This window comes from Flavobacterium ichthyis (genome assembly GCF_009915155.1).
Lineage (GTDB): Bacteria > Bacteroidota > Bacteroidia > Flavobacteriales > Flavobacteriaceae > Flavobacterium > Flavobacterium ichthyis.
On the sequence record NZ_JAABLM010000002.1, the window covers coordinates 173,015 to 230,685 of the forward strand.

General features: G+C 34.3%; 58 protein-coding genes and 1 other RNA gene (2 of these 59 running past the window's edge). 40 read left to right on the plus strand and 19 right to left on the minus strand.

The window, feature by feature from the left end; all coding sequences use genetic code 11:
• The 18 genes from GV828_RS02510 to GV828_RS02600 all read left to right on the plus strand — a co-directional run.
• A protein-coding gene (locus tag GV828_RS02510; protein WP_317163803.1) for a Crp/Fnr family transcriptional regulator crosses the window boundary here: on the plus strand, positions 1–41 show its final stretch. The gene continues 604 nt to the left of window position 1, outside the view; the window shows 41 of its 645 coding nt (coding positions 605–645); the start codon falls outside the window, past its left edge; it ends in the stop codon at positions 39–41.
• Between the two features lie 82 nt (positions 42–123).
• Positions 124–858: a hypothetical protein gene (locus tag GV828_RS02515; protein WP_166535890.1), complete on the plus strand. Its 735-nt coding sequence runs from the start codon at positions 124–126 to the stop codon at positions 856–858.
• A 383-nt stretch (positions 859–1,241) separates the two neighbouring features.
• Positions 1,242–1,553, plus strand: a complete 312-nt coding sequence (locus tag GV828_RS02520) for a helix-turn-helix domain-containing protein (protein ID WP_166535891.1) — start codon at positions 1,242–1,244, stop codon at positions 1,551–1,553.
• Positions 1,550–4,660: an Eco57I restriction-modification methylase domain-containing protein gene (locus GV828_RS02525; RefSeq protein WP_166535892.1), complete on the plus strand. Its 3,111-nt coding sequence runs from the start codon at positions 1,550–1,552 to the stop codon at positions 4,658–4,660. The genes GV828_RS02520 and GV828_RS02525 overlap by 4 nt, the downstream gene beginning before the upstream one ends.
• 4 nt (positions 4,661–4,664) lie before the next feature.
• A complete protein-coding gene (locus GV828_RS02530; protein ID WP_166535893.1) occupies positions 4,665–6,503 on the plus strand; it encodes an Eco57I restriction-modification methylase domain-containing protein in 1,839 nt (612 codons plus the stop codon).
• Positions 6,504–7,523 carry an SIR2 family protein gene (locus GV828_RS02535; RefSeq protein ID WP_166535894.1) on the plus strand — a complete coding sequence of 340 codons (1,020 nt, stop codon included), beginning with the start codon at positions 6,504–6,506 and terminating at the stop codon, positions 7,521–7,523.
• A gap of 6 nt (positions 7,524–7,529) precedes the next feature.
• Complete coding sequence (locus tag GV828_RS02540; protein ID WP_166535895.1) at positions 7,530–9,278, plus strand: ATP-binding protein; 1,749 nt, start codon at positions 7,530–7,532, stop codon at positions 9,276–9,278.
• A gap of 622 nt (positions 9,279–9,900) precedes the next feature.
• Positions 9,901–11,088: a hypothetical protein gene (locus GV828_RS02545; RefSeq protein WP_166535896.1), complete on the plus strand. Its 1,188-nt coding sequence runs from the start codon at positions 9,901–9,903 to the stop codon at positions 11,086–11,088.
• A gap of 19 nt (positions 11,089–11,107) precedes the next feature.
• A complete protein-coding gene (locus GV828_RS02550) occupies positions 11,108–12,121 on the plus strand; it encodes a T9SS type A sorting domain-containing protein (RefSeq protein ID WP_166535897.1) in 1,014 nt (337 codons plus the stop codon).
• 351 nt (positions 12,122–12,472) lie between these two features.
• Positions 12,473–13,009, plus strand: a complete 537-nt coding sequence (locus GV828_RS02555) for a TetR/AcrR family transcriptional regulator (RefSeq protein ID WP_166535898.1) — start codon at positions 12,473–12,475, stop codon at positions 13,007–13,009.
• Between the two features lie 70 nt (positions 13,010–13,079).
• Positions 13,080–13,502 carry a hypothetical protein gene (locus tag GV828_RS02560; RefSeq protein ID WP_208103128.1) on the plus strand — a complete coding sequence of 141 codons (423 nt, stop codon included), beginning with the start codon at positions 13,080–13,082 and terminating at the stop codon, positions 13,500–13,502.
• A 476-nt stretch (positions 13,503–13,978) separates the two neighbouring features.
• Entirely contained in the window at positions 13,979–14,116 is a 138-nt protein-coding gene (locus GV828_RS02570) for a hypothetical protein (RefSeq protein WP_166535900.1), read from the plus strand.
• A gap of 21 nt (positions 14,117–14,137) precedes the next feature.
• Positions 14,138–14,983, plus strand: coding sequence for a DKNYY domain-containing protein (locus GV828_RS02575; RefSeq protein ID WP_166535901.1), 846 nt, complete (start codon positions 14,138–14,140; stop codon positions 14,981–14,983).
• A 2-nt stretch (positions 14,984–14,985) separates the two neighbouring features.
• Positions 14,986–15,459: a hypothetical protein gene (locus GV828_RS02580; protein WP_166535902.1), complete on the plus strand. Its 474-nt coding sequence runs from the start codon at positions 14,986–14,988 to the stop codon at positions 15,457–15,459.
• 19 nt (positions 15,460–15,478) lie between these two features.
• Positions 15,479–16,000 carry a hypothetical protein gene (locus GV828_RS02585; RefSeq protein WP_166535903.1) on the plus strand — a complete coding sequence of 174 codons (522 nt, stop codon included), beginning with the start codon at positions 15,479–15,481 and terminating at the stop codon, positions 15,998–16,000.
• Between the two features lie 294 nt (positions 16,001–16,294).
• A complete protein-coding gene (locus GV828_RS02590) occupies positions 16,295–17,365 on the plus strand; it encodes a serine hydrolase domain-containing protein (RefSeq protein WP_166535904.1) in 1,071 nt (356 codons plus the stop codon).
• Positions 17,366–17,545: 180 nt separating this feature from the next.
• Positions 17,546–17,938, plus strand: coding sequence for a hypothetical protein (locus tag GV828_RS02595; protein WP_166535905.1), 393 nt, complete (start codon positions 17,546–17,548; stop codon positions 17,936–17,938).
• Between the two features lie 85 nt (positions 17,939–18,023).
• On the plus strand, positions 18,024–19,184 hold the full coding sequence (locus tag GV828_RS02600; RefSeq protein ID WP_166535906.1) for a hypothetical protein: 1,161 nt from the start codon (positions 18,024–18,026) through the stop codon (positions 19,182–19,184).
• Between the two features lie 189 nt (positions 19,185–19,373).
• On the opposite strand, the gene folP is transcribed toward GV828_RS02600, so the two are convergent.
• Positions 19,374–20,195 carry a dihydropteroate synthase gene (gene folP / locus GV828_RS02605; RefSeq protein ID WP_166535907.1) on the minus strand — a complete coding sequence of 274 codons (822 nt, stop codon included), beginning with the start codon at positions 20,193–20,195 and terminating at the stop codon, positions 19,374–19,376.
• Positions 20,196–20,293: 98 nt separating this feature from the next.
• Here folP and GV828_RS02610 point away from each other — a divergent pair, with 98 nt between their 5' ends.
• From GV828_RS02610 to tpiA, 8 genes are all read left to right on the plus strand, one after another.
• Entirely contained in the window at positions 20,294–20,836 is a 543-nt protein-coding gene (locus tag GV828_RS02610; protein ID WP_166535908.1) for a DUF1599 domain-containing protein, read from the plus strand.
• 56 nt (positions 20,837–20,892) lie between these two features.
• Positions 20,893–21,990: a MauE/DoxX family redox-associated membrane protein gene (locus GV828_RS02615; RefSeq protein ID WP_166535909.1), complete on the plus strand. Its 1,098-nt coding sequence runs from the start codon at positions 20,893–20,895 to the stop codon at positions 21,988–21,990.
• Between the two features lie 3 nt (positions 21,991–21,993).
• A complete protein-coding gene (locus GV828_RS02620; RefSeq protein ID WP_394350642.1) occupies positions 21,994–23,067 on the plus strand; it encodes an ABC transporter permease in 1,074 nt (357 codons plus the stop codon).
• Positions 23,033–23,212, plus strand: a complete 180-nt coding sequence (locus GV828_RS13270) for a nucleotidyltransferase domain-containing protein (RefSeq protein ID WP_394350641.1) — start codon at positions 23,033–23,035, stop codon at positions 23,210–23,212. Before GV828_RS02620 ends, GV828_RS13270 begins: the two co-directional genes overlap by 35 nt.
• Before the next feature lie 106 nt (positions 23,213–23,318).
• A complete protein-coding gene (locus tag GV828_RS13150; RefSeq protein ID WP_235935401.1) occupies positions 23,319–23,468 on the plus strand; it encodes a HepT-like ribonuclease domain-containing protein in 150 nt (49 codons plus the stop codon).
• A gap of 98 nt (positions 23,469–23,566) precedes the next feature.
• Complete coding sequence (locus GV828_RS13155) at positions 23,567–23,650, plus strand: ribonuclease HepT family protein (protein WP_317163806.1); 84 nt, start codon at positions 23,567–23,569, stop codon at positions 23,648–23,650.
• A gap of 260 nt (positions 23,651–23,910) precedes the next feature.
• Positions 23,911–24,411 carry a TlpA family protein disulfide reductase gene (locus GV828_RS02630; protein WP_166535911.1) on the plus strand — a complete coding sequence of 167 codons (501 nt, stop codon included), beginning with the start codon at positions 23,911–23,913 and terminating at the stop codon, positions 24,409–24,411.
• Positions 24,412–25,167: a triose-phosphate isomerase gene (gene tpiA, locus GV828_RS02635; protein WP_166535912.1), complete on the plus strand. Its 756-nt coding sequence runs from the start codon at positions 24,412–24,414 to the stop codon at positions 25,165–25,167.
• Positions 25,168–25,239: 72 nt separating this feature from the next.
• On the opposite strand, the gene GV828_RS02640 is transcribed toward tpiA, so the two are convergent.
• Complete coding sequence (locus GV828_RS02640; RefSeq protein WP_166535913.1) at positions 25,240–26,457, minus strand: porin; 1,218 nt, start codon at positions 26,455–26,457, stop codon at positions 25,240–25,242.
• Positions 26,458–26,588: 131 nt separating this feature from the next.
• Here GV828_RS02640 and prmA point away from each other — a divergent pair, with 131 nt between their 5' ends.
• The 8 genes from prmA to GV828_RS02680 all read left to right on the plus strand — a co-directional run bounded on the left by prmA (position 26,589) and on the right by GV828_RS02680 (position 39,517).
• Positions 26,589–27,422 (plus strand): 50S ribosomal protein L11 methyltransferase, encoded by an 834-nt coding sequence (prmA, locus tag GV828_RS02645; protein WP_166535914.1) that lies wholly within the window; start codon positions 26,589–26,591, stop codon positions 27,420–27,422.
• A gap of 23 nt (positions 27,423–27,445) precedes the next feature.
• Entirely contained in the window at positions 27,446–27,721 is a 276-nt protein-coding gene (locus GV828_RS02650; RefSeq protein ID WP_166535915.1) for an ATP-dependent Clp protease adaptor ClpS, read from the plus strand.
• 78 nt (positions 27,722–27,799) lie between these two features.
• Complete coding sequence (locus tag GV828_RS02655) at positions 27,800–30,637, plus strand: triple tyrosine motif-containing protein (protein ID WP_317163804.1); 2,838 nt, start codon at positions 27,800–27,802, stop codon at positions 30,635–30,637.
• A 253-nt stretch (positions 30,638–30,890) separates the two neighbouring features.
• Positions 30,891–33,950 (plus strand): SusC/RagA family TonB-linked outer membrane protein, encoded by a 3,060-nt coding sequence (locus GV828_RS02660; RefSeq protein WP_166535916.1) that lies wholly within the window; start codon positions 30,891–30,893, stop codon positions 33,948–33,950.
• 11 nt (positions 33,951–33,961) lie between these two features.
• On the plus strand, positions 33,962–35,440 hold the full coding sequence (locus tag GV828_RS02665) for a RagB/SusD family nutrient uptake outer membrane protein (protein WP_166535917.1): 1,479 nt from the start codon (positions 33,962–33,964) through the stop codon (positions 35,438–35,440).
• Positions 35,441–35,452: 12 nt separating this feature from the next.
• Positions 35,453–37,000, plus strand: coding sequence for a PKD domain-containing protein (locus GV828_RS02670; RefSeq protein ID WP_166535918.1), 1,548 nt, complete (start codon positions 35,453–35,455; stop codon positions 36,998–37,000).
• A 6-nt stretch (positions 37,001–37,006) separates the two neighbouring features.
• Complete coding sequence (locus tag GV828_RS02675) at positions 37,007–38,677, plus strand: family 16 glycosylhydrolase (protein ID WP_166535919.1); 1,671 nt, start codon at positions 37,007–37,009, stop codon at positions 38,675–38,677.
• A 72-nt stretch (positions 38,678–38,749) separates the two neighbouring features.
• Positions 38,750–39,517, plus strand: coding sequence for a glycoside hydrolase family 16 protein (locus GV828_RS02680; protein WP_166535920.1), 768 nt, complete (start codon positions 38,750–38,752; stop codon positions 39,515–39,517).
• Between the two features lie 64 nt (positions 39,518–39,581).
• Here the strand turns inward: GV828_RS02680 and GV828_RS02685 are convergent, their stop codons facing one another.
• From GV828_RS02685 to GV828_RS02700, 4 genes are all read right to left on the minus strand, one after another.
• Positions 39,582–39,995 carry a DUF6691 family protein gene (locus GV828_RS02685; RefSeq protein ID WP_166535921.1) on the minus strand — a complete coding sequence of 138 codons (414 nt, stop codon included), beginning with the start codon at positions 39,993–39,995 and terminating at the stop codon, positions 39,582–39,584.
• 5 nt (positions 39,996–40,000) lie between these two features.
• On the minus strand, positions 40,001–40,558 hold the full coding sequence (locus GV828_RS02690) for a YeeE/YedE family protein (protein WP_166535922.1): 558 nt from the start codon (positions 40,556–40,558) through the stop codon (positions 40,001–40,003).
• Positions 40,559–40,691: 133 nt separating this feature from the next.
• Positions 40,692–41,087, minus strand: a transfer-messenger RNA (tmRNA) gene (gene ssrA / locus GV828_RS02695).
• 172 nt (positions 41,088–41,259) lie between these two features.
• Complete coding sequence (locus tag GV828_RS02700; protein ID WP_166535923.1) at positions 41,260–42,462, minus strand: serine hydrolase domain-containing protein; 1,203 nt, start codon at positions 42,460–42,462, stop codon at positions 41,260–41,262.
• 277 nt (positions 42,463–42,739) lie between these two features.
• Here GV828_RS02700 and GV828_RS02705 point away from each other — a divergent pair, with 277 nt between their 5' ends.
• Positions 42,740–43,945: an NAD(P)-dependent oxidoreductase gene (locus GV828_RS02705; protein ID WP_166535924.1), complete on the plus strand. Its 1,206-nt coding sequence runs from the start codon at positions 42,740–42,742 to the stop codon at positions 43,943–43,945.
• Between the two features lie 83 nt (positions 43,946–44,028).
• Positions 44,029–44,391: a hypothetical protein gene (locus GV828_RS02710; protein ID WP_166535925.1), complete on the plus strand. Its 363-nt coding sequence runs from the start codon at positions 44,029–44,031 to the stop codon at positions 44,389–44,391.
• A 30-nt stretch (positions 44,392–44,421) separates the two neighbouring features.
• On the opposite strand, the gene GV828_RS02715 is transcribed toward GV828_RS02710, so the two are convergent.
• From GV828_RS02715 to GV828_RS02745, 7 genes are all read right to left on the minus strand, one after another.
• Entirely contained in the window at positions 44,422–44,877 is a 456-nt protein-coding gene (locus tag GV828_RS02715) for a Coq4 family protein (RefSeq protein ID WP_166535926.1), read from the minus strand.
• 52 nt (positions 44,878–44,929) lie between these two features.
• Positions 44,930–45,226, minus strand: a complete 297-nt coding sequence (locus GV828_RS02720; protein ID WP_166535927.1) for a winged helix-turn-helix domain-containing protein — start codon at positions 45,224–45,226, stop codon at positions 44,930–44,932.
• Between the two features lie 34 nt (positions 45,227–45,260).
• Positions 45,261–45,893, minus strand: a complete 633-nt coding sequence (locus tag GV828_RS02725; protein WP_166535928.1) for a hypothetical protein — start codon at positions 45,891–45,893, stop codon at positions 45,261–45,263.
• An 82-nt stretch (positions 45,894–45,975) separates the two neighbouring features.
• Positions 45,976–46,794, minus strand: a complete 819-nt coding sequence (kdsA, locus tag GV828_RS02730) for a 3-deoxy-8-phosphooctulonate synthase (RefSeq protein WP_166535929.1) — start codon at positions 46,792–46,794, stop codon at positions 45,976–45,978.
• 282 nt (positions 46,795–47,076) lie between these two features.
• Entirely contained in the window at positions 47,077–47,526 is a 450-nt protein-coding gene (locus GV828_RS02735) for a 2-dehydro-3-deoxyphosphooctonate aldolase (protein ID WP_166535930.1), read from the minus strand.
• A complete protein-coding gene (locus GV828_RS02740; protein ID WP_166535931.1) occupies positions 47,523–48,011 on the minus strand; it encodes a DUF4199 domain-containing protein in 489 nt (162 codons plus the stop codon). The genes GV828_RS02735 and GV828_RS02740 overlap by 4 nt, the downstream gene beginning before the upstream one ends.
• Positions 48,012–48,171: 160 nt before the next feature.
• Entirely contained in the window at positions 48,172–48,879 is a 708-nt protein-coding gene (locus GV828_RS02745) for an MBL fold metallo-hydrolase (RefSeq protein ID WP_166535932.1), read from the minus strand.
• Between the two features lie 157 nt (positions 48,880–49,036).
• Here GV828_RS02745 and GV828_RS02750 point away from each other — a divergent pair, with 157 nt between their 5' ends.
• Complete coding sequence (locus GV828_RS02750; RefSeq protein WP_166535933.1) at positions 49,037–52,123, plus strand: PAS domain-containing sensor histidine kinase; 3,087 nt, start codon at positions 49,037–49,039, stop codon at positions 52,121–52,123.
• Positions 52,124–52,137: 14 nt separating this feature from the next.
• Here GV828_RS02750 and GV828_RS02755 read toward each other — a convergent pair whose 3' ends face one another.
• The 6 genes from GV828_RS02755 to GV828_RS02780 form a co-directional block, all read right to left on the minus strand.
• Positions 52,138–52,569 (minus strand): hypothetical protein, encoded by a 432-nt coding sequence (locus GV828_RS02755; protein ID WP_166535934.1) that lies wholly within the window; start codon positions 52,567–52,569, stop codon positions 52,138–52,140.
• A gap of 193 nt (positions 52,570–52,762) precedes the next feature.
• Positions 52,763–53,533, minus strand: a complete 771-nt coding sequence (locus GV828_RS02760) for a TIGR03915 family putative DNA repair protein (RefSeq protein ID WP_166535935.1) — start codon at positions 53,531–53,533, stop codon at positions 52,763–52,765.
• A gap of 1 nt (position 53,534) precedes the next feature.
• Positions 53,535–54,791 (minus strand): putative DNA modification/repair radical SAM protein, encoded by a 1,257-nt coding sequence (locus GV828_RS02765; protein ID WP_166535936.1) that lies wholly within the window; start codon positions 54,789–54,791, stop codon positions 53,535–53,537.
• A 171-nt stretch (positions 54,792–54,962) separates the two neighbouring features.
• Positions 54,963–55,382: a hypothetical protein gene (locus GV828_RS02770; RefSeq protein ID WP_166535937.1), complete on the minus strand. Its 420-nt coding sequence runs from the start codon at positions 55,380–55,382 to the stop codon at positions 54,963–54,965.
• Between the two features lie 89 nt (positions 55,383–55,471).
• Positions 55,472–55,978, minus strand: a complete 507-nt coding sequence (locus GV828_RS02775) for a hypothetical protein (RefSeq protein ID WP_166535938.1) — start codon at positions 55,976–55,978, stop codon at positions 55,472–55,474.
• A 114-nt stretch (positions 55,979–56,092) separates the two neighbouring features.
• Entirely contained in the window at positions 56,093–56,536 is a 444-nt protein-coding gene (locus GV828_RS02780; RefSeq protein ID WP_235935402.1) for a response regulator, read from the minus strand.
• Positions 56,537–56,839: 303 nt separating this feature from the next.
• Between GV828_RS02780 and GV828_RS02785 the strand changes: the two genes are divergently transcribed.
• The 3 genes from GV828_RS02785 to GV828_RS02795 form a co-directional block, all read left to right on the plus strand.
• Positions 56,840–57,010, plus strand: a complete 171-nt coding sequence (locus GV828_RS02785) for a hypothetical protein (RefSeq protein WP_166535939.1) — start codon at positions 56,840–56,842, stop codon at positions 57,008–57,010.
• A 92-nt stretch (positions 57,011–57,102) separates the two neighbouring features.
• Positions 57,103–57,477, plus strand: coding sequence for a hypothetical protein (locus GV828_RS02790; protein WP_166535940.1), 375 nt, complete (start codon positions 57,103–57,105; stop codon positions 57,475–57,477).
• Between the two features lie 2 nt (positions 57,478–57,479).
• On the plus strand, positions 57,480–57,671 hold the 5' end (the start) of the coding sequence (locus GV828_RS02795; protein WP_166535941.1) for an SDR family oxidoreductase. 663 nt of this gene lie beyond the right edge of the window; 192 of the gene's 855 nt are visible here — the first part of the coding sequence; the start codon lies at positions 57,480–57,482; the stop codon falls past the right edge of the window.

A 57,671-nucleotide genomic window follows, 5' to 3' on the forward strand; every position in this document is an offset into this window, starting at 1 on the left:
CATTAAGTCGAATCAGAAAAAGATTATTTAAACATCATTAATTAACTTGGGTGCATTACTTTTATTTTGGGGTGTACATACATTTGTCAAATAAAAATTAATCATTTATTAAAATTTAGAAAAATGAAAACAAACATCGAAAAAAAAGTAAACTTTTTAATGGCTTATGCCATTGCATCAACAATGATTATTTCGTTTTTTACTTTAAGCAGTTTTAAAGATAAAGAAGATGAAAAAAGATTTGACGAAATTGTAGCAAAAAAAATAACCATAGTAGGCGAAGATAACCTACCAAGAATGGTTCTAAGTAATGAAAACCGCCAACATTCTGGAAGAATGAACGGAAAAGAATGGAGCAAAAGAGAGCGTCCTGCTGGAATTATATTTTTCAACAATCAAGGAGATGAATGTGGCGGATTGATTTATCAAACTAAAGAAAAAGATGGTAAAATAATTTCGGGAATGTCCTTTACAATGGATAATTACAAAGATGACCAAGTAGTTCAAATATTGAATGATGAATATTATGCTAATGGAAAAAGCTATATTCAAAGAGGTATAAACATTAATCAATTTCCAACAGGAACAAATATTGATGACCGAAACAAAAAGATTGAAGAAATCAATAAAATAAAAGATGAGAAAGAAAGAGAAATAAAGTTAAATGAGCTGTGGAAAAAGGAAGGTTCTGTTAACCGAGTTTTTCTGGGTAGAACTAAAGGCAACAGTTCAGGGCTATTTTTATCTGGACCAGACGGAAAACCAAAAATGATGATTTATGTAGATGAAAATGGAAATCCCAAACTTCAAACATTTAATGACAAAGGCGAAGTAAAAGATTTTATTGAAAATAATTAATACGAACGGCACAACAGCAGTTTGGCAAAATGGCGGGTTCTGTGCTAAATTGAACATTTGGTTTTCAAATGAACATTAGGCTAAATTGAAAGTAAGTGCTTCTAAATCCGCCACTTCGCCAAGCTGCAAAACGTTAGGCGTCACTTTCGAGCGACCATACAACAATCAACTGACAGACAAAAACCTCAACAACCCACCGCACATTGCAGCACATTTGCAAGCCGCACAAAGCCAACGCACAGACCCAAGCTTGCAAAAGAGCTGCAATTTTGCCTACGCACCCAAGCCCACCCACCACCCCGACAGAAAAACGTTACTAAAAATTTTGGTAGAATGAAATTTTAAACTAAATTTGACACGAATGTCAAGAAATCTTTTTCAAGATGCAAATAGAAAACTTAGGCGACCATATCAGACAACTTAGAGAAAAGGCAGAAATGCCTTTACGAAAACTTGCTGCTTTACTCGATATAGACCAAAGCACATTAAGTAAATTAGAACGTGGAGAAAGACCTGTAAATAGGCAAATGCTCCCGATAATTGCCAAAACTTTCAATGTGGACGAGAAAGAACTCGTTGTTGCATTTATGAGCCGACAAGTTGCGTACCAACTTGCAGATGAGAAATACGCCAAAGACATTTTAATAGCAGCAGAAGAAGAAATAAAATATCAAACAAAAAAGAACAGAAAATGAGTTCAGAACAACGTAAACAAAAATTAGCTGAACTCATTGAAGAATACAATAAGTTCAAAGAACAAGGAAAACTTGATTTAACTTCGGAAGAAACAATCAGGACTTGGCTGAATGAATTATTAGCCATATTTGATTGGGACGTTAGAGATACTTCTCAAATTCTTCAAGAGAAAGTTTTATCAAAAGCAGAGAAAGAAAAACTAAAAGAAATTGGCTCGCAAAATACACGACCTGATTATACTTTCAAAGTTGCAAGACAGAAATTGACATTTCTTGATGCAAAAGATATTTCTGTAAAAATTCTTGACGATGCGGAAGCCGCTTTTCAAATAAAATCTTACGGTTGGTCAATTTTAGCTCCTTGTGCTTTCATTTCAAATTTTGAAGAATTTGCAATTTACGATTGTACTTATATGCCAGAAAGGGGGCAAAACGCAAATTTAGGAAGACTGTATTTTACACTTAATGATTACATTGAAAAATTTGAAATCTTAGAAGCACATCTGCTTAAAGAAAATATTTATAAAGGTAAACTTGACGAGATTTATTCATCTTCTTTTCAAGGGAATCGTTATGTCGAAAAAACAACCCCTGATTTTAAATTTGCTCAACAGCTTTCTGATTTCCGCATAGCTTTAGCTACGGATATTCTGAACAACAATGCGGATTATATAAGAAATAATTCTGCGAACCTTAGCTACATTGTTCAAATTATCATAAACAGAATATTATTTATTCGGGTTTGTGAAGCTCGAAAAATTGAAGAAGAGGGACTATTGTTATCATTCAAAGAAAAAGGATTTTGGAATGAATTTAAAAATTCTTCTTATTTCGATTTCTTTGAACATTATGACGGACCTTTATTTGACCGAATAAATGCTATTCACGAAATCGAGATTTCAAACGAAGTTTTCGACCAACTACTCCAAGTTATTTACTATCCGTCCCCTTATCGTTTTGATGTAATCCCAACAAAGGTACTTAGCGATATTTACGAGATTTTCTTGTCTAAAAAACTTCTAATTGAAAACAATGAGGTAAAAGACGAAATCAAAAGCGAATATTTAAAAACTAAAGGTGCAGTAAGTACACCTCAATACATCGTTCAAGAAATTATCAGAAGAACAATTCCTAAACAAAAACTTTTGGAAGAAGGAATTGAAGCTCTTTTTGATAAAAAGATTTTAGACATAGCTTGTGGAAGTGGTGTTTTTGCTATTGAGGTGTATGATTATATCGAGGAGATTTTTCGAGAATTATTTTTCATTTCAAATCACCCCGATTTCGAAAAATATTTTGTTGCTACAAATGATGATGTGATTGTCAATGTATTGGGCAAGAAAGCCATTATGGATAATTGCATTTTCGGTATTGATATTGACCCCGAAGCTGTTGAAGTTGCTAAAATGTCCTTGTCTTTAAAGATAATTGACACTTATGAATATCTTGAATCATACAATGAAATTGGGCTTTTTGGTAACAAAATATTAAACGGAGTTGGTAACAATATTCGTTGTGGTAATTCTTTAGTTGAATCCGATATTCTTGAAAAATTTCCAGCACTCGAACATAATGAAGATGAGTTTTTAAATACAAATATCTTTGATTGGGAAAGTGAGCAGGGCTTTAGTAAAGTATTTGAGGGAAAAGGAGGTTTTGATTATATCGTTGGCAATCCGCCTTATGTTGAGGTAAAACATTACAATGTTGATTTGCCTTATATGCACCTATATATAAAAACAAGGTTTCCATCTTCAAAAAATGGAAAAGTTGATTTGGCTATTCCTTTCATTGAAAGAGGGATAGAATTATTAAATCCGACAGGGAGACTTGGATATATTGTTCAAAAAAGATTTTTCAAAACAGAATACGGAAAGAAAATTAGAGAAATAATTACAACATCTAACTATCTTTCGTCTGTTATTGATTTTGAAACAACGAGTATTTTTAAAGACCGTATTACTTATGTAGCTGTACTCCTATTGGACAAATCATCTTCCGACAGTTTTAGTTTCAAATTATATAACGGAACACCTGAAACACTTCCCTCACAATTAAGAGAAACAGAAACACCAGATATTTCACCCGAACAATATTCTATTATACCAGCATCTGCCGTATCAGCTAATCCTTGGAGTTTTGATGACAATCAACTCATTGAAATCAAAACAAGACTATTGGAAAATGGCAGTTTAGGAGATTATGCTAAAGTACGTGTTGGTGTTCAGGTGCTTTGGGATAGAGCTTATCACATAAGACCTATTTCTGTTGAAAATGGAATTATCAGAGGAAAATCGCACATTGAAGAAGATTTTGAAATTGAGTTCGAGGCTTGCAGACCACTTATCTGCAATGAAAACTTCTATCCATACAGGAAAGATACCGCAGATGTGTTTGTTATCTTTCCTTATGATGTTGCAGACGGAATTGTATCGGAAATAAAATTCTATGATTTTGAAGAACGGTTTCCACTTGCTACTGAATATTTACAAAAAAACAAAGCTGTTATTGAAACCACAGTTGAAACATTACCAAAGAAGTTCCCTAAAAAATATACTGATAATTCTTGGCACTTATTTACAAGGGTACAAAATCACGGAGCTACTTACCCTAAAGTATTAGTACCAATGACGGCTTTGGACACTTTCGCTACCGTTACATTTTCTGACAGAACTTACTGCGACAATGCCAATGTGTTTTTTATAGACATTCCTCAAAAAGACGAAAACAGTCTTTATTCTTTATCGGCTGTCATCAACTCAACCGTATATTCTGTTTTAGCAAGGTCAATAGCTAATCCACAGTCAAACGGATATTTCAAATTCAATAAACAATTTCTTGAACCAGTTCCTTTCCCTGTTTCAAATTTCAGAGAAAATGAGCAATTAAAGTCCGATTTGGCAGTAGTTGCCAAACGAATTGACGAATTACAGACCAACTATAAATCATCTTCACCTACACAGCAAAGAAGTATTGCAAAATTACTTTCAACGCAATGGAATACATTAGATGAATTATGTTATCAACTATATGGATTAACTGATAAAGAAAAATTATTCTTTAGCAACAGAGGTAGAAACATTGATCGAATTCAAATTTTAAATTGATAAAATGCAGAAAGAATTTAAAAATATCATCAATCAGTTTAGCGAAGATGAAACTTCTCTAAATAAGATTATTGTTTCTGCTTTTATTAAAGCAAATGCTCTAAAAGTCAGAAATAATACTTTAATAAAATCACTGATTATTTCAGATAATTCGCCTTTGAGCCAATACGCTCAATTAGATATTAAGTGTACTTTTGATGACCTGATTGAAGCGTTTGAGTTGGCTATTCCTAAAAAGGAACAAGTCATTAACGGAGCTGTTTATACGCCAAACTATATCAAAAATTTTATCGTAGAAAATTCATTTTCAAAAATTGAAAAACCACATCAAAATGTTTTGGTAGCAGATATTGCTTGTGGTTGTGGAGCTTTCCTTTATACAGTTTCCTGTAAATTAAAATCAGAAACCAATAAAACTTATTATCAGATATTCAGTGAAAATATTTTCGGTTTGGATATTAGTAAAAGTAGTATTCATCGGACTGAAATTTTACTTTCTCTTTTAGCTTTGGCAAATGGAGAAGATAAAAAAGAGTTTAAGTTTAATCTTCATTGTGCCAATGCACTTTCCTTTGATTGGTTAAAAAATGAAACAAGGATTAAAACAAATAAAGGATTTGATTTAATTGTAGGAAATCCGCCTTATGTAAGAGCCAAAAATATAGACCAATCATCTAAAACACTTTTATCAAATTGGACGGTTACAAAATCAGGAAACCCCGATTTGTATATTCCATTTTTTGAAATTGGATTAACGCAACTAAACGACAATGGTGTTTTGGGCTATATAACTGTAAATTCATTTTACAAAAGTGTAAATGCAAGACAATTAAGAAAATACTTACAAGAAAAAGAATATGATTTGAGTATTATAGATTTTGGACACGAAAAATTGTTTGAAAAGAAATCTGCATATACTTGTATCTGTCTTATCTCCAAAAATCAATCAAAAACAGTATCTTTCAAGAAAGAAAGTAGTTCTACATTAACCCAAAACGGGCTTAAATTTTTCAATAAAATTCCTTACAAGGATTTGGATATTCATAAGGGTTGGTTACTTAATGACAATGTAATTATTGAAAACATCAAACGAATTGAAAGTGCAGGAAAACCATTAGGCGAAAAATACAAAATAAGAAATGGTATAGCTACTCTAAGTAATAATATTTACATTTTCAAACCTATTTCTGAAACGGAAGAGTGTTTTATACTCGAACAAAATGGAAAGAAATATGAAATAGAAAAACGGATTTGTCGAGATATAATCAAACCGAATATTCTCAAGCACGAACACGAAATTGAAGCTGTAAAAGAGAAAGTGATTTATCCATACACAAACGGAATAAGTCCGCTAACTTTAATGAATGAAAAGTATTTAAAAGCAAACTTCCCTAAAGCCTATAAATATTTGTTAGTCAATAAGGAAAAGTTGCTTTCAAGAGATAAAGGTAATGGCGATTATGGTGCTTGGTATGCTTTTGGACGAACGCAAGCGTTATCTGACAAAGGTTACAAATTGCTTTTTCCTTATATGACCAAAAATCCACATTTTGTTTTTACAGACCAAAAAGATATGCTGATTTATTGTGGATATGCAATTTTTAACGAATCGCATCAAGAACTTAAAATTTTGAAACGAATATTGGAATCCAAAGTATTTGAATATTATATGGCAAATACGAGTAAACCATATTCAGGCGGATTTTTTTCATACGCTAAAAACTATGTGAAAAATTTTGGGATTTTTGAACTGAATGAACAAGACCGATATTTTTTATCGAATGGAGCTACAAAAGAGGAAGTTGATGATTTTTTAATTAACAAGTATGAAATAAAGATATAAATGGACTTTGACGCACTTTTAAAACAACTTCAAGATTGGACAAATAAAGTTCCATTGATTATATTAGGCAGTGGAGCTTCTGTTCCTTTTGGTTTGCCCTCAATGTGGAAACTTGGAGAATATTTGAAAAACACGTTACATTTTGATAATGATGTAAATAATGCTCAACTTGAAGTATTTAAGAAAAATCTTGAAGAGAGCAACGATTTAGAAAAAGCTTTATTAGGAATACAACTTAATGACAATGTTCTAAGAGCCGTAATTGAAGCTACGTGGAATTTGATTGCAGAAGCAGATTTACAAGCATACGAACAATTTGTTTTGAACGGAAAAGAAGTGCCACTGGTAATATTGATGAAACACCTGCTTTCAACAACGAATAGAAAACTTTCCATCGTTACAACCAACTACGACCGCATTGCTGAATATAGTGCAAGTACTGCGGAAGCATTTATTTGTACAGGATATGCTCAAAACTATATTGGACATTTTTCAGACAGCATTCACACGAATGCTTTAGCAAACATAAAAGGATATAGCGGACAAGTCAATATTTGGAAAGTTCACGGTTCATTAGATTGGTTTGAAACACCAGTAAAAGAAAATATTCATTTGCCCTTACGTAGAAACATTCCACAAGATTACAAACCACTGATTGTAACGCCAGGACTTAGTAAATATGCCGAAACGCATAATGAACCTTATAGAACCATTTTCGCACAAGCAGATACGGAAATCCAAAATGCAAATGGCTATTTGTGCATTGGATACGGCTTTAATGATGTTCACGTACAACCAAAACTCATTCAGCAAATAAAGACCAAGCCAATCATTGTTATCACAAAAGAATTAACACCAAAAACAAAAGAAACAATAATTGATGGAGGCTGTAAAAATTATATCTTAATAGAAGAAAGCAACGATAAAGACACCAAAATATATTCATCAAGTCAAGGAGAACATATCATTGAAAATGTTAGCTATTGGAACTTGGCGGAATACCTAAAACGAATACAATAACAAAATATGGCAATATTCAATTTTGAAGACAATTCTTCTATCGGAACAGTGTTTAGTGTTGATACAGCAACATTAATCATAAAAGTTGATGAACTCGAAAAACTAAGAAAGCTACAAGTCAATCATTTGGTAGCAGTTCAAAGTTCAAAAGCAGGACAACATTTAATAGGAATAATCAACCGCATAACTCGGAAGGCTTCTGATGAAGAACAGCCAGCAGGAGATGATTTAGGATTAAACAATTTTCTTTTCACTGAAAATATTTTGAAAGTGAATTTGATTGGCACTTTGTTGAATAAACACGGAGAAAAAGAAAATGTTTTCAAAAGAACACTGGATACTGTTCCCGAAATCGAAGCTAAATGTTATCCGATAGACGGAGAGAATATTACCAAGTTTATGCAAACTATTTCTACCAAAGAGAATTATGAAATTCCGCTTTCAATCGGAAAATATTCAATAGATGAAAATGCAGAAGCATTTTTGGACGGAGATAAACTTTTTCAACGCCACGCTGTAATTGTGGGTAGTACAGGTTCAGGAAAATCTTGGTGTGTAGCAAAAATTATTGAACAGATAGCCAAATTGCCAATGGCAAATTCTATTTTGTTTGACATACACGGAGAATACAGCGGAGCAAATTTTAAAGCTGACGGAATACAACATTTCAGAATTGCAAATCCTTCTGATTTAGGCAAAAAAGGAAATCTTGCCAATGGTGTTTTGATGTTACCTTATTGGCTATTGACTTATGAAGAAATGTTGGCTATGCTTCTTGATAGAAGCGACAGTAATGCACCAAATCAAGCAATGGTTTTTTCAAGAACCGTATATACAGAAAAGAAAAATTACCTTACTTCAATTGGAGATACCGTATTTATCGATAACTTAACGATTGACAGTCCAATACCTTATAAATTGGATGCTGTTTTAGATGAACTTAAACGATTAGACACAGAACGTGTTGCAGGTTCAACGGCAGCAGGTAAGAATGGAGATTTTAACGGCAAGCTATCTCGTTTTATTCAGCGTCTTGAAGCAAAGAAAGAGGATAAACGCTTAGGTTTTTTATTTCAAATATCCGAAGATGAATTGCAATTAGATTGGTTAAACGATTTTTGTAGTGCATTGATGCACGGTTCTGAACTTAACGGCAAAAAATCGGGTGTAAAAATTATAGATTTTTCAGAAGTACCATCAGATGTTTTACCCTTAGTAATTGGGTTGGTTGCAAGAATTGTTTTTACCGTTCAACAGTGGACTGCAAAAGAAAATCAACATCCAATTTGTTTGATGTGTGATGAGGCTCATTTGTATATTCCTGAAAGAACCAATCAGGACAGTGCTTCCGAACTTGGATTAAAAAGTTTTGAAAGAATTGCAAAAGAAGGCAGAAAATATGGCGTAAGCTTAACTGTAATCAGCCAACGACCAGCCGAAGTAAACCGAACTGTTTTAAGTCAGTGCAACAATTTTATTTCGTTACGACTTGCCAATGCAGAAGACCAAGCTGTTATCAAAAAACTTTTACAAGACAATCTTACAGGATTGACAGAAGTTCTTCCAATCTTAGACATTGGAGAAGCATTGATAGTTGGAGATGCTTCATTACTTCCAACAAGGGTGCTGATTTCGGAGCCGACAATCAAGCCTGATAGTGCAACCATTAAATTTTGGAAAGAATGGAGCAATAAAGGTGCTAAACAAGATATTAAAAATGCAGTAGCTGGACTTCGTAAACAATCCAAGACATAAGCCACCACACAAGCACACATATTTGCAAGCCGTACAAAGCCAACGCACAAACCAAAGCTTGCAAAAGAGTGTGCTTTTTGCCAACGCTCAACCGACCGACAACAAATGCGACAGAGAAAAGGGGCAGCAGATAACAGCAGTTTGGTAAAATGGCGGGTTTAGTGCTAAATTCAACAACAGTTCTTCAATTGAACTTTTGTGCAAAACTGAACTTTTGTGCTCCGAAATCCGCCACTGCGCCAAGCTGCGAAACGTTGGTGGCAAGCATAACGCAGACTCAAGAATCTAACGCAATACAAAAACCTTTTCAATATCTACCTATGATTCACTAATTCAATATATACTTCAAAAGCTGAAAAGAATCCTCCAATTTTCGTAAATATTTCTTAGAGAAGAATTATGCTATAAAGCTACTAAAACTCTTGTCCGTGTTTTTTAAAAGAAAACTGACATTTCTCTTAATTATTACATTGAAAAAACTAGAAAACGTAGATTAAGTATCTAAAAAACAATACAATAAACACTAATATTATATCTGATTATTTATAAATAGTTCAATAAATTAATTGCGATGAAACTTCATATCTCATAGTTTTGGAAATAATTTAATCAAATTAAAAACATGAGAAAACAATTATTCTTTATTGCTATTGCAAGTTTATTCACCTCAATGGCTTCAGCAGCCGATTTATATGTGAGAGATTTAGGTGCTGGTGGTTCATACTCAACAATTAGTGCTGCTATCACAGCCGCTAATGATGGTGATCGTATTATCATTAGACCAAAGGCAGGAAATCTTCCTTTCATTGAAAACTTAACAATTGACAAATCATTATCATTTGTTTCTGAAATCAATTTCTCAAATTATTTGGTTCAAGGAACAGTTTCTATTATACCTCTTTCAGGAAGAGTAGTTTCTGTACAAAATATGAATTTAACAAGTACATTTACCTCATCTGCCGACTCTGCTAACGGAAGAACAACTATAAATGTATATAATTCTACTTTAAACGGCGGTATTGCTGTCAATAAACTAAATACATCCTTGAATATATCTGGTTGCACTGTTACAGGAACTATTTCTTGCACACATGGCAGAATAACGGGAAATACAGCTAATAAAATACTTGTTTCTACTAATGTTGCAGACACAAGTTTAGCTTTAGATGATATTGAAATTATTGCAAATGCAGTACTTGGTAGTAATGAAGCAATTTGGCTTATTCAAAAAAACTATAAAGCTAAAATATTAAATAATTATTGCGCATTTGGAAATATTACTTTTACAGATGCTAAAAACCTAAGCGAAAATGAAATTCGAAACAATGTAATTTCCTCTGGATCAAACACAGGAATATATATTGGAATACCAACGGGAAATAATGCTACTTTTTATGTACTAAATAATGTAATTTGTCCTTCAAACTCTTCTTCAAGTTACTATGAAGTAACTAATTCTACTACAGCAACAGCTACTGTTTATGTGAGATATAATGCGTCGAATTCAGGGTTTACAATACTTAATTGTATCGCGAGCAACAATATTAGCAGTGCAAGTATTAGTTTTAATGCTACTACAAGTAATGCTACAGGTTCTGCACTTGTAAATGCAGGAGCAATAGAAGATGATTTTGCAGATATAAATTTGACCAGAAACGACATAGGAAACCGTGGAGGTTCGGATTCTTGGGAAAATTATTGGCCAACAGCAGCCGGAAATAAGCCGCAAGTAAATTATTTAAACACTCCAAGAAGGATTTATTCTGGCACAACAGAGATGAATGCAACGGGTTCGGGTTATTCTAAATAATATAATACCTGAGTCTAAGATGAAAAAATATATTTATAGTTTATTGGCCGTTATGACAATGAGTTTATCTTCTGCCCAATTGTCATCATTAAGCCAAGCCGAATATTTTTGGGATGCCGATCCTGGCGAAGGAAACGGGATAGCAATTTCAGCAGTAGATGGAAGCTTTAACAGCGTTTTTGAGAAAATAGCTATCTCAGGATTAAATGCTCCTAGTGTTGGTTTACACAAGTTTAGTGTTAGATTAAAAGACAACCAAGGGGTTTGGGGACCAGTTTTCACGAATGTCATAATTGTAGAATCTACAACAACACCAAACCCTGTTACAATAACACAAGCAGAATATTTTTGGGATACTGATCCAGGTGAAGGAAATGCTACACCACTTTTAGCTGTTGATGGTAATCTGAATAGTGCTTTCGAAAAAGTAGCTATTGCTGGTTTAGGAGCGCCAAGTGTTGGGCTACATAATTTTTCTATTCGTCTGAAAGACAATCAAGGTGTTTGGGGACCAACTTTTACTAATAGTATTACCGTTGAAAGTACGACAACTCCACTACCCGTTAGCCTTACCCAAGCCGAATATTTTTGGGATGTTGATCCGGGAGAAGGAAGCGGTACACCTCTTTTGGCTTTTGATGGAAATTTTAATGATACTTTTGAAAAGTTTCTCGGAGATGCTATTCCAATTGTAAATCCAGTAGGATTACATAAATTTTGTGTTCGGGTGAAAGACAGCCAAGGAATTTGGGGACCAATCTTTACTAATGTTGTTTATATAGAAACAGTTTTGAGTGTAAATCCTCATGAGATGGCCGATAATTATTATTTTTTTCCAAATCCAGCAACTTCGGTTATTCGCTTTAATAAAGATATCGAAAGCATAATAATTATTGATTTGAATGGAAGACAAATCGCAGCTTCTACAACAAATAACGAAGTTAATATTGAAAAATTGGCTATTGGAACCTATATTCTAAAAGTTACTACACCAGAAGGTAAAACCTTTAATAAAAAAATGATTAAAAGATAAGTTTTAGTTTTTATTTTTAAAAATCCCAAATTTCATTTTTTTTGAAATTTGGGATTTTATTTTGCACTTAATACAAATTTCCAACTCAAATCAATTAACCTTAAAACGAACTAATGAGAAAAAGAACGAATCATATTATAATTATTAAAGCAACTGTAACGTCATGCCAATTTTTTACTCTCCAAACTATTTTTAATGTAAAACGACTATATTAGCAGAAAGTAGGCAATGTGCTGCATTCGCAAAGGTCAATAAGTGGCCAAACTATTATTCTGGAATTCTGAAGCCAAATCGTTTAAAATACAGTATAAAAATGCGGAAAACCTAACATTGCAATAAAAAGCAAACGTAATGACTGTAAATAATAAAGAAATCTGGATAAAAAAAGGTTACGAAATATTTGCAAACTTCGGAAAAAATGGACTAAAAATTGAACCGCTTGCCATATCCGTAGGTAAAAGCAAATCTTCTTTTTACCATCATTTTGCAGATCTTGAATTGTTTATGGATTTCCTGTTGAATTATCACATTCAACAATCGCAAATTATAGCGAATAAAGAGAAAAATGCTCAAAATATCGATCCAGAACTCATCCATATTCTGGTCGAACACAAAATAGATTTGCTATTTAACAGACAACTTCGAATTAACCAAAACATTCCCTCTTATGCTGTGATTTTAGAGCAATCAAATAAAATAATAGGAAATGCTTTTGTAAATACTTGGGTAAAAGATTTAGACTTACAACTGACCGAAAAACAAATTGATGGAATTTTCAGTTTGGCTCTTGAAAACTTTTTTCTTCAAATTAATATTGAAACCTTGAATTATAACTGGCTGTCAAACTATTTTAAAAATTTAAAAACAATTGCACATAATATCATCTAAATTGTACGGTAGCGACTAAAATACTCTTCAATATCATTTTATTTTTGCAGCATAAAGTAAATGCAAAAAAATGATGACACAAAAATTTCACAAATTTTGGTTAATAATTACCGCAATTATAGTAGGTTCATTTGGCCCCGTATTTTCGTTAGGCACAACAATTAAAACATCAGAATTTCCAAGTTGGGCGTTAGATGTGTTAAGCTGGTCTATGGGAACTCACAATTTCGAAGCACCAACTACGAGGTTTTTGACGGCTTTAACAGGGGGTTTTCTCTTTGGCTGGGGAATATGTATACTTTGTTTGAGAATTTGGGTTTATGACAAAGCACCTGATGAAACACGTAAAGCAGTTGTGTCAGGCTTGTTAGCGTGGTGTGTCTTGGATAGCATAGGTTCTATCGCTTCTGGAAATTCAATCAATGCTTTTTTCAATATCATTGTTATTTTACTTGCTGTTGGACCACTTTGGAGACCTGCAAAACAAAATTAATCATCTAATTATTTCAATATGCACAAACAATTTTTTTTAAATATTCTTCTTGCATCAATGGCTATAATTGTAGGGGTTTATACCATTTTCACAATGCAAAAAAAAGGAGCCAGTCTTTTTCAAATTTTCATATCAAATATAACCGCTTTAAGCTGGAATGGCCAATTTAATCTCGATTTTAGTTGTTACTTGATGCTTTCAGGAATTTGGATCATGTGGCGAAACAAATTTTCTACATCATCAATAATTTTTGCACCATTCGCAATGGTTATTGGCATTATTGTATTTGCACCCTATCTATTATTTCTATTGTACAAAGAAAATGGAGATCTTAAGAAGTTGATAGTTGGAGATAGATAAAAAATGGTAACTACTACTAATAAAAGTAGTAATTTACATTAGCAGAAGTTGGACTTTTTAGAAAGTACTTTTCTGAACTAATATTCTAAATTTGTAAAATAAAATTTTTCATTAAATTGGCGATATTCAAATTAAGTCAGGATTGGGCAAGAGCCGCATTGTTTTCTGAAAAAATGGTTTGGCTTTTCAGCATAATTCTGTTGATTACCGCAATTGGGTTTTCGTACTGGGGAAAAACTGCAATGGCAACCTAAAAACCGTAACATCAAAACATTATGACAAACGAATATGAAATTTTACAATCCGAATGGGATTACCGTATCGTTCAAGACCAATCGGGAAATAAGAAAAAATTAATTCGGGGCGTAGATTATGATTGTACTTGGATAAATCTTGGTGAAGGTTTTGCCAAACGGGGTAAAGAGATCATTTTCTATAATGAAAAAAAGTTTTCCAAACTCTACAAAATCATTGACTTTGAAACATTTGAATTGATTCAATCTTACAAAACTTCCACCCATTATTTTAAAGATAAAAACCACGTTTATATCGATTCTTATAGGGATAAGGATTTAACGATATTAGAAGATGCAAATCCAAACGATTTTATAATTTGTGACATCCACAAAGGCTTTGTCACATCAAAAAACACAGACTATTGGTATGGAGTGAAAATACCATTTCGATTGGCAGATGCAGTTTTTTATGAAGGAGGAAGTTATCAAAAAGTGGGAAACCAAATTTACTTTGCCTTTGCAAATCTAGTAGATTGCGATGTACCTTCCTTTGAAATTGTGGATAAAAGAGAACATCATAAAACTGTTTTCAAAGACAAAAATCATATTTACCACAAAGGCAAAGTGGTAGAAAATGCCAACCCGGCAACTTTTCATTTTTTAGAAAATTGCATCAATGATACGTTGCGACCTTATTATTACAATTCTGATATTCATTACTATGCTAAAGATGACAAATACGCATATTTTATAAATAGTGTAAATTCAATCAAAACAATTAAAACAAAAGATGTAGATGGATTTGATTTTAAGGTTGTTGACAGTCGAGGAATTGCGTTTGACAAAAATTACGAATACCATCAAGGCGTTAAGAAAAGGATCTAAAAATGGGACAACTGGACACCAAAACAAGAAAGAAAGCATTTGACCAATTTTTTAAAACAGTCATCATTCCTTTTTTTGCTCAAGAGGGCTTTTCACCCGTTTCTAAAACATCAAAAAAAGTGTACAAGAAGTTTTCTGACGGACTATCGGTCTATATATATTTTGAATACAATACCTTTGGATCAGGATTTTACGATGTTGCAGTAAGTTATTTTGATGAAGAAGTTGGCAGTGAAACTGACGATGAATATATCGCAATGCCAAAGATTAGTACACCTAAACTTAAATGTAGAACAATCGAAGACTTTACAAATGATAATGCAAACCATTGGCTTGAATATATAAAACATCAGGTTCTTGACTTTATTCATAACAATGCCTCGCACAAATCAATTTTAGAACCAAACGCTTTCGACATTCCCATGAGCCGCGAAAAGCAAATCAGGGCAGTTCTGCTCAAAAAATCTCAGCAATAACAACTCAAAATGTTTATAAATGGAACCTGTAAAAATTTTCTTCTTTGCATTGGCATCGTTTTTCGGTGTAGAAAACCAAAGAATTCTAGCAGATAAAACCTTAGTGACGGTTTATCCCCAAAAAAATCAAATAGAAATTATTCAGGAAAATATTTTTGCAATCGTACCCACTTCACAAGATTTAGAACCTGCCAAAGCAGAATGGGACAATCTATATCATTATAAGCAAAACGGAGAAAAATGGTCGGATGATTTGGCATACTTTTCAGACAAAAAGATAGAATTTTCCGAAAACAAAAAAGGTATTACCGCCAAAATAACGCTTACCTACACGCATCCAAATGATATGGCGGCAATGGGCATTTGGTATAATGAAGATGAAAACCAATTTGCTATGAATTATATTCCAGAACACAATCTTAAAACTAAAGATGGAAAAAAGAATGATATTTTCTGGAATTTCGATGGAAAGAAGGATTTTAGCTTTACTTTAGAACCTTTTAGGGCAATTCCACGAAATAAAAAATTTACAGATTTCTAATTTACAAAATTTGCAACGCTCAAAACAGCTTATTTGTTCAGTTACGAATTTTTGCAGGCTTCAGGATTAGCAATTCTATTGAACTTTCATACTTTTATACAGAAAATAAATTTCTAAATTTAAAAAACCTAAAAAAAGTGCGAACGAAACTTGACAGTGCCGAATAGAATCCCACCGAAAAATCACAGTATATTCACCAAAATTTGAAATCTAAATTGGAATAACGCGCAAATTGAGAACAGTCTTTACTTTTTAAACCATCGAGTGTCTAATATTAAATACTTGTGAAATCATATGAAAAATTTATATTCAGTAATATTTGTTATGCTATTTTTTGGCGGTTGTGACAAAAGCGATGATCAAGTTTTAACAAACCCTGAGACAAGCATGTATTTTCCTCTGAATTCAGGAACGGATTGGCTCACCACACCAGCTGCTGAATTAGGATGGAATACAAATGCAATCAGCGATTTAAAAATATTCCTTGAGCAAAAAAACACAAAATCGTTTATGATACTTGTAAACGGCAAAATCGTTATAGAAGAATATTTTAACGGACATACAGCAAATACGAATTGGGAATGGAATAGTGCTGGTAAAACCTTAGTAGCTGCCACTACAGGAATCGCTCAACAAGAAGACTTGTTAAACATTGAAAACAAAGCCTCTGATTTTTTAGGAAACGAATGGACCAATATGCCGATAGAAAAAGAAAATTTTATTACAATTAAAAATTTGCTAACAATGACTTCTGGTATTGATGACACAAAGCAGTTAGTTATAAAATCTAATCTAACGTATCTGGCAGATGCCGGTACAAGATGGGCATACGGAAATGTTTTTCAAAAACTAACCGATGTTATTGCACAAGCCAGCAATCAAAGTTTTGAGTCTTACTTCAACGAAAAACTTAAAAACAAAATCGGAATGAACGGATATTGGAATTTTGGACCTATTTATACCATATACCACAGCAACTCAAGAAGTATGGCAAAGTTTGGGCTACTGGCTTTGAATAAAGGAAAATGGAATAATGAACAAATCATCAATGAAAATTATTTTAATGAAAGTACCAATACATCGCAACTAATGAACCCGTCATATGGTTATTTTTGGTGGTTAAACGGAAAATCAAATTACATGATTCCGGGAGAGCAAAATATTTACAATGGATTTCTCGTAAATAATGCGCCAGCAGATATGTTCGCCGCCATGGGTGCAAAAGACCAAAGAATTTATGTGATTCCAAGCAAAAAAATGGTAATCGTAAGAATGGGTGAAGCTTCTAACACTAACAACCCCAGCTTTGCTGTTTCAGGATTTGATAACGAACTTTGGACAAAAATCAACGCAGTTATTAACTAAAACAACTGAAGTTGAAGCTTCACAAAAAAAATGATAACGTTAACAATAACTATTATTTGTCTCAAATTTTATATTAATTTCGCATCATAGTTAGTCAAACGAATAGTTTTTTCAAATGAAATTAGCGCTTTAGAAGTTTGCCAAACTTAGAACGATTAAATAATTAAATTCCAAACAAACATGAAATTAAAAAAATTACCTGTAGTATTATCCTTTTTTACCGCTTTAATTTTAACGTCTTGTTCTCATAGAATGGTAGGAACATGGACCGTGCAACGCTTTGAAACCATAACTCCTGGACAACCTGGCGTTACATTAAGTAACATTGGCACCATGGAATTTAAAAAAAATGGAAGTGGTGAAAAAAATCTGGATTATTCAGTATTGGGGATTCAAAGAGATGACAAACTACCTTTTGACTGGACTTGGAACGATGGAAAATATATCACAATCCAAGGCGAAGGCTCTGATTTATCTAAAACTTGGATTATCATTACCAATGAACGAAAATATCAAAAATGGAAAGCAACAAATGGTGCTAATAATGTTCAAACTATTGAATTAAAAAAATGATAAAAATGAGTCGCACTTCGCGGCTCTTTCTTTTTTACTTCCAAAAAAAATTAAGTATTAGCAACACAGTATAATAGTCTTACATATGAAAAATTACCAAAACTTGGCGGTTTTTTTAATCCTAACAATTCTAAGCAGCACATTGTCGTGCAGCAGCCAAAATAAAAATCCTGAAGAAAAAATACTAACAATTTCACCTAACATCAATCAAAAAATTTCTGCAAATAATGAAATAATTGCTGTTTTAGATGATTTTTTCGAAACAAAAAACAACAGTGTTTTAGAAAATAAATTCTGGTTACCTTCTGATTTTCAAAAATATAAATATCCTTTTTTAGATCTTTACAATATAGAAAACAGCAAACACGGCAAAAACTTTTTCAAACCTACTTTAATGGAAATTTTGCCCACGGAAAATTCAAATCAAAAAATCTTAAAAATTGCTTTTATTGGCCATCACCACGAAACCAATCAAAATCAAATTAAGGCGATTTACAATCTTGTTTCAGAAAATAATTCTGGCAATATAAAATTAAGTCGTTACTTAAATTTGGCCACAAAAAATTGGCAAAAACATTCAACCAAAAGTGTCAATTATTACATTTCTCCTAATAAAAAAGCCAATCAAACCGAAATGTTTTTACAACAAAAAGACATCGATTTTATTTGCACTTTTTTTGAAACCAAACCAATTGAAATCACTTATTTTTCGTGTATTAATCCTAAAGAATTATTTGAAATCAAAGGCTTCGATTATCATCCAATGATGTACATTGACAGTTCTGGAGGTTTTGCAGATCATGGCAATATTATTTTTTCGGGTAATGATTCAGAAATTTATACGCATGAAATTGTGCATATTTATATGCGAAATTTATTTCCGGAAATCAATTCGTTTCTTGATGAAGGCATCGCCACTTACATTGCCGGAAGCGGCAAATTTGATTACCAATGGCATCGGGAAAAAATTAAAAAATTACTCACGAAAAACCCTACTTTCGATTTTGCTTCCCAAACTGATATTTACGCCCGAAATTATTTTGAAAACGAAACACCTCTACCCTATTTAACCGCTGCGTTAGTCATCGAACACACGCTTCGACATTTTGGAAAAAATGCGCTAATTGATTTGCTCAATTCTAAAACAGATTTGTGGACAAGCCTTAACAAAGTGGGATTGACAAAAGAAAATTTTAACGAAAAACTTCGCAAAGAAATCAATAAACCCATCCATTCAATAAGGTAAAACAACGCAACCTTTTACAATTTTTGGCATTATAAAAAATCCAAATCATAAAAAATTTATAAGAATCATCACCTAAAATAATTCATCGATATTCAAGCATTCCGTACTTCCCCTCCTGAGAGGGATCAAAAGTGTGTTTAAGTTGAAAGGGAATTACCGATTTTTAAAAGCAAAAAAAATTTCTAAAAATTAATTCCCCCTAAGCTTCCCATACAACTTCACACATTCCACCGCTTCTTTTACATCGTGAACCCGTAAAATTTTGGCGCCTTTTTGTAGGGAAATCGTATTGAGAAAAGTGGTACCATTAAGTGCGTTCTCAGGTGTAGTTTCAAGGGTTCTGTAAATCATGGATTTGCGGGAAATGCCAGATAACAAAGGTAATTCAAGCATTTGAAACAATTCTAATTTTTGCATCACTTCAAAATTTTGTTCCAAAGTTTTAGCAAAACCAAAACCCGGATCAATAATAATATCATGAATGCCCAAACTTCTGGCTTCACTAATTTTTTCCGAAAAATAAAAAATCATTTCTTTTACAATATCTTGATAATCCGTAAGTTGTTGCATCGTTTTAGGATTGCCTCGCATGTGCATCATGACGTACGGAACTTTTAATTCTGCAACCGTTTTCAGCATATTCTCGTCGAGATTTCCTGCCGAAATATCATTAACCATCACAGCTCCAGCTTCAATTGCAGCTTTTGCCACGTCGCTTCTAAAGGTATCAATCGAAATCAAAATTTCCGGGAATGTGGCGACCAAAAGTTTGATAATCGGAAGCACTCGGGCTAATTCTTCTTCAACCGAAACAAAATCGGCATTGGGTTTACTCGAATAACCGCCAACGTCAATGAAAGTTGCGCCATCTTGCAACATTTGTCCTACTTTCGAAATTATTTTTTCCGAAGCAATATTTCTGCCACCATCATAGAAAGAATCTGGCGTCAGGTTCAAAATTCCCATCACTTTTGGCCGGCTTAAATCAATCAATGTTCCGTTGCAATTCATTTTTTAATTTTTGAAGAAGTTTTGCAGGCTGATAAAATTTTAGATTCAACCGCTTTTTCATTACTTTTGAAAAATTTCCATACAAATATAAAGCATTAATGAGCAATACTTCTCAACAATTCGATTCCATCATTCACATCTGTAGAAATTTGTACAACAATAAAATGAAGGATTACGGAGCGGCTTGGCGCATTTTACGACTGCCATCTTTAACCGATCAAATTTTTATTAAAGCGCAAAGAATCAGAATTTTACAAGAAAATATTGAACGAAAAATTGACGAAGATGAAACCGCAGAATTTATTGCCATTGTCAATTATTCTGTAATGGCGTTGATTCAATTGGAGCTTGGCGTGGTGGATCAACCGGATCTATCACCTGAAAAAGCCGCCGAACTTTATGACGAAAAAGTAGCCCTTACCAAAAAATTAATGATGGACAAAAACCACGATTATGGCGAGGCTTGGCGCGAAATGAGAGTGAGTTCGCTTACGGATTTAATTTTGCAAAAAATTCTTCGCGTTAAGCAAATTGAAGACAATCAAGGAAAAACGCTTGTATCTGAAGGAATCGATGCCAATTATCAGGACATGCTCAACTATGCCGTTTTCTCCTTGATTTTGTTGGGTTTTGCCAAATAACAACTCATTAACAACAAACTTTTCTCACAATTTATATTTTTGAAAAAAATAAAATAATGCAGCAAAAACAATATTTTTCACTTTCCATCAGAATCATCATTTCGTTTTTATTTATTATTTCGGCTGTCGCCAAAATGTATCCTTCCCCCTATTTTGCCATTTCAACTTTTGAAGTGAAACAGTTGTATCCCATGGGGTTTTCGGAAAATGTAGCCGTACTTTTTTCCAGAATTTTAATCGGAATTGAGTTGGCTTTAGGAATTTTATTGTTGCAACGTCATTATCTAAGACGATTTATCATTCCGGCAACCTTGCTGATGTTGGTCATTTTTACCGTTCATTTGAGCATCGATACCATTCAAAACGGTGGAAATTCCGGTAATTGCGGCTGTTTCGGAAGTTTGTTACCGATGACACCAATTGAAGCCATTATCAAAAACGTAGTCGCAATCGTGTTGCTTTTGGTTTACCTTAAAATCGGTCCGAAAAATAATTTTGACAAAAATAATTTCTGGGTCATCACCACTACAACTTTAGCATCGATATTGATGATTTTTATGTTGGCACCAATTCAACCTTCGCAAGTGGAAACACCACTTTTAGATTCTGAAACCGCTCACGATTTCACCGAAACTGAAAATATTTCAAACGACACAATCGCCATTCCATCAACACCAATAGTTTCAGAAGAAACAAAAACCGAAACTAAAATTACACCAGAAGTAAAACCTGTTGCAACCGAACCTACTGCAGTAAAATCAGGATATGCACAATATTTTGCTAACATTGATCAAGGCAAAAAAATCCTGGCTTTATTCGTTCCCGGTTGCGAACATTGTCGTGACGTGGCAAAAGAATTAACGGCGATGAAAGCCAAAAACAAAAATTTCCCGCAAGTTCAAATCATTTTCATGAACGAAGAAGCCGAGAAAATTCCGGAATTTTTTGAATTTGCCGGAGCTACTTATCCTTACAAAATCATTGAGGTCATTCCGTTTTGGAAATTGCTTGGAAACGGCAAAGACACGCCTGGAATCATTTACCTTTGGAACGGAAATAAAGTAAAAGAATGGGACGGCATCAACGAAAAAGAATTCAAAGGTGCCGAATTACAAAGCTTGCTGAACAAACCATTTTCCGAAATCAAAAAATAATTGATACGCTATTTGCTACATAAAATAGGTTATGCTTTGCTCACGCTTTTCGGTGTGGTCACGGTAATATTTTTCCTGTTTACCGTTTTGCCCGGAGATCCCGCCAGAATGATGCTTGACCAAAATGAAAATTCCGAGCAATTAGCAATCGTGAAAAAAAAATATGGTTTTGACAAACCCGTTTCTACCCAATATTTTTATTATTTAAACGATTTATCGCCTTTATCTTTTCACAGCCAAAATCCCGACGATTACACATTTCTAGCCAAAGAAAAATACAACGCCACGAGTTTATTTTCCATCGCCAATACTACCGTTGCCATTAAAACGCCTTATTTGCGGGAAAGTTTTCAAAAAAGCGGCAAAAAGGTCACAACCGTCATCGGCAATACTTTGCCTAATACATTTTTACTGGCACTTTTCGCCATTGTCATCGCCATCACCATCGGAATTTTTTTAGGAATTATTTCCGCTTTATACAAAAACACTTGGCTCGACCGCCTTATCGCCTTAATCAGTACTTTAGGCATGAGCATTCCGTCGTTTTTTAGTGCCATTTTATTTGCGTGGCTTTTCGGATTTTTGCTACACAAATACACCAATCTCAACATGACCGGAAGTTTGTACGAAGTAGATGATTTCGGCGAAGGATCCTACATTCAGTGGAAAAATATTATCCTTCCGGCAATCGTTTTGGGCATTCGGCCGCTTGGTGTTGTCATCCAACTCATGCGAAATTCTTTGCTCGAAACTCTCAGTCAAGACTACATCAGAACCGCACGAGCCAAAGGCCTTTCCGAATATAAAATCATCGCCAAACACGCCGTAAAAAATTCCTTAAATCCTGTTGTAACCGCCATTTCCGGATGGTTCGCCAGCATGTTAGCAGGAGCCGTTTTCGTAGAATATATTTTCGGTTGGAACGGTCTCGGAAAAGAAATCGTTGAAGCCCTCAACACCCTCGATTTGCCCGTCATCATGGGTTCGGTCATCGTCATCGCCACCACGTTTGTCGTCATCAACATCTTAGTCGACCTCGTTTATGCGTGGCTCGATCCTAAAATTCGGTTGGGATAAAACGATATCAATCAGTTTTTGTTACATTCGCTTTGGATCTTCTACAACGGACAAATTCGACGAACATGCCAGCGACATCGATTTATTGGTTGAAGGGAACACACCCGATGCTATCAAGCGGGGCGAAAATTTATTGATTTTATGAGATAAATTAGAAAAAATCTTCCAGATAAAAGTTGACTTAGTGACAAATTCGTCAATTAAAAATGTGTTTCTTCGAAAAAACATCGACGTCTTAATAATATTGATTTATGACAGAAAAGAGCATAAAATATTTATATGATGTGTTGATGGCAATCGACCTGATTGAAGAATTTACTTTAAATATCGGATTCGAAACTTACAATAGCGACAGAAAAACCCAAAGTGCTGTCGAAAGGCAATTGGCGATAGTTGGCTAAGCTTTAAATCAATTTAAAAATCACACAACAATTTCACAATTGAAAACGACCAACAAATAATTTATTTTACAAACCGTCTCGTTCACGCTTACGAAAGCATCGACAATGCAATCGTTTGGGCAATTGTCAAAAAACATCTACCACCTTTAAAAGAAGAAATTATTACACTTTTAGAGCAATAATTTTTTTTTCAGGAGCCAATCACTAGGTATTTTTTAATCCATTTTCCCGCTTTCGGCTTTAGGCTTCCGCTTCACTACAGCGCTATCGCCTCTCCCGACGCTTCGGGACGGGGCTAAGAAAAAACTTTAAAGATTTTTTAATCGTCGGTAGTAAAAGTACGAAAACCTTTGCGTAAAAAATTAATACCAAAACCAATGATTCAGCAAGTTTTTTTCCAAAAGGAAACCTTATATTTGCTTATCTTAAATTGTTTCAAATCATGAAAAAAATATTCGCGACACTCGTTTGCATCCTTGCCATGTCTTCTTGTTCGCAAGCGCAAAAAACGGAATTTGCCCCAGAAGCTTTATCCGAAAATTTGTTAGACCTTAACGGCAACGAAATTTCTTTTCAAGAAATCTTAAACCAACACAAAGGTAAAACGATTTTAATCGACGTTTGGGCTTCTTGGTGTAGCGATTGCATCAAAGCCATGCCGAAATTCAAGGAAATGCAAACTAAAAATCCAAAAGCCGTTTACGTTTACATTTCAATGGACAAAACCGCCGAAAAATGGAAAACCGGAATCGAGAAGTATAATTTGGGAAACCAAAACCAATATTTGGCAAAGGACGGAATGAAAGGTGTTTTCGGGAAAGCAATCGACTTAGATTGGATTCCTCGTTACATCGTAGTCGATAAAAAAGGAAAAATCGTCATTTATCGTGCCATTGAAAAAGATTTTGACAAACTAAATGCTACATTAAAAAAACTAAAATAAATGAGAACAAAAATTGTTGCCGGCAACTGGAAAATGCATAAAAACGCCGAAGAAACTGAAGATTTATTAAACGATTTGATTGATAAATTACCAAACGATGTAGAAGCCAGAATCATTGTGGCGCCAACATTTACCAACCTTTCTTCAGCCGTAGAACATTTGCAGTTTACTAACATTGGCGTTGCTGCACAAAATATGCATCAAGCAGAAGCTGGAGCTTTTACCGGAGAAATTTCGGCTAACATGTTAAAAAGCATTGGCGTGGACATTGTGATTTTAGGCCATTCTGAAAGACGTGCTTATTTTCATGAAACCGATGCACTTTTGGCAGAAAAAGTAAACACGGCTTTAAAACACGAGATGGAAGTGATTTTTTGTTTTGGCGAAGAATTAAAAGAACGTCAATCGCAACAACATTTCAATGTAGTTGAAAACCAATTAAAAGATGCGCTGTTTCATTTGGAAAAAAATGCATGGAAAAATATTATTTTGGCTTACGAACCCGTTTGGGCCATTGGAACCGGAGAAACCGCTTCACCAGAACAAGCTCAGGAAATGCACCAATTTATCCGTAGAACCATTGAAACAAAATTTGGAAGAGAAATTGCTGATGAAGTATCTATTTTATACGGCGGAAGCGTAAAACCTGAAAACGCTAAAGAAATTTTTTCTCAACCAGATGTTGACGGTGGTTTGATTGGTGGAGCTGCTTTAAAAGCCACAGATTTTGCCGCAATTGTTGAAGGTCTTGCATAAAAAAATATTGCCCATATTAAAAAACCAAAACGCCCGCAAAACTGCGGGCGTTTTTAGCTATATATATTAAGATTAAATTCCAATTTCTACTTGAAATCTTACGTACCAATTTTGTTTAGAACTTCCGTCAAAATAATTCAAATCGTCTAAAGTGACTTCGCCTTGCAATTTAAAAGCGTGTTCCCAGAAATATTTGGTCAAACCAATGCTGTATTGTTTAGCATCTGGTGCTAAAGTTTGAATATCTTCGTGAACTTTTTGCGTAGAAAATCTTCCTATGATTTCGTAATTGGTGGGAAACAAATAGCTGGCTTGGTAGTCAAATCCGCTTCCGGTAAATACATATTGAAAATCAGTAATATCGTCCGGATTAAAAGTGATAGCGTTATCAGCGGTTCTGCTCATATAACTCGACATGAAAGCCCAACCTTGGTATTTCAGCATGGCATCGGCAAAAACAGATTTCATCGTTCTAGGTTCAAATAAATCATCACCTAATTGTCCTTGTGTTCTTTTTGCCATATTATTTTGCTGAAAACCAGCGGACAACATCAGTTTAGGTCTTTTTTCTCGGGCAATATCTCCTTCAAAATAAACACCCTCTTTTGTAAAAGCACCAAAAGGCAACAGTTCCACTTTTCCTGTTAATGCCACGCCATCGTCTTTGGTTTTGGTCCAATTTCGACCTTCACCTGTAGAAACCGCCGTTTTTACATTGTAGGAAAATTTGTCGGCATATTCGTTTAAATAATGTGCTTGAAAACCAAAATCACGGTCAATGGTAAATCTCGCATTATTAATTGTACGATCAGTTAATTGTAAAGCTCCGGATGAATTGATACGTTGTCTGTTGCCGGGAAGTTTGGTTTGTCCAAAGCTAAAACTCCAGGTTTTATTAGGACGATAATACACTACCGCATCACGAATAATGTTAACATTTTCGCCTTCTTCAATTTCACCAACATCTCCAGGAGCAAACGATAATTGTAATGCATATAAAAATTTCGGATTTCCTACATAACCGTCAAAACGCAAACGCAAACGCCGAATTTGTCCGTCATAAGCAGGATTTTCGTCTTCGTTTTGAATGTAGGAAACCCTGTTTTGCATCCTAAAACGAATGTTGAGCTGAAAAATACTGTCGGGAGAAGTTAAACCTAAACCTCTACCAAAATTATAGTACGGCAAAGTGGGTAATTTTAAATCATTGTCTTTGGTTTCAACTTTCACGATTTGCGCATTTGCGTATGTTGAAATTATCAAGACAACAATTGCTGCTAATTTTTTCATTTGAGAGAAATGTAGTTTATTAGCGTGCAAAAATACTAACTTAAAAGGTTAATTCAATCACTAATGATAAGTAAAACTACAGGAAAATAAAAAATTCTCGCAGGCAAATAGTACCTTTGCAAAAAAAAATTATGGCAGTAAATTATATTGGATATCATTTTAAAGTTGAACCGAAAGACATTGGAACGGAGATTTTGATCGCTGAATTAGGCGAAAAACCCTTTGAAAGTTTTATTGAAACCGAAGAAGGATTTTCGGCATACATCCAAAAAAACCTTTGGACAGAAAATGTTTTAGATGATATTCAATTGTTTGAAAATGAATCATTTAATATTTCTTATACTGTTGAAGAAATTGAGCAAGTAAATTGGAACGAAGAGTGGGAAAAAAACTTTGAACCTATTGATGTAGACGGAATTTGCCACGTTCGGGCGCCATTTCATGAAAAAACCGATGCCAAATTTGACATTGTGATTGAGCCAAAAATGTCTTTTGGAACGGGTCATCACGAAACGACTCACATGATGATTCAGCACATTTTGGAAAATAATTTTGAAGGAAAAAAAACCCTAGATATGGGATGCGGAACTGCTATTTTAGCAATTTTGGCCGAAATGAAAGGTGCCAAACCTATTGATGCCATCGACATTGACAACTGGTGTTATTTAAATTCGATTGAAAATGCAGAACGTAATAATTGTAGCGAAATTTCCGTTTATGAAGGTGATGCATCAATTTTACCTGGCAAAAAATATGATGTGATTATTGCCAATATCAACCGTAATATTTTGTTAAATGATATGCCGCAGTATGTAGATTGTCTCAACGATAATGGCGAATTATATTTAAGTGGTTTTTATGAAGAAGACATTGAAGCCATCCACCAATCTTGTGAAAGTAAAGGGTTAACTTTTGTTAAAAAACACCAACGAAATAATTGGGTTGCTCTAAAATATGTAAATTAGCCACATTATAAAATAGAAGAAAAATGAGTACGAGAGAGAAAATTTTAGAAGAAGTTTTGGTGGAAGAAGCCATTGATTTAAACAACGAAATCATTCTCTACAATGATGATGTAAACACTTTTGACCATGTGATTGAAACTTTAGTAAAAGTTTGTAATCATACTTTAGAACAAGCGGAACAATGCTCCATTTTAGTGCATTACAAAGGAAAATGTACTGTTAAAACGGGTGTTTTAGCCGAATTAAAACCACAATGTTCCGCGCTTTTAGAAGCCGGATTAAGTGCCGAAATAGTTTAAAAATTAAATAGCATCCCTTACCGGATGCTTTTTTTTTTACCAAAATTTAAAATAATAAAGTGAGATTTTTAAGGCAAATTGTATATTCGTAGCTACAACCAAAAATACGGAATTGTTTTGCTTGAAAAATATTTTCTACTACCGTTATTACTGCTATTTTCTTTTGGCTTTAGCCAAGAATTACCGCCAATCATTAAATTTTCTTCCAATAATTATCAAGGCGGAAATCAAAACTGGATGATTACTCAAGACCACGAGAATATGTTGTATGTGGCCAACACCGAAGGATTGCTGCAATACAACGGTTCTTCATGGACGCTTTATCCATCACCAAATGAAACTATAATCAGATCAGTAAAATACGCAAATGGAAAAATTTATACGGGTTGCTATATGGAGTTCGGTTTTTGGACAAAAACTAACAACGGACGACTTCAATACACGTCTTTGAGTAAAAAGGTTTCGAAAAATATCATTGATGACGAGCAGTTTTGGAATATTATTGACTATGATCATTATGTCATTTTTCAGTCGTTAAACCAAATTTTTATATATAACACAAAAAACAATAGTTTCTCGATTATTAAGCCAACTGGTGCAATTTTAAATGCTTTTAAAGTTGGAAATTCTATTTTTTATCAAGTTTACTCCGAAGGTTTATTTGAAATAGAAAACGGTTGCGGTAAATTGTTTTCCAACCAAGAAGTGTTGAAAACCAATAAAATCATTAATATTTTTCCGGGGAAAAATGGTCTTTTGTTGCAAACTCAATTTCAAGGATTTTATGAATTAGAATTGGGAGAATTAAAAAAATGGAATATTCCGGCAGATCAATTTTTGAGCAATACGAGTATTTACAGCAGTCAAAAATTACGCGATGGTGGATTTGCCTTGGGAAGTGTTTCTAACGGAATTTTTATTTTGAATGCTAACGGAAGTGTGCGATACCATATTACGCAAAACAAAGGATTGAGCAATAATACGGCTTTGTCAATGTTTGAAGACCATGAAAAAAATATTTGGGTTGGCTTAGACAATGGAATTAACTGTATTAACCTTGATTCGCCGGTTCGAACTTTTGCAGACGATACTGGATTTTTAGGAACGGTGTACACTTCCATTCTTCACGAAAATCTTTTGTACGTGGGAACCAATCAGGGTTTGTTTTACAAAAAATTTAATTCTGACGAAAATTTCACATTTATTAATCAAACTAAGGGGCAAGTTTGGTCGCTATTTTCTTACGATGGAACGCTTTTTTGTGGCCACGATTCGGGAACTTATATTGTAAAGGGTAATGCCGTAAAACAGATTTTCAACACTTCTGGAACATGGAAATTTGGACAAGTTGAAAGCAACAAAGAAATTTTATTACAAGGAAACTATCACGGAATTTCAGTTTTACAAAAAATAAATGACCAATGGACTTACAGAAATAAAATTAAAGGCTTCGATTATTCATCAAAATATTTTGAACTCAGTTCTCAATCAGAAATTTATGTAAGTCATGAATATAAAGGCGTTTTTCGACTAAAACCCGATTCAGGATTTTATCAAACTAATGGTTTTGAAACACTCAATAAAATAAAAAAAGGCAAAAATGCAGGATTAATTAAGTACAATGGCTCGATTTATTATGCTTTTAAAGGAGGAATTTTTAAGTTAAATGATAAAACAAAAACATTTGAGCGTGATGAAGATTTAAGCCGAATTTTCGACCGCGACATTTATACGTCCGGAAAAATGATGGCCGACAATGCCAATCGTTTGTGGCTATTTAGTAAAAATTATATCAATTATTTTTCTTCGGGAAAAATGAATAATTCATTAAAGCACAATATTATACCTATTCCTTCATCATTAACAAATTCAATGTTAGGTTATGAAAATATTACCCAAATTTCCAATACGCTCTACTTGGTTGGAACCGCTGATGGCTATTATACAATTGATATTAATGACTGGAAATTTCATGAATATAAAGCATTTTTAACAGCAATAAATGTTAGTAAACCTAATGAATCCGGACGATTTGCTTCACTTCAAAATGGAACTGAATTCAAACATTTTGAAAATAATATTACCTTTTTTCTTACCGTTCCTGAATTCAATAAATATGTCATTCCTGAATATCAATATCGCTTGAAAGGGTTTAATGATAACTGGAGTAACTGGAATTTAGAATCTAATATTACTTTAAAGAACTTGCCTCCTGGAGAATATTTGTTTGAAGCCAAAGCTAAAATTGGAAAACAGCTAAGCGAAAACTTGATTTCTTATCAATTTATAATTTTAAAACCTTGGTACAGAACTAATTTAGCGAATGCCATTTATTTGATTATAATGTTTGCATTGGCTTATTTCATTAATAAAGCTTATAAAAACTATTTCGAGAAACAACAAACCAAATTAATAGAAGAGAATAACCGTTTACTGGAAATAAAAGAGTTAGCAAGCGAACAAGAATTAATGAAAATTAGAAATCATCAACTCGAGCAAGAATTTGAAAGTAAAAATCGAGAATTAGCAGCTTCAACTATGAGTTTAATTAAGAAAAATGAACTTTTAAGTTTGATAAAAGATGACCTCAAAAAATCCGAAAGTGATCGAAATATTAAATCCGTAATTTCTACAATCAACAAGAATATTAGTGAAGAAGATACATGGAATGTTTTCAAAGATGCATTCAATAATGCTGATAAAGATTTTCTTAAAAAAGTAAAACAATTACATCCTTCGCTTACACCAAATGATTTACGTTTATGTGCTTATTTAAGATTAAATTTATCATCCAAAGAAATTGCTCCTTTGTTAAACATTTCAGTCCGAAGCGTGGAAATAAAACGATATCGTTTGCGTAAAAAAATGGAATTACCACACGAAGAAAGCCTTGTAGAGTACATTTTATCAGTTTAAATTACCACAACAACAATAGAAATTACCTCAACATTACCACAACATTAACGTTGTAGATTACGTTTTTTTGTTATGATTGGCATATTGTAAAAAAAAACTTAAATCTCTTAAAGGGTTGTTAATACAACGATTTCGCTGAATAATTAAAAATTTTTGGTCATTATTTTTTCTTTGTATATTTTTTGTTGTGGTTCATTTTGTGAATTTACTATTTCTTAACACTAATTTTAAATATCACAAAAAACAAACCAATATGAAGTCAAAAATTATCCTAAATCTTCTTTTGTTTATTTCTGCATTTGGGTATTCACAAAATGTGGAAATTAACGGAAAAGTTACGGAAGCACCTACCGGATTACCGCTTCCTGGTGCAACAGTCATGGTAAAAAATGGCAATCAATCAACAATTACGGATATGGATGGTAATTTTTCCATTTCCGCTTCAGAAAATGCTACCTTAGTGATTACTTTCGTGGGATTTAAAACCATCGAAACAGCAGCCACTTCTGGACAAAACCTTTTAATTTCTTTGGAACCAGATGCTGAATCTTTGGATGAAGTAGTCGTAATTGGTTACGGAACACAAAGAAAACGTGATGTTACCGGTGCCGTAGGTATTGTAGATTCTAAACAAATTGAAGATTTAAAACCCGTAAAAATCGAACAAGCTTTGCAAGGTACTGTTTCGGGGGTAAACGTTACCACGCAAGGTGGACGACCTGGTGCTTTTCTAGACGTAAGAATCCGTGGAATTGCCACTAACGGAGACAACACTCCAACTTTTATCGTAGATGGAAACATTTTGAAAGAAATTGGCCTGTTAAACCCTAATGACATTGAAAACATTACCGTTTTAAAAGACGCTCAAGCCGCAATTTACGGTACGATTGGAGCTAATGGGGTAATTATTATCACAACAAAATCAGGTAAGAAAAATTCTAAACCTACTTTATCATACAATACTTATTTAGGTTTACAAGAAACTTCTCGTAAGCTTCCAATGCTTAACGCTACTGAATATGCACTTTTATTGAACGAAAGTTATGCAAACTCTGGAAGTCCATTGCCTTTTCCAAATGTTTCGGCTTTAGGAGCAGGAACAGATTGGCAAGACCAAGTTTTTGAATCCTCAGTTCCAATCGTAAGCCATGACATATCACTTCGTGGAGGTTCGGAAAAAATCACTTACAACGTGAGTGGTTCGCATCTTGACCAAGGCGGAATTGTTGGCGGTCACAAATCTAATTTCCTTAGAAATACTGCCAGAATTAATTTGAACGCGGACATCAGCGACAAATTGAAGATGCAAGCGAACGCTACTTATATGTATGTAAGTTCAAGAACATTTAATGAAAATTCTTTAGGTTCGGTATTGTTTAACGCCATTAACACGCCTTCTATTTACAGTCCTTTTGACGCTGACGGAAATTTTACGGTGTTGCCAACAGGTAGCGCTTCGGTTCCGGGAAGTAATTTAGGGAACGAAATTATCAACCCTTTGGCACAAATTGACAATACCTTTAATTCTTATTTCTTAAAAAGATTAAACGGTTCATTTTCAATAACTTATGAAGTTATTAAAGATTTGAATGTTACCGGAAGAATTGGTTTTGAAACATCTGACAGCGAAGGTCGTGTGTTTAACAAACAAGTAAGTTACGGCGGAAAAGTATTTGACAATCCACGAAGCAGTGTGAATCAAAACGCCATTAACGACAACAGTTACACATTTGATTTGTATGCGACTTATTCTAAAGTTTTTGCTGAAAAACATAATGTGACAGCAACAATAGGGCAACAAGTTTACAAAGAATACGGAAACGGGTTGTATGCTACTGGATTTGATGTCCCAAATAATAGTTGGGAAAATGCCGATATTAGTTTAACCACGGGTACAAGTCCACAAATTACTTCAGGATCAAGTAATTATGACGAAAGACGTTTGTCACATTTTGCTCGCATTCAATATGATTATGACGGAAAATATTTACTATCAGGAATCATCAGAAGAGATCTTTCAACGCGCTTTGGTCCAAATTTTCGAGTTGCTTATTTTCCTTCAGCAACGGCAGGTTGGGTAATCTCTGAAGAAAATTTCTTTCCAGAATCTAAAAATTTAAGCTTCTTAAAATTACGTGCCAGTTACGGTTTAACCGGAAACGACAAAATTCCATCCAACGCATATGTTAATTTATTGGGAGGTGAAGCAGAATATGTTTTTGACAACAACTTGGTGAACGGTGTAGCTCCAGGACTATTGGCAAATCCTTTTGCAAAATGGGAAGAATCCTTAAAATTTGACGTTGGTTTAGATTTCAGATTGTTCAATGACAAAGTTGATATCACAACCGATTATTTTATTGACAAACGAAAAGACTTACTTATCCCAGACGTACCTGTTACTGGAATTACGGGAATCGCTGGACCAGGTGGAAGATTACCAGTTATTAATGCCGGGGATGTCACGAACAAAGGTTTTGAGTTTGCCATTTCTTACAAAGACCAAATTAATGACAATTTACGTTTTAACATTGCTTATAATGTGACTACCTTGAAGAACGAAGTAACTCGCGTTGACAACGGTACAGGATTTATCCAAGGAGGAAATTTTGGAACTTCAACCATTACTTCAAGAATGGAAGCCGGTTATGAATTAGGTTATTTCTTCGGCTATCAAACTGATGGAATTTTTCAAAATCAAGCTGAAGTGGATGCACATCCTTCACAATTACTATTGGGAGCTAATGCACAACCCGGAGATTTGCGTTTTGTAGATGTGAATGGTGATGGTGTGATTAATGCTGATGACAGAACAGATATAGGATCGCCAATTCCAGATGCTACAATGGGATTAAATTTCACTTTAAATTACAAAAATTGGGATTTCACCGCTTATGCATTTGCCTCAATTGGTAACGACATGGTTCGTGCTTATGAAAGAGCCATTCCAGACGTGAACAAAATGAATTATGTATTGGGAAGATGGACTGGCGAAGGTTCTACTAATAGTATTCCGAGAGTGACTAATGGTACAACTGCCAATAATATTTTCTCAGATTATTTTGTAGAAGACGCTTCATATGTAAGAATCCAAAATGTACAATTGGGTTACACTTTAAACCAAGATTTTCTGCAAAAAGCCGGAATTTCTAACGTACGTGTTTACGCTTCCGCAAATAATTTATACACATTTACAAAATATAGAGGTTATGATCCTGGAGCTTCAAGTGGAGCCCCAATTGGGGGTGGCGTTGACAATGGCTTCTACCCTATTCCAAGAATTTACATGTTCGGATTAAATGTTAACTTTTAATCACTAAAAAAATGAAAAAAAATATTTTTATAGCCCTTATTGCTATCAGCTCATTTTCTACCATTACCATTTCATGTAGTGATGAATTTGTAGAAAGAAAACCCGCCTATTCTTTAGGTGCCGACAACTATTTTAACAACGAGGAAGAATATAATATGGCGCTAATAGCAGCGTATGATATTTTGCAGTCCACTTACGTAAATGTACTTTTAGGCGAAATCGCTTCAGATAATACCTTAGCAGGTGGAGAAAGTGCCAACGATGTTGTAGGGTTTCAGCAAGTTGACGAAATGATTCACAATCAAATCAATCCAAATATAAAAAATGTTTGGGACTGGATGTTTGCAGGAGTAAATAGAGCAAGTTATGTATTACAAAACAAAGACAAAGCTGATTTCCCGAATAAAGCTCACGTTATCGCCGAAGCACGATTTTTAAAGGCTTATTTTATGTTTGAACTGGTAAAATGGTTCGGGCCAATTCCTGTAAAAGAAGATGCAATTTTTGTTTTAGGCGATGAAAAAACATTGCCACGTGAATCCGTTGAAAATGTGTATGCCGCTATTCAAAATGAATTGATTATGGCAATTCCTGATTTAAATACGATTCCAGCGCAAAAAGGTCGCGTTACGAAAGGTGCGGCTCAAGCTTTGTTAGGGAAAGCATATTTGTATGATAATAAATTCAATGAAGCTACTCAAATTTTAGAAGAATTAATTTCTGTTACAGGAGGATATTCGTTGGTTTCAAATTATGACACTTTATTTGAGGTTGCTGAAGAAAACGGAGTAGAATCAGTTTTTGAAGTACAATATACTGACATTCAAGGTGCTGGTTTCGAATGTTTGCAATGTTCCGAAGGAAATGTAGCAGTTGGGTTCAACGGACCAAGAAATTACTCAGGTCCAAGATTTTCTTCTGGATATAGCTTTAATGTGCCCACACAAGAAGTTTATAATGCTTTCGAAGCAGGAGATTTACGCAGAGATGCAGCTATTTTAAATATTGAAGCCTGGGCTGCAACAACCGGAGCTTCATACGGAATAGGATATAAGCACACAGGATATTTCAATAAAAAATACATCCCAAGAACTCGTTCATCTGAAGCCGCAGGAGACCTTAATCTTACCAATCCAAACAATTATCGCGCTATTCGTTATGCCGATGTTTTACTGATGGCAGCCGAAGCATATAATAAAATCGGCAATGATACTAAAGCCAGAGAATATTTAAACCTGGTTAGAAGAAGAGCTTTTGGCGATACTAATCACGACATTAATGCAAGTGGTCCAGCTTTAGGCGAATTTATTCAGGAAGAAAGAAGGTTAGAATTTGTTGGAGAAGGTCATCGTTTTTTCGACTTAGTAAGAACTGGAACTGCAGCCGGAACCATCCCAGGCTTTACAGCTAACAAAAATGAAGTTTTCCCAGTACCTATTGAAGAAATTCAATTTTCAGCTGGAAATTGGCAACAAAATCAAGGCTACTAAATTATAAATCATATGAAAAATTTTAAATATATTATTGGTCTATTTTTGCTATTTGCAATAGGCTGTAGCGACGACAATAACGATTTAGGGTTTGTAGAAAATGCAGAATCCCCTAAAAACATCTCGGCATTATTTACCATAACACAAGACAATTCAGGCTTAGTAACCATTCGTCCAAATGGTGAAGGTGCTACACAGTATAAGGTAGATTTTGGAGATGGAACGCCGCAAAGCGAAATATTTCTACCGGGACAAACTGTCAATCATTCCTATGCAGAAGGAAATTACACAGTTTCAATCACAGCAACAGGAATTAACGGCAAAGAAACTGTTTATACTCAACCGTTAACTGTATCATTTTTAGCACCAACTGATTTAGATTTGGTCGTAAATCCAGAAAATGGAAATCCGTTTCAACTCAATTTCTCTGCAACGGCAAACCTTGAAACCTATTTCGAAATTTATTTTGGAGAAGACCCTGATCAAGAACCGGTTCAATTCAATGAAGGACAAACCGTTTCTCATACTTATGCTAACATTGGAACTTACCAGGTACGATTAATTGCTTACAGTGGAGGTTCAGCAACAACTGAAATCATTGAGGAAATTACCATTTTTAATCCACTAATTTTACCCTTAAACTTCGAATCAACCACTCTTAATTATGCATTTGGAGATTTCGGTGGAACTTTTTCAGAAGTTGTAAATAATCCAGCTCCATCCGAATTTAATGCTTCTTCAAGAGTGGGAAGACACGTAAAAAACAACGGTGCTGAAACTTGGGGTGGAACCACAATCGCCCTTGACGAACCTGTAGATTTTTCTACAATGACAAAAATTTCAATGAAAGTTTGGTCACCAGTTGCTGGAGCAGTTGTAAAATTAAAATTCGAAAATTTAAACGATGCCAACATTGCCATGGAAGTGGATCAAACTACTACCGTTGCTAACGGTTGGGAAACTTTGGTTTACGATTTTGGAACGGTAAATAACGACAATGCTTACCAACGTATCGCTTTATTTTTCGACTTTGGAAACAACGGGAATGGCGCCAACTATTATTTCGATGATATCAAGTTAACTTCAGGCGAAGCGGTTTTAGAACTTCCCGTAACATTCGAAAATAATTCAATAAACTATAATTTTACGAACTTCGGTGGAGCTGGTGCTGGTCCGGTTGCAAACCCAAATCCATCTGGGATTAATAATAGTGCAAATGTCGCGGTTTTTAACAAACCAAACGGTGCCGAAACATGGGCAGGAACATTTCTAACATTTCCCGACGCTTTAGATTTTTCAGTTTTGCAAAAAATAAAAATGAAAGTGTGGTCGCCTCAATCGGGAATCACTGTGATGATGAAATTAGAAAACGCCGATGCTTCTCAATTTGTGGAAGTTCCCGTAGTAAATTCCGTTGCAAATGGTTGGGAAGAACTCACCTTTGACTTTACAGGAATTAATACTGCTAACCAATACGTAAAAATAGTGTTGTTCTTTGATTTCAACGTAGCAGGAAACGGAGCAAGTTATTATTTCGATGACATTAAACTTTCAAACTAAAAAATTATGAAAAATATTGTATTAAAAATAACGGTTTGCCTTACATTTTTTGCAGCCTTTTTTGCCTGCCAAGAAGATGATAAAGCTTTCGGAGACCTTACTGCACCAAGCAACCTCGCTGTTGAAGCTACCATTGCAGGTCAAAGCGTTGAGTTTCCAGATGGAGATGGAACAGGATTCGTTAACTTCGTAGCGACAGCCGAAAACGCAATCAGCTACAAATACATTTTTAGCGATGGCACGAGCATCAATTCGCCTTCAGGAATTTTGAGAAAACGTTTCACTTTAAATGGAACTAATACCTATACAGTTACCGTAATTGCATCAGGACGTGGTGGTGTTGCATCAACTATTACAACTGAAGTAACAGTTTTTAGTGTGTTCGATGATCCCGAAACAAAACAATTATTAACTGGTGGTACAACTAAAACTTGGTACTTTGCCGCGTCAGAACCTGGACATTTAGGTGTAGGACAAAATAATAGTGATGGTAGTGCAAATTTTTATCCAAATTATTATTCCGCTGCTCCTTGGGAAAAAGCTGGCTCTCCAGATAGCGATTGTTTATACGAAAACGAACTTACATTCACCCTAAACAATGACATGATTTCGTACCAATTGAATAATGGAGGAAGAACTTTTGTAAATGCCGCATATTTAGGAGATTTTGGAACTTCTGGAGGTTCTGATTTGTGTATGACATACGACTCTTCCGGAATTAAAAATGTAAGTCTAGAACCAGCTGATTCATTTGTTGTTCAAAATAATGTTCCAAACCAAACGACTGGAACCCAAATGACATTTTCGGACAACGGTTTTATGGGCTATTATATTGGTCAAAGTACTTATGAAATTCTTTCTATCACCGAAAATAGAATGGTTGTGAGAGCTGTAATGGGTAACAATCCAAGTTTAGCATGGTATCATATTTTTGTAAGCACAAGACCTGTTCAAGGGGGAACAACTCCAGATGTGGACTATACTAATCTAGTATGGCAAGATGAATTTGACATTCCTGGAGCACCTGACAATTCTAAATGGAGTTACAATATAGGAAATGGCAACAATGGATGGGGAAATAACGAATCTCAATACTACACTGATAGACCAGAAAACGTAATTGTTGAAGATGGTTTACTAAAAATTAGAGCTAGACGCGAAACTTTTTCTGGATTTAATTTCACATCATCTCGTTTAGTAACCGAAAACAAATTTGAGTTTACGTACGGTAAAGTAGAAGTTAGAGCAAAATTACCGACTGGTGGTGGAACTTGGCCAGCAATCTGGATGTTAGGGCAAAACTATGCAACAAATCCTTGGCCAAATTGTGGAGAAATTGACATCATGGAACATGTTGGAAATCAACAAAACACCATCCATGGATCACTCCACTACCCAGGAAATTTTGGTGGAACAGCAAATACAGCCTCAACAACTATAAGTAATGTTTCCTCTGAATTTCATGTTTATAAAGTAATATGGAGTCCGGACTCAATAAAATTTTATGTAGATGATCAACCGGCATTTCACACTTATACGAATTCAGCATCGAGCCCGTTTAATTTAGATTTTTTCCTGATTTTAAACGTGGCAATGGGCGGAAATTTTGGCGGAGCCATTGATCCTGCATTCACGCAATCAACCATGGAAGTAGATTATGTAAGAGTTTACCAATAAAATTACTTTTTTAAAAGCCGGAAAATTTATTAAACCTTTTCCGGCTTTTTTTTAAAAAAAATATAAAATATTATGAAAGTCACCACAATCATCGGGATGTTGTGCTTCTCCTCTATTGCCTTTGCTCAAGTAAAAAAAGGCGAATTAATTTGGGAAGAAAATTTCTCCGGAAAAACGTTAAACGAACAAATTTGGAACTACGAATTAGGCGATGGATGCCCCAATATTTGCGGCTGGGGAAACAACGAACGCCAAGTTTACACCAAAGAAAATCATCAACTCAAAGGCGGAAAACTGTATATTACAGCAAAAAAAGAGGGCGAAAAATACACCTCAACCCGCATCACCACAGCCGGCAAAAAAGAATTCAAATACGGTTATATGGAAACGCGTGCGAAACTTCCAACGGGTTCCGGAATTTGGCCGGCATTTTGGATGTTGGGTTCTAATATCAAAGAAGTCGGTTGGCCAAAATCCGGAGAAATAGACATTTTAGAATACGTTGGAAAAGAACCTTCGCAGGTTTATACCACTTTACACATGCAAGACCATCACGGCGATAACGCAAGTTCCAAAAAAACCAAAATTGAAAAAATTGAAAAAGGATTTCATACTTACGGGGTAAATTGGACAACAGAAAAAATGGATTTTTATGTAGATGACAAACTTGTCTATACTTACAATCCCGAAAACAAAACCGAGAACAATTGGCCTTTTGACCAACCTTTTTATTTTATTTTAAATGTTGCCGTAGGTGGCAATTTTGGCGGTCCAGCCGTTGACGATTCTATCTTTCCACAGCAGTTTGTGGTAGATTATGTAAGAGTATATTCTAACTAAATTTAGTTTGAAGTTTGTTGTTAGTGAAACAGCCGCAGAAATTTCTGCGGCTGTTTTTTTATCGTTATTGAGGTAATTTATCTTTAATCAATCCGTAGCAAAAAGTTCCGGCGAGCGCTCCTAAAAAAATAATGCCCACAGCATAAAATCCAGCACCAATTAATATAAAAATTGGTCCAGGACACGTGCCAATCATCCCCCATCCTAACCCAAAAATCGTTCCGCCAATCAAGTAGTTTTTAAAACCTTTGTCCTTATCAGGAATATTAATTAGTGTTCCATCAACGTCTTTCACCTGATTTCTTTTAAAAAGCTGAATCCCAATCACTCCAGTTATAATTGCAGTGGTAATAATCCCATACATATGGATCGATTGAAACTGAAACATTTCATAAATTCGGTACCAAGAAACCGCTTCAGATTTAGTTAAAACAATTCCGAAAATAATTCCAACCAATAAATATTTTATAAACTTCATTGTCCTTAAAAAATTAGAGGTAATAAAAAATGAGCTGCAAAAAGTCCACCCACGAAAAATCCTATTACAGCTATCAACGAGGGTAATTGCAAATTACTCAAGCCCGTAATTGCGTGACCCGAAGTACATCCACCTGCATAACGTGAACCAAATCCTACCAAAAAACCACCAAGAATCATAAATAAAAATATTTTGGGTGTAAATACATTTTCGATTGTAGTAAATTTTTCCGGTAACAATTTTCCATCAGGAAGATCAACGTTCATTTCCTGTAATTTTACTAAAGTACCCGGATTTAATTGAACACCCGAACCGTCACTTAAAAAATGAACCGCAATAAATCCGCCAACCATCGCACCCAAAACCACCACCAGATTCCACCGTTGTGATTTCCAATCAAATCTAAAAAAATCCGAAAATTTTCCCGCGCCACCAATGCTGCAAAGCGTTCTGAGATTAGACGACATCCCAAAAGTTTTTCCAAAATAAATAAGAGATAACATGACCACTCCAATCAAAAAACCCGAGATATACCAAGGCCACGTGCCGTAAAAACTATACATGATAAAATAATTTCGAACAAAAATAAGCATATAAACCGAACGATAAAAACGAAAAAACTTTACATCCAAAAATGCTTAAAAAAAACCAATAAAAAAACCGTAACCATTTGTAAAACAAATAATTACGGTTGTTCTGTGGAGTCGGGGAGAGTCGAACTCCCGTCCAAACAAGCAACTAAAAAGCTTTCTACACGTTTAGTTTCCGATTCAATTTTCATCGTTTGGCTAAGCCGAAAACCGCTACCAAACGCCTATCTTCTAAAGTGTCAAAACGGTTCCGAAGCCTTACCGTTTCTAGGTTTATTTTTACGGTTCCCCTAAACAGAACGCCACAAACCAAGGCTTTCAAGAGGAATCCAGCTTTCCTACCTTGTAGGAACTAGGCAAATCGTACTATAATTCGGATTAAGCAGCTAAAGCGTAGTTATTCTCGCCGTATAAAAGTGCGAAACATGGATTTACGAGATATGTTTCCGTTCTCGACGTGCTTACTTTTCAATTCGACTTGCTGTCAAAACCAGTCGACCCCATAATATAAAAGAACTTTTTTTCATTTGGGCGTGCCGCTGCAAAAAAAGCTGATCGCATTTTTGCACCGTCGCGTCTTCCGCTACAATCTTTTTTCGGGCAGAAAAAGCCCAAAAAAAGGATTTTCGCTACAACCGCTCACGCAAAATCCGTGCCACAAAGATACACCTTTTTTAATCAGCACTATCCCCTTCATTAGACTTTATAGGATATTTCCCAAAAATAGGCGACAATTTCAAAATTTTATACGGCTTGTAAGAAAATTTGTTACTTAAAGCAATCATCGTCACCGTGTCATTTTTCAACTTCACATAACTCGAAGTATTGCCGTGCCACCAGCCGTTATGGTAAAATAATTCTTCGCCTGTATCCCACTCCAACAACCGAATTCCCAAACCGTAATTACGCGTTCCTTTCGACTCGTAACTATAGCCTTTAAAAACTTCGCTCATCAAAACCTCATTTAAATATTTCCCAGAATACGTAGCCAAATCAAACTTCATTAAATCGCGTGGCGTACTGTAAATATTTTTATCGCCATAAACATCGTCTAAATGATTCGTCTCGTACAACACTTTATTTCCCTTGTACGATTGACTTGCCGTTTCCTTATCCCGCTCGTGATCGTACACAAAAGTATCTTTCATATCTAATGGCACAAAAACCATCTCCTGCATCACTTCCGGATAACTTTTTCCGGTTATTTTTTCAATGATTAAAGCCAAAATCGCATAATTGGTATTGCAATAACCAAATTTTCGGTCGGGCAAAAAGTAGAGGTTAAATCTATGCTTTGCCATCAAATCTAAAATATCCTGATTTTTGAGCATTTTACTTCTGTCCCAAATTTTTCTATCATCAGCAAAATAAGCATAATTAGGTAAACCACTTCTGTGATTCAACAGCATCTTCACCGTAATTTCTTCGTAAGGAAAACTTGGCAAAATTTCTTGAACGGTAGTTTCGAGCGTTAATTTTTCGCGGTCAACAAGTTTTAAAACCACTGCAGCAGTCAACACTTTCGAAACCGAAGCGATGTGCAAAGCCGTGTTGGGTTTTATTTCCTCACCAGTTTTAAAATTAGCTTTGCCATTGTATTTTTCAAAAATTATTTCGCCGTTTTTAGCCACAATAAAACCGCCGTTTAAGGTTTCATTTGGCCAGTTTTTATCGTAAAACTCTTGAATTTTTGCGCGTTTTTCACTTAAATAATTATCGGATAACTTTTTAGTTTTTGCGCTATAAGGATTGATGATTTCAGGGTTGAAAATTTCCGCGACTTCGTGTGATGCGAGTTCTTTATTTTTTTCTTTGCAAGCGGTAAATAGTAATGTTCCCGCAAGAACAATTGGGGCTATATTTTTGTAAAAATTCATTTTTAATGGCGGTAGTTGAAAAGCAAATATAAAAATTCTTGCATACTTCATGCTTCTATTTTAACCGTTTAAAAACATGATTTAGTATATGGCAACCAAAAAAAATCCTAATCAATTGTTTTCCAAAAGAGTAACATCACCTAAAAAAAATTAAAAAAATAAATCCCGCTATCATTTGCATAACCCTTTTGTAAAAGTTAAATTTGGAACAAATTACTTTAAAGCAGTTTTTTTTGATAGAAATCAGCTTATACCACATTAAAATCTTCAAAAAATTATGAAATTCGGCATTGTAAAAGAAAGAAAAAATCCTCCAGACAGACGCGTTGTTTTTAGCCCAGAAGCTTTAGCGACATTAAAATCACAGTTTCCCCAAGCAGAAATTGTTGTTGAATCCTCTGACATTCGAGTATTTTCTGATGAAGATTATAAACAAAAAGGATTTCCGGTAACAACTGATTTATCAGATTGCGATGTTCTTTTTGGGGTGAAAGAAATTCCGGTTGACGCACTTTTGCCTAACAAAAAATATTTTTTCTTTTCACATACCATTAAAAAACAACCTTACAATCAAAAGTTGCTTCGTGCCATTTTGGACAAAAATATTGAACTTTTTGACCACGAAACCATAGTGGATGAAACCAATAAGCGCTTGATTGGCTTTGGAAGATATGCCGGAATCGTTGGCGCTTACAACGGAATTCGTGCTTTCGGAATAAAATTTGAGTTATTCAATTTACCTAAAGCCGAAACACTAAACGGCAAAGAAGACTTGGTAGCTCGTTTGCGAAGAATTACCATTCCACCCATTAAAATTGTGGTGACCGGAAATGGAAAAGTAGGGAACGGTATTGTAGAAATCCTCGATGCGATGAAGGTAAAACGTGTGGATGTTGAAAATTTTCTTCAAAAAAAATACTCACAACCTGTTTACACCCAAATTGATGTTGCAGATTACAACAAACATACGGAAGGAAAAGAGTTCTCCAGAGAAGATTTTTACCAAAACCCACAAAACTATCAGTCTGATTTTGCACGTTTTACAAAAGTTTCTGATATTTATATAGCAGGACATTTTTATGGAAATGGAGCTCCGGTAATTTTATCGCGTGAAATGTTAAATGCGGCTGACAATAAAATAAAAGTTGTGGCAGATATTTCTTGCGACGTTAATGGACCGATTGCTTGTACTTTAAAAGCGTCAACAATTGCCGATCCGATTTTTGGCTATCATCCTGGCGAACACAAAGAAGTAGATTACTTTCATCCAGCTGCGATAACCGTGATGTCTGTTGATAATTTGCCTTGCGAATTGCCAAAAGATGCGAGTGAAGGTTTTGGCGAAATGTTTTTAGAACATGTAATTCCCGCATTTTTTAATAATGACAAAGATGGCATTTTGCAACGTGCCAAAATCACTGAAAACGGAAAGTTGACGCCTCGTTTTGCGTATCTTCAGGATTATGCTGACGGAAAAGTTTAGTTTTTTGTTTAGAAAAATAATACCACGAATACACGAATTTTTCTAAAATCATTTGGGCATTCTTGGCTAATAAGAAAAATCTTATGAAAAATATTATTTTAATGTTAGTGGTGATTTTTATGGCTGGTTGCAATGCCAAAAAATCACCGGAAATTAAAGACGAAGTAGTTGTTACTGGAGGACATTCTGAAAATGAGCCAGAGAAAACTATTGTTTCGGTTACAGGAATCGTTGCCGAAATTAACCGCGGAAAAGATGGTTATACAGCATCGATTTTTGCAGAAAATAGCCAAACTTATTTTGCTACCATCAGCATCCCAAATCTTACGGATCCAAAGCAATTTCGAGAAGTATCAATTGGTGAAACCATTACTGTTTCTGGCGAGGCTTGGAAAATGGAACAAGACCAATATATTGTAGTTCGGGAATTACAACCTAAAAAATAATTGAAAATATGCCTTTGTCAAATTTATTTTTTATTTGATATTAAAATCATTTCGCACCATGTCCAAAGGTTTTTCGAGCAACTCTAAAAATGCAACGTTGTGAATTGGAAACGATTGTTTCCCTCGAAGATATTGCTGGTTGAAATACTTGAATTTTGCCGGATAAAAAAGAATTCCGGTGATGATAACCAAAAATAAATACAAACTTCGTTTACCATTGCCCAACAAATAGAATTGCATTCCGATTTCTTCGTAAACAGAAGTTCCTGTTTTAGTTAGCACATGAAAAACATCATGATCTTCTAATTTTGGTTGGATTTCAAAACCATTTTTTACTAAAAAATAGCCTAATTTAAAACCCAAACTTTCTTGGTCCATTTGTAGCATTTGGTCTTTATTAATCGACCAAGGCAGGTTTCGTTTGCAATATTTCGCATACGGTTTGCTACTTATTTCGTACAATTTTTCAATTAAAATATCTTTCATAATTTATAATTAAAAGTACTTTGTATTTCAAAGTTTTTAGACAAAAATTTTTTTAGCTTTTTCCAATGAGTTTTTCCAACGCTTCAATGTGAGCTGTAAATGCTTTCCTACCTTCTTTGGTGGCCAAATATTTCGTATTGGGTCTTTTACCAATAAATTGTTTTTCTACCACAATATACTTTTCAGCTTCCAAAGCTTTGGTATGACTGGCGAGATTACCATCTGTAACCCCCAAAAGTTCTTTCAACATATTAAAATCAGCCGATTCATTGACCATCAAAACCGACATAATTCCGAGTCGAATTCTATGATCAAAAGCTTTGTTGATATTTTGGATAATGTGTTTCAAGTGGAGTAAATTTAAAAAAATAAATAGTAAAATCCTATTGGTTTACGGCTGTTCTTTCGTACTTGAAATACATGAGCAAACCGTAGAAAATATTGCCCAAACCGAAACCAATTGCCCAAAAAATCAAACCATAATTGACGAACCAAAGACTAACTAATCCTAACAAAATTACTGTAATTCCAAGATAACGAACGTCTCCAAGCGTGTATTTACTGGCGTTAACACATGCCAAACCGTAAAAAACGAGCATGAGTGGCACGACTAAACTCCACATTTCTTTTTCAATTAAATATAAAATCAAAATGCCGCCAGTTAATAACGGAATCGTAAAATTAATTATCAACCTTTTCGATGATGCATCCCAAATTTTTTCTCCTTCCCTCCTCGCCTTTTTAGCTGAAAGTGAAATTGCAGTTACAACCGAAAATACCACAATCACGGCTGCAATGCCTATTACCCTAAAAATCTGATTTTCGGTTAGAACTATATTTTGAGGTATACTAAAGTCCGCAGATTTATATAAAGATTGATACGCTAAAATTGCGCCAATCAAGGCATAAATTCCGGCTAAAACTCCAGACAACCCACTTAATGAAATAAAACGCGATGATTTGTTCATCATATTTTTAATTTCGGCAATGTCATTTAGGTATTGATTGTTTTTCATAAAAAGAACTTTGAAACACAAAGTAATGTAAACTTTTTGGAATCGCAAAAAAAATCCCCGAAAAAATTTCCGGGGAGGTCTGTTAAAAATTGTTAATCGTTTTTCTTATGGCGACTAATTTTGTCATCAAATCTTCAAAATACTTGATATTCAGCATATTTGCACCGTCACTTTTGGCATTTGCAGGATCAAAATGTGTTTCGATAAAAATTCCATCAACGCCAACTGCAATTCCGGCTTTGGCAATTGTTTCAATCATCTCAGGTCTTCCGCCAGTAACGCCAGTCGTTTGATTAGGTTGTTGTAAAGAATGTGTTACATCTAAAACTGTGGTCGCAAAATTTTTCATGGTAGGAATTCCGCGATAATCTACAATCATATCTTGGTAGCCAAACATGGTGCCACGATCAGTAACCATCACATTTTCATTGTTGCAATCGATGACTTTTTGCACGGCGTGTTTCATACTTTCCGGACTCATAAATTGTCCTTTTTTAAGATTGACGGTTCTTCCGGTATTTGCAGCTGCTACAACTAAATCAGTTTGTCTTACTAAAAAAGCCGGAATTTGCAACACATCTACGTATTCGGCAGCCATTGCAGCGTCTTCGTTAGTATGAATATCCGTAATGGTTGGAACGTGAAAAGTTTCGGAAACTTTGCGGAGAATTTTAAGCGCTTTTTCGTCACCAATTCCTGAAAAACTGTCAATTCTTGAGCGGTTGGCTTTTTTAAACGACCCTTTAAAAACGTAAGGAATTTGCAGCTTGTCGGTCGTTTTCACCAATTCTTCTGCAATTCTCAACGCCATTTCTTCGCCTTCAATGGCACAAGGTCCCGCCAAAAGGAAAAAATTTCCGCTATCGGTATGTTTTATTTTTTTTATATTATCTAAATTCATGGTGTTGATTTTTTGAAGCGCAAATTTAAGGATATTTTTTGGGATTTTCTGGGGATGGGGTTTTTGGGGTAATACTATCAGCGAAATCAAGGACGAATTAGACCGAAGCATAATCTTCCGCGTGAAGGATGGAAGCGGAAACGACCGAAATAAAAAAACGGCACATTTCTTTGGGCTCAAAAGCGACCAGCGGAAGCTCTTTGAGGCCAATTAGAAATTGCCGTTTTTTTATGAGGTGTTGTAGCGTACAGCCTGACCCGAAGGGACACGCCCAAAAAATTTTTATTTTGCGGAAAATCCTACCGGAATGTAGAGATGGCCTTTGCTGTAATTATTGAAATAGAGTTGCACGGGTTGGGAAATTCCGGGATATGAAATTTCGTAAAGGTCGAGTAATCCGGCTCCCATTTCGGTTCTTGTGGTGGGAAACGGACAGCAATTTTCGAGTTTTTTGTAAGCAATTTTTTCGCCGTTTGGTCCGGTTAAGGCATCGAGAAATCGGTTGATGTTGATTGCTTCGTCTTTGGCATTTTTGTAAAAAACATTGATGGGATGGTCTTTGTGATAGCCGTATTTTTTATCGGTTGTTTTTTTCGAAAGTAAGAAATATCCTTCAGAGGTAAGGGTTGGTTCGGGTGCGTTTTCATCTACGTTTTTGAGGGTGGATTTGGCACTGACGCAAGAGATTAATACGCACAAAATGGCGATTATGGCTAAGATTTTTGTTTTCATGCTTTGGTAGTTTTTGTTTTTAAAAACGATGAAATGATAGCGGATATTGTGATACCAAAGGAAAGTGTAAAAAAGATGCTTTGGTAGATTTGACTTTCCAAATTGTAAACTTTTTGAGCACTTTCTAACGTAATATTGTTTTTTTGCACGATCATTTTGACCATGTTTTCTAAAAATTCTGGCGCAATGGCTTTGTGAATGATGACTTGTGCGATTGGCATTAAGATGGCGATGAACAAACTAAGGTATAAACCGCTGGTGGTGCCTTGTTTCCAGTCCATTTGGTTTTTAAAATAGTGGATTTTTTTGTCTTTGATGGCTACTACGAATAAAAATATAGCTAATACGTAAAATAATGCCGAATATTTCCAGTAAATATTGATATTTTGATCATAAAGTCCCATACCTTTTTCGGCAAATGTGTAGGCGATGTAACAAAAAGTATATCTGATAGCCCATTTAATTTCAATGGCGAATTTTTTCATGCAATGTAATTTTGGGTAAAATTAAGCCAATAAAGGGGATTTTGAAAAAATTGATTCAATTTTTATGGTGTCATTCAAGCTAAATTAATAAAGTGAATAGGTAAAGGTTTTCTAGAAATTTGAAGTAATGTAAGTAAATGATTTTTACTTAATATAAATATTAATTTTGGCTATCGTGGTAGTATAAAATAATCCAATTTTCATTATTGGCCTGCTGTTTCCATTGATTGCGAAGTTGCTTGCCAATAATGCCATCATAGTCAGTTTTGTATGCAATGGAACGATTGAAATAGGATTTTTTTGGCAATTCATCGGCTCCAAAAAAAATGGTTTGATGCTGGCCTTTTATCCAAAATACTTGATGATATGGCGTATGGCCTTTGGTTACTTCAAATGTAATATTGGGGTCGATTATTCCGAGATCGTCTTGAAGCCAAACGATGTTTGGAAGTGTTTTAAAATGCTGAAGTTGTTCAATATCGTAAGATGGATTTTGTACTTGTGACATGGCAAATTTATATTCTCGTTCTTGAATGTAAATTTTTGCGTTAGGGAAATTTTCTTTAAACGACTGACCTTCAACCTCGCCTATTCCACCGGCGTGGTCTTTATGCAGATGTGAAATTAGTACCTTTGTCACTTGTTGTGTTTGTAATTGATGTTGCTGTAAAAGTGATTTAATATCTTTAGGTAGGGGCTGATCAGCTAAACCGGTATCTAATAATATTAGGTCGCGCGGAGTTTTTATTAAAAATGGCTGTACTCCTAAAACGGGTCGTTTTGTACTGTTGATTGTGGTTTCCACGGATTTGAACTTTTTTTGGCTAGTAAGACTAAAATTTCCTTGGTGAAGCGAAACAATTTTCATGGTATCATACATTTTATGCTAAAAATAAGCATTTTATTTGAGTTGATCTATCACTAAATTATCGGTAACATGCTTATTTATTGAATTTAATAAAACTCTTCACTTTTTGTATATGCAAATAGCGTATATTTATATCATCAAAAAACCCCAAATAATTTTGAAACAATCACAATTAAGTGCCACAACGCTATTCAAATTTTTACCCGGAATCCATGTGCTCATTAGCTCAAAAAATCCATATAAAATTGAAACTTACACAGAAGAGTTTAAAACTAATTTTAGAAGCCGAGCTAACTTTTTAGGGGAAAATGTGATTGATTTTTTCGGAGAGAATTTAGGTATTGAAATTATCAAGCATATCAAAACGTGTTTAGATAATAACCAGAAGCAAATATTTCATTTGCCTGCAAGTGAATTTAGCATTGATATCTTTGAACTGACACCAATAATCAATGTAAATGGGAATACCGAATCTATCTTAATTCGTATCATCCAAAATGAGAAAAAAATTGACGAACAATCTTTTCAATCTTCAATTTTAGAACGTTCCCATCAGTTTTTTAGCCAAAGTAATATTGCCATGCATATTTTTTTGGGACCACATTTAGAATTGTTTCATGCTAACGATAAGTCATTTGATTTATGGGGCAAGGATAAATCAGTAATTGGTATGAAACTTGGAGACTATTTACCAGAATTGCGTGACCAAGGTTATCTTGAAATTTTAGAAGAAGTTTTTCATACAGGAATCGCCTATTCGGTTTCTGAATCGCCTGTATTTTTACCTAAAAATGGCGCTCTGAGATTAGCATACGTAAATTTTTCGGCACAACCTTATTATTGTGATTCACTTAAAAAACCTAGCGGAGTATTGGTAATGGCTCGAGAAATTACGCAGGAAGTAGAACAGCGTAAATCGAACAAAAAACTTTCGGAAAATTTAGAACTTGCTATTGAGATTGGTCAATTAGGCGTGTTTAATACTAACCTCTGTAAGAAAATTACTCGTTTTTCTAATGAGATAATTACATGGTTTGAATTAAACCAAAACGAGATTTCCCTTACCGATTTTTACGAATTTGTACATCCGGAAGATCGTGTAAAAATTATAAAATTATTTTCTGCAGTTAACCATCAGGAAGATGAAAAGTATAATATCATTTTTCGATTTATAACCCGCTCAAAAAAAATAGTCCCTATCAAGTGTATGGCACAATTTCATTTTGAAAATGGAATTGCAACTCATGTTTCGGGGGTGTTTCAAAATGTTGAAAAATTACTTGAAACCGAAACTTACAGTAAGGAAAGAGCCCATGTGTTATCTCAGGTTTTAAAGAATGCACCATTCCCAATAGGATTGTATAAGGGAAAAGACATGAGAATTGAATTTGTAAATGATGCAATTATCCACACTTGGGGCAAAGGAACCGATTTATTAGGAAAAAAATACGCCGAAATCTTACCCGAACTTCAAGACCAAAATGTGTACAACCAATTAAATGATGTATTCGAGTCAGGAAAACCATTTATTGCTAAAAATCAATTTATTAAACTTGCTGTAAACGGACAATTAAAAGATTTTTACTTTAATTATACCTTTACTCCTATCTATAATCTCGAAGGAAAAATTTATGGCGTGATGAACACCGCTAATGACGTAACCGACTTAGTGATAGCCAAACAAAAAGCGGAAGAAAGTGAAAACCGTTATAGGTTGTTAATCGAAGAATCCAGTGTTGCAACAGCTTTATATATTGGTCAGAATCATAAGATACAGTATGCTAATGATTTAATGCTTAAATTTTGGGGTAAAGATCAACAAATAATTGGCAGCAGTATTCGAGAAGCATTGCCAGAATTAAAAGGTCAGAATTTTTTTGAAAAATTCGATCGGGTTTTTAAAACCGGTGAAGATTATGTGGGAATTGGTGAAGAAGCTTGGTTAGAAGTGAATGGCGTTATGACGCGAGGTTACTATAACTTTACTTATAAAGCCTTGAGAAATCAGGCAAATGAAATTTATGGAATTCACCATATTGCAATAGATAGTACACAAGAAAAATTAAATCTTGAAGCGTTGCACGAAAGTGAAAAGAATTTTCGTAACATGATACTACAAGCTCCTATTGCGATTTGTATTTTGACTGGAAAAGATTATCGCTTTGAAATTATCAATCAAAAAATGGAATTTCTGCTCGGGCGAACAAGCGATAAACTACTCAATTATCCGTTATTTGAAGCGATGCCAGAACTCGCAAACGAAGGCTTACAAGCTATTCTCAAAAAGGTTTTCGAAAGTGGTAAATCCTATATTTCTGAGGAACAAAATTTTCATTTGCCACGACCTAATGGTTTACAATCTCTTTACGTTACTTATATATACGAGCCTGTTCTCGATCAAAATAATATGGTGAAAAGTGTTATGGTAGTAGCCAATGATGTGACCCAACAAGTGCTTTCACGAAAAAAAATTGAAGAAATTGTACAAGAACGCACCAAGGAACTCGCCGATGCTAATTTAAGTTTGAAAAATTCTAATGCCGAATTGGCACAGTTTGCCTATATTGCATCTCACGACTTGCAAGAACCGCTAAGGAAGATTACCATTTTTGGGAATATGTTAGAAGAAAACTTAGGCGAAATTTCTCCAAAAGCAAAGGCCTATTTAGAAAAAATTACCAGTTCTGCTACGAGAATGACTAATTTAATCAAAGACGTGTTAGGTTACTCACAACTTTCACATGGAAAAGATATTTTCAAAAAAGCTGATTTAAATAAAATTCTAAAGGAGGTTATTAATGATTACGAATTAATCATCGAACAAAAAAAAGTTAGAATAAGCTGGAATAATCTTCCTGTAATTAAGGTGATTCCGCTCCAAATTTCGCAATTGTTTAGTAATCTAATTTCAAATTCAATAAAATATTCTCGTGAAAATGTCCCGCCCGAAATTATTATTGAAGTGGCTCAAACAACAGATTTAGAATATAAGTCGTATCACTTATTAGAAAAAAAAGCTTACTTTAAGTTTACCTTTACCGACAACGGTATAGGATTTAAACCTGAATATTCAGAAAAAATATTTAGCATCTTTCAAAGATTACACGGCAAAGGAGAATTTGAAGGCACTGGAATAGGACTCGCAATGTGTAAGAAAATTGTGGAAAATCATAATGGAGTCATTTTTGCAGCTCCAAGTCAAGATTTTGGCGCAAGCTTTATCTTTTTCTTACCAGAAAAATAATTAAAATAAAACTTTTAGGATTGGGTAGTTTTAGAACTTGAATCCTGCTCGGTTTCATTTTCGAGAACTCGCTTCTGAACTCTTTCAAGACTTTTAAATTTATAGTCAATCGCTAATCCTTGTTCAAGTAAGTTATTAACATCGAACAAATTATGATACAAAAATTGCTTTGCAGCAACAGTTAGACTGTCAAAAGAAATTTCGAGTGCTGCATAAGCTTCTAGTTCTGCTCTTATGTTATGATCTTCTAAATTATGGTCTAAAAAAAAATTTGTAAGGTCACCTATTGGTCGTAAAGCTGGCTTTAACTGATTTTCAATCACATAATTTAAATTTTCGAGTGTCACAGGAAGAAACACAAATTCGTCAAAAAGTACTACTAATCCCTGTGACTGATTGGCTTCATAAAAAGGGTAAATTGTTAAGTGCGAGTCTTCAATCTTCATGGTTAAGATAATATTGCATAGTCCGTTTAACACAAATTTCTAAAATATTATTGTTGTTTTTTTTATAAAAATAAATTTATTTGTTATACGATTATAAGTATTGTGAACCCGAATTAATTTTCGTTAAATAATCTTTATAATTACGATATAACTAAAATCAACAACTAAAAAACGTGATTTGGTAAAGTAAATATCAAGGCGCAACCCGTTTTTCGGTTAAATATTTCCAATATCTTTTTGGCACGTGCCTGATATGAAGCTTCATATTTTTGCGAGCCAAAATATTTGTACTTTTAAAATAATCCTGCCATAATATAGAAAATAAATCTTCTTTAACCGCCAAGTGATTTTCGTCAGTAGTATGCTTTTTTAAATCTGGATGCATCTCGAATACAACTTCCTCTACTGTTTTCAGGTTATAAAATAATCCATATTTTCTTTTTAAATCGTAAATAATCCATTGTTGATCGGCGAATCGATCTTTAAAAAATTTAGCAATAAGAGGTAACACATTAAAATCGGGTTCTACACCCGCATAAAATATACCATCACTCGTTTCTTGAAAACGGATAAAAGCTTTCATTCTATGACGTTCACGACTCACGCTTTTAGCAATTTTTGTGATGCCAATTACATTTTTGTGTCCAAAATTTTGCTCGACTTTTTCTGTTTTTGAATTAAAAACATACACACAAAATTCAAAAATATGCTGAAAACTTTCCTCTTTTTCGGACAAGTAGGCGGTGTAAATTTGATATAAAAACATTGAAGAGACTCGCTTTTCTAAACCTTTCCAAACCCTCATCGATTTTTCTTCTTGAGTAATAACCTCTAAAAAATCATACATTAACAAAGGTTGAAATAATGCTTTAGAAACAATTGTAAACTGCTTAGGTCTTCTTTCAAAAAATTCAAATATAGTGGTCAATAAACCATTAAAACTTCCATCAAAAATAAATATCATATTAAAAAAGCGTTAGCTGATTTTGAGGAATTTTTGTGTACTTACTTGAACCTTCGGTTACAATTTTGTTGCGAAGATGAATGGGATCAGGATCATTTAATTGAAAAACTGAATCCGCACATCTTATAAAATATTTTGCTCGATTGTAGGCTATGCCTAATTTTTGTAATTGATATGATTTTAATTTTCCAAATTTTCTTGCCTGGATTATTTTTTTCGCAGAACCTACTCCAATTCCCGGAATTCGCAAAATCATTCTATAATCAGCTGTATTAATATCTACTGGAAAAAACTCCATATTTCGCAAAGCCCAACTAAGTTTTGGATCAATCTCTACATCGAGATTAGGGTTTTTGGGATTCAGGATTTCATAAACGTCAAAACCATAAAAGCGCATTAACCAATCTGTTTGATACAATCTATTTTCTCTTAAGAGTGGCGGTTGAGAACCTATAACAGGCATTCTTTCGTCGTAACTTATTGGGATATAACCAGAATAATAAACCCTTTTTAAATTAAAGTTTTTATAATATTGATTCGCACTGTACATAATTTCCATGTCAGTTTCTGGTGTGGCTCCAATTACCATTTGTGTACTTTGGCCTGCAGGAACGAATTTGGGTGTATTTTTAATTATTTTTTTTTCATCCTTGAATTTTACGATACTATTTTCAATGAATGCCAAAGGTTTTTTTACTTGATCATGAGATTTGTCTGGGGCTAAGAGTTTAAGTCCGGATTCGGTTGGCATTTCAAGGTTAATACTCATTCTATCTGCATATAATCCCGCTTCCGTTAACAATTCTTCACTGGCTCCAGGAATAGTTTTGAGATGAATATAACCGTTAAAATTATTTTCCAGCCGTAATCTTTTAACAATTCTCACCAATCTTTCCATGGTGTAATCGGGGTTTTTAAAAATTCCCGAACTGAGAAATAAACCTTCAATATAATTTCGCCGATAAAAACCCATAGTAAGTTCTACCACTTCATCGACTGTAAATGCGGCTCTTTTTACATCGTTACTTTTTCTAGATACACAGAAAGCGCAATCAAAAATACAATGATTGGTAAGTAAAATTTTAAGTAAAGATACACATCGGCCATCTTCGGTGTAAGTATGACAAATGCCCGACCCGTTTGCATCCCCTAAACCTTTATTATCATTTTTTCGATTGCTTCCGCTAGACGAACAAGACACATCATATTTAGCTGCATCTGCCAAAATTTTTAGCTTTTCTCTAATTCTTTCAGACATTTTTAAAATTTTTGCCTTACAAATTTCGGGAACGGATTTTCGAATGATTGTTAATGCATAGGGATAAATTTTACCAAAAAGAAAAAAAAAAGTAGCGTTAGAACATATTCATAACGCTACTTTTACAGTTGACAGGTTGGATTTTCCGAATATTTTATTATTTATGCTGTATTATTTTTTTTTCACGTTGTCATTCCATCCGGTACTTCCATTTCCTTCACCACCGCTTCCGCTAGTACCGCTACCGCCGCTTGTTCCACTGCTTCCATAAACTCTGTCAGTATCTGTGTTACTTTTTTGGTTAGGGTCAATGATGCTTACGTTTGGCTCATTTTTTTGATTAAGTTTACTTTCTCGGTTGCTTTCTAGTGTTGTGTTTTGCGCTGAAACACCACTTGGTCGCCTATTGGAATTTTTAAATGAGGGATTATTTTTAATAACAACTGTGTCAGTATTATTATTTAATTCGATATTTTTTTCTGCACATTCGACACAAGGATCTTTTTTGTTGCAAGAAATTGCTAATGTGGTAGTGATAGCTATTGACAGAAGTAATATAGCAGCCGATATATTCTTACTAAGTGATTTCATAATGAAAATTAATTTGGTTACGATGTAAAATTACTTCATTGATAAATCCAATGCGTTATAAAATTTCCATTCAATTTTCTAAAATAAGATTATCGGAGGGCAATTTTTTTATTTTCGATACTCCATCGTGGTATTTTTGAATTTTTACCTTCGACTAATTCAAACTTGTATTCTTGTTTAGAAGTTTCCCGAGTGGATGGATCGGTAATGGTGTATTCCATGTGCGCTTTCTCTTTGAAAAATTTTTTCCAAGTAGGAAAAATATCAATGTATTTCCCTCGAATGGCTTTTAATGTCAATACTTGATTATTATTTTTTTTAAAGTCCACAAATAAACACTCATGCCAATCCTCTTTACTTTCTAGTTCCAAGTCCGTAATATCTTTCGGGGCGTAAATTATAGTGTAGCTGTTTTCATCTCCATTGTTAGTAACACCATAATATCTATAATTCAAAGTAGTCAATTGGACAATTTGTTCGGAGATTTCTCTTGCATCTTTTGGATTGACTTCAGAGATAGATTTTAGGAAAGAAATATCTTGAGCGAAACCAATTCCGTAGAGTAAAAGTGCTGTGGTATAAATAATGCTTTTCATAACTTCCATACTTAATATCATCAAAATTATATAGAAAATCACGTATTCGTTTTACACAAAAGCACTTTTTAATAACATAATTTCTAACAAAAAAAAACGCCCTTGATAGGCGTTTTAAACATTGTAGAAAAAGGTTTCTCTATTTAACCCAGAAGTATGGTAATGCCAATTAATATTTAAAACATTTTTAATAATCTTTTTTAACGTGCCATAATCATTGGGTTTTGTAATGTAGATATTAGCGCCGTTAATAAAAGTTTCCTCTATGTCCTTTTCCAAAGATGATGTGGAATATATTGCCACGGAAATATCTTTAAAACGTGGGTTACTTCTAATTTGCTTTAAACATTCTGCACCGGATATAAAAGGCATGTTAAGATCTAGGAAAATAATATGTGGCAACCTTTTTTCCTCATTATTTAAATGTTCCATGAGCTCGATAGCATTTTTGAACATTAGAAGTTCTTTTGAAATATTAATTTCTCCCAGAACTTCTTCAAATAAAAGGCGATCATCTTGATCGTCGTCTGCGAGAAAAATCTGCATTGATGAACTCATAAAGTATATGTTTATCCTTGGTTAAAAATCCAAACTTTTGTAGTTGGATTGTGATGCAAATATATTTATATCTAAAATAAAAAAAGTTACATAATTATAAGATTTACTTATTTTATTTTTTACCCTCGTAAAATATATCGGTACAATTTATTATTAAATGGTTGTTGAAATTCTTTGGTGGTACGGTAAAATCAAAAAAGCAATCTATCCAAACTTTAATAACTTTTTCCAATAATTATATAAGCGCTAAAACATTATAAAACAAGAACTTTGAATTGTAATACCATTTGAAAAAGTTAGAACATGGAAACAACAAATGATCACAACCATGACAATTATCCATTAGGAATAGATTTAAACAGAATAAAAATACCACAATGGCTATCGCTTTATTTTAGTTTACCCAACATTTGTGAACGTCCGGATATTGATGAAATGTTAATTGATGGATATCCACAAGATGACGATTTTTAGAAGATAACTGGCACGAATCCGGTTAAGAGGATTATGTTTCCCTTAAAATCTCGCTCGTACTTATAAGTAGCGAGGATTTTTTTTTTATTATTATGAAAATTATCACTTCAAAAACACACGCAATTATCGATTATATAATAGGAATTATTATGCTCTGCATTCCTACTTTTATGAACTTTCCAGACGATTCTCTCGTGTGTAGAATACTTGTAATACCTGCATTGTTATTACTCTTAACAGCAACTTTAAGCGAACACGAAATTAATCTTGCCAATTTTCTTTCACGTCAATTGCATTTAAAAATAGATGTGGTCATTGCAGCGTTTTTGTTATTTTCTCCAATAATTATTGGGTTATCGCATAGTTTTCCGCACATACTTTTCGGAATGTTAATATTGGCAAACATCGTACTGTCAAAGAGAAACAAAGCCGTTGACAGTACAACATTTAACAACATCCAAAATTAGTGATGAAAAAACTTAAAAATTTTCCTGAACAAAAACAGTCTCAGCCAGGTATCGAAAACAAAATGACACCTGAACCCCAAATTATTCGTCAGGATTATTATGGTAGCCAAAAGTTAATGGGAAAAGTTGCCTTGATTACCGGAGGCGATAGTGGGATTGGCCGAAGTATCGCAGTACATTTCGCAAGAGAAGGA

What these genes read in the sequence shown, in the direction of transcription:
- GV828_RS02775 (WP_166535938.1), bottom strand. Translation starts at nt 55,978, where the DNA reads ATGAAAAGCATTATTTATACCACAGCACTTTTACTCTACGGAATTGGT.
- GV828_RS02615 (WP_166535909.1), top strand. Translation starts at nt 20,893, where the DNA reads ATGCAGCAAAAACAATATTTTTCACTTTCCATCAGAATCATCATTTCG.
- GV828_RS13150 (WP_235935401.1), top strand. Translation starts at nt 23,319, where the DNA reads ATGACAGAAAAGAGCATAAAATATTTATATGATGTGTTGATGGCAATC.
- GV828_RS02700 (WP_166535923.1), bottom strand. Translation starts at nt 42,462, where the DNA reads ATGAATTTTTACAAAAATATAGCCCCAATTGTTCTTGCGGGAACATTA.
- GV828_RS02770 (WP_166535937.1), bottom strand. Translation starts at nt 55,382, where the DNA reads ATGAAATCACTTAGTAAGAATATATCGGCTGCTATATTACTTCTGTCA.
- GV828_RS02545 (WP_166535896.1), top strand. Translation starts at nt 9,901, where the DNA reads ATGAGAAAACAATTATTCTTTATTGCTATTGCAAGTTTATTCACCTCA.
- GV828_RS02670 (WP_166535918.1), top strand. Translation starts at nt 35,453, where the DNA reads ATGAAAAATTTTAAATATATTATTGGTCTATTTTTGCTATTTGCAATA.
- folP (WP_166535907.1), bottom strand. Translation starts at nt 20,195, where the DNA reads ATGAATTGCAACGGAACATTGATTGATTTAAGCCGGCCAAAAGTGATG.
- GV828_RS02640 (WP_166535913.1), bottom strand. Translation starts at nt 26,457, where the DNA reads ATGAAAAAATTAGCAGCAATTGTTGTCTTGATAATTTCAACATACGCA.
- GV828_RS02530 (WP_166535893.1), top strand. Translation starts at nt 4,665, where the DNA reads ATGCAGAAAGAATTTAAAAATATCATCAATCAGTTTAGCGAAGATGAA.
- GV828_RS02765 (WP_166535936.1), bottom strand. Translation starts at nt 54,791, where the DNA reads ATGTCTGAAAGAATTAGAGAAAAGCTAAAAATTTTGGCAGATGCAGCT.
- GV828_RS02590 (WP_166535904.1), top strand. Translation starts at nt 16,295, where the DNA reads ATGAAAAATTTATATTCAGTAATATTTGTTATGCTATTTTTTGGCGGT.
- GV828_RS02575 (WP_166535901.1), top strand. Translation starts at nt 14,138, where the DNA reads ATGACAAACGAATATGAAATTTTACAATCCGAATGGGATTACCGTATC.
- GV828_RS02665 (WP_166535917.1), top strand. Translation starts at nt 33,962, where the DNA reads ATGAAAAAAAATATTTTTATAGCCCTTATTGCTATCAGCTCATTTTCT.
- GV828_RS02715 (WP_166535926.1), bottom strand. Translation starts at nt 44,877, where the DNA reads ATGAAAGATATTTTAATTGAAAAATTGTACGAAATAAGTAGCAAACCG.
- GV828_RS02540 (WP_166535895.1), top strand. Translation starts at nt 7,530, where the DNA reads ATGGCAATATTCAATTTTGAAGACAATTCTTCTATCGGAACAGTGTTT.
- GV828_RS02745 (WP_166535932.1), bottom strand. Translation starts at nt 48,879, where the DNA reads ATGAAAATTGTTTCGCTTCACCAAGGAAATTTTAGTCTTACTAGCCAA.
- GV828_RS02585 (WP_166535903.1), top strand. Translation starts at nt 15,479, where the DNA reads ATGGAACCTGTAAAAATTTTCTTCTTTGCATTGGCATCGTTTTTCGGT.
- GV828_RS02710 (WP_166535925.1), top strand. Translation starts at nt 44,029, where the DNA reads ATGAAAAATATTATTTTAATGTTAGTGGTGATTTTTATGGCTGGTTGC.
- GV828_RS02535 (WP_166535894.1), top strand. Translation starts at nt 6,504, where the DNA reads ATGGACTTTGACGCACTTTTAAAACAACTTCAAGATTGGACAAATAAA.
- GV828_RS02515 (WP_166535890.1), top strand. Translation starts at nt 124, where the DNA reads ATGAAAACAAACATCGAAAAAAAAGTAAACTTTTTAATGGCTTATGCC.
- kdsA (WP_166535929.1), bottom strand. Translation starts at nt 46,794, where the DNA reads ATGAATTTAGATAATATAAAAAAAATAAAACATACCGATAGCGGAAAT.
- GV828_RS02680 (WP_166535920.1), top strand. Translation starts at nt 38,750, where the DNA reads ATGAAAGTCACCACAATCATCGGGATGTTGTGCTTCTCCTCTATTGCC.
- GV828_RS02740 (WP_166535931.1), bottom strand. Translation starts at nt 48,011, where the DNA reads ATGAAAAAATTCGCCATTGAAATTAAATGGGCTATCAGATATACTTTT.
- GV828_RS02725 (WP_166535928.1), bottom strand. Translation starts at nt 45,893, where the DNA reads ATGAAAAACAATCAATACCTAAATGACATTGCCGAAATTAAAAATATG.
- GV828_RS13270 (WP_394350641.1), top strand. Translation starts at nt 23,033, where the DNA reads ATGCGTGGCTCGATCCTAAAATTCGGTTGGGATAAAACGATATCAATC.
- GV828_RS02650 (WP_166535915.1), top strand. Translation starts at nt 27,446, where the DNA reads ATGAGTACGAGAGAGAAAATTTTAGAAGAAGTTTTGGTGGAAGAAGCC.
- GV828_RS02555 (WP_166535898.1), top strand. Translation starts at nt 12,473, where the DNA reads ATGACTGTAAATAATAAAGAAATCTGGATAAAAAAAGGTTACGAAATA.
- GV828_RS02780 (WP_235935402.1), bottom strand. Translation starts at nt 56,536, where the DNA reads ATGAGTTCATCAATGCAGATTTTTCTCGCAGACGACGATCAAGATGAT.
- GV828_RS02690 (WP_166535922.1), bottom strand. Translation starts at nt 40,558, where the DNA reads ATGTATAGTTTTTACGGCACGTGGCCTTGGTATATCTCGGGTTTTTTG.
- GV828_RS02675 (WP_166535919.1), top strand. Translation starts at nt 37,007, where the DNA reads ATGAAAAATATTGTATTAAAAATAACGGTTTGCCTTACATTTTTTGCA.
- GV828_RS02785 (WP_166535939.1), top strand. Translation starts at nt 56,840, where the DNA reads ATGGAAACAACAAATGATCACAACCATGACAATTATCCATTAGGAATA.
- prmA (WP_166535914.1), top strand. Translation starts at nt 26,589, where the DNA reads ATGGCAGTAAATTATATTGGATATCATTTTAAAGTTGAACCGAAAGAC.
- GV828_RS02790 (WP_166535940.1), top strand. Translation starts at nt 57,103, where the DNA reads ATGAAAATTATCACTTCAAAAACACACGCAATTATCGATTATATAATA.
- GV828_RS02525 (WP_166535892.1), top strand. Translation starts at nt 1,550, where the DNA reads ATGAGTTCAGAACAACGTAAACAAAAATTAGCTGAACTCATTGAAGAA.
- GV828_RS02630 (WP_166535911.1), top strand. Translation starts at nt 23,911, where the DNA reads ATGAAAAAAATATTCGCGACACTCGTTTGCATCCTTGCCATGTCTTCT.
- GV828_RS02735 (WP_166535930.1), bottom strand. Translation starts at nt 47,526, where the DNA reads ATGAAAACAAAAATCTTAGCCATAATCGCCATTTTGTGCGTATTAATC.
- GV828_RS02685 (WP_166535921.1), bottom strand. Translation starts at nt 39,995, where the DNA reads ATGAAGTTTATAAAATATTTATTGGTTGGAATTATTTTCGGAATTGTT.
- GV828_RS02595 (WP_166535905.1), top strand. Translation starts at nt 17,546, where the DNA reads ATGAAATTAAAAAAATTACCTGTAGTATTATCCTTTTTTACCGCTTTA.
- GV828_RS02610 (WP_166535908.1), top strand. Translation starts at nt 20,294, where the DNA reads ATGAGCAATACTTCTCAACAATTCGATTCCATCATTCACATCTGTAGA.
- GV828_RS02580 (WP_166535902.1), top strand. Translation starts at nt 14,986, where the DNA reads ATGGGACAACTGGACACCAAAACAAGAAAGAAAGCATTTGACCAATTT.
- GV828_RS02705 (WP_166535924.1), top strand. Translation starts at nt 42,740, where the DNA reads ATGAAATTCGGCATTGTAAAAGAAAGAAAAAATCCTCCAGACAGACGC.
- GV828_RS02760 (WP_166535935.1), bottom strand. Translation starts at nt 53,533, where the DNA reads ATGATATTTATTTTTGATGGAAGTTTTAATGGTTTATTGACCACTATA.
- GV828_RS02755 (WP_166535934.1), bottom strand. Translation starts at nt 52,569, where the DNA reads ATGAAGATTGAAGACTCGCACTTAACAATTTACCCTTTTTATGAAGCC.
- GV828_RS02600 (WP_166535906.1), top strand. Translation starts at nt 18,024, where the DNA reads ATGAAAAATTACCAAAACTTGGCGGTTTTTTTAATCCTAACAATTCTA.
- GV828_RS02660 (WP_166535916.1), top strand. Translation starts at nt 30,891, where the DNA reads ATGAAGTCAAAAATTATCCTAAATCTTCTTTTGTTTATTTCTGCATTT.
- GV828_RS02550 (WP_166535897.1), top strand. Translation starts at nt 11,108, where the DNA reads ATGAAAAAATATATTTATAGTTTATTGGCCGTTATGACAATGAGTTTA.
- GV828_RS02520 (WP_166535891.1), top strand. Translation starts at nt 1,242, where the DNA reads ATGCAAATAGAAAACTTAGGCGACCATATCAGACAACTTAGAGAAAAG.
- tpiA (WP_166535912.1), top strand. Translation starts at nt 24,412, where the DNA reads ATGAGAACAAAAATTGTTGCCGGCAACTGGAAAATGCATAAAAACGCC.
- GV828_RS02560 (WP_208103128.1), top strand. Translation starts at nt 13,080, where the DNA reads ATGATGACACAAAAATTTCACAAATTTTGGTTAATAATTACCGCAATT.